The organism is Methylobacillus gramineus, assembly GCF_020532675.1.
GTDB classification, from domain to species: domain Bacteria; phylum Pseudomonadota; class Gammaproteobacteria; order Burkholderiales; family Methylophilaceae; genus Methylobacillus; species Methylobacillus gramineus.
This window is the reverse complement of sequence record NZ_JAJAVE010000001.1, coordinates 1,441,788-1,499,458: the sequence shown is the minus strand read 5'-3', so window position 1 is coordinate 1,499,458 and position 57,671 is coordinate 1,441,788. Positions and strand designations below refer to the sequence as shown.

Sequence of the window (57,671 nt, the reverse complement as noted above, 5' to 3'; positions counted from 1 at the left end):
ACCGAGCAAGCCAGATAATACCCATACGGCTTTTTTGCCCAGTTCCAGGATGGAGTAAAGGCGCTTGGCCCAATCAGCATCTGCTAACACATGCTCAACACCTTCCAGCGTTTGCAGTTCATGCTGCAGCTGATCTATCGCGCTGGGAGCATGCGCCTTGGGTTGAATGAAAAAGGCATCAGGTAATGGGTTGTGCTTGAGATTGGCGGCAATATTGTCAGTGAGCGCACTGTCCTGCATCGCTTTCCAGGCGCTGTCTTTGCTCACAAACTTCAGGTTGCTGATGCCACTATGTTTTTCCAGTAGGGATTTGATGTTGGCGACAGTGGCCTTATCGGCATCCAGTTTCATGAAGACGCTGATTTGTGGCTCGTTCTTGACTTCACCAGCAAGCTGATTCACGTTATCTATAATGACGTACAGGATGGCAGGCAGGCACAATGCAATGCCTATCACCGCCCAGATCAAGAGGGTAGCCAGCTTGTTGCGGCAAATACGGGCAAGTACCAGGCGCCAGACCAGGGTGTGCTGATTGATCCAATGCTTCATGATACCGTGAGCTTTCCGTGATCCAGATGCAACATTTTCCCCGGGATAGAGTTGATGCCATGGGCATCATGGGTAGCAATAATGACAGTCACGCCTACCTGGCGAAACGCATGAAATAGCGCCATGATGTCAGCCGCATAGGTTTCGTCGAGATTGCCAGTAGGTTCGTCCGCAATCAGGATAGATGGTCGGCTGACCACTGCGCGGGCAATCGCCAAACGTTGTTGTTCCCCGCCTGACAGGGTGATGGGCATGGCTTTTTCCTTGCCGAGCAAGCCTACTTTATCAAGGGCAGCCCGTATGCGCTTGGCAGCTTCCTGACCGGTCACCCCGTTGATGTAAAGGGGTAATGCGACGTTCTCAAAGCAATTACGGTCATATAGCAGCTTGTGATCCTGGAATACCAGGCCAAACTTGCGGCGCATATAGGGCACGATACGTGGACGCAGTTTGCTGACATTCTGGTTGCCGATAAGTACGGTGCCCGAGCTAGGGCGCTCAATTGCCGCCATCAGCTTGAGTAGTGTGCTCTTGCCAGCGCCGGAGTGACCAGTCACAAACGCCAGTTCACCCTGGGCAATTTCAAATGAAACGCCACGCAGTGCCTCATCGCTGCCGGGATACCGTTTGCTGACCTGGTCAAAACGTATCATGCGTTCATACTCTCTTATTCAAACAAAGCATCAACAAACTCACTGGCCTTGAACTGGCGCAAGTCTTCTATGGATTCACCTACACCGATATAGCGGATGGGAATAGGGCGTGATTGGGCGATGGCCGCAATGACGCCACCTTTGGCCGTCCCATCCAGTTTGCTCAGCACCAGGCCGGTGACCTTAAGTGCATCGTCAAACGCCTTCACTTGGGTCACGGCGTTTTGCCCGGTGTTGGCATCTAATACCAGCAGTACCTCATGCGGGGCACCTGGCAGGGATTTGTTGATCACGCGCTGTACTTTACGGATTTCTTCCATCAGGTTGAGCTGGGTGGGTAAGCGACCAGCTGTATCAGCCAGCACAATGTCTATGCCACGCGCCCTGGCCGAATTGACGGCATCGAAGATTACCGCAGCTGGATCGCCACTTTCCTGGGCCACCACGTGTACCTTGTTGCGTTCGCCCCAGGCCTGCAATTGCTCACGTGCAGCGGCACGAAAGGTGTCGCCTGCAGCAATCAGCACCGACTTGCCCTGTGCCTGAAACATGTTCGCCAGCTTGCCTATGGTCGTGGTTTTACCTGCGCCATTGACGCCAGCCAGCATGATGACAAATGGTTGGCCTGTGGTGGTATCAAGAGGTTTTTCCAGTGGTGCCAGCAGTTCCAGCAGCGATTGCTTGAGTGCTTCACGTAACTGGGTAGTGTCGTTCAGGTTCTGCCGTTTGACGCGGGTGCGGATCTGTTCCAGCAATGCCTGGGTGGCAGCGATGCCCACGTCGGAAGTCAGAAGAATGGTTTCAAGCTCTTCATAAACATCTTCATCAATCTTGCCACCGCCAAACAGGCTGGCCAACTGGTTGCCAAGCTGGCTGCGCGTTTTGGCCAGGCCACGCTTGAGTCGCTCGGCCCAACTCAAGCTGGGTTTTTCCTGAGTGAGGGGCTGTGGCTGAACGGGGACTATTTTCTCGGGTTCAGGCGCAGGAGCCGGTGGAGTTTTATCTTTTTTGAAAAAATCGAACATGGGGCGTGTGTTTACCAATAAGTGGATATTTTAAAGCAAAACAAAGCGCTTGCAGTGGCTGAAACTGGATATCTGACGATATCTTCACGTATTTTTACCATGAGACGGGATAGACGCTATATATCTCATCAATATATATGAGCGATGTATAAGAACTAACTTTACAACGGCTCTGTCAGAGCATGGTTGCATCGAGTTGATATATGACATGCGCATGCCATCTGGCAACAGTATTGTGGCACAGGCATTTTTGAGTACTACCGCTATAATGCATGAATAATGCGGCTAAAGGAGAATCACAAGGTGTTTATTCGAGGAATGTGGCTGACCCTGGCATTGATGCCTATGGTGGCCCAGGCAGCAGATACGCATGAGTTCAAACTGGACAATGGCATGCGGGTGATTGTGCAGGAAGATCACCGGGCGCCGGTCGTGGTATCGCAGGTGTGGTACCGGGCTGGTAGCGTGGACGAAGTCAATGGTAAAACCGGGGTTGCTCATGTGCTGGAACACATGATGTTCAAGGGCACCAAGACCGTCCCTCCTGGGCAGTTCTCCAGGCTGATTGCCGCGGCAGGTGGACGTGAGAATGCATTTACCGGGCCGGACTACACTGCGTACTACCAGCAACTGGAAAAATCCCAGTTACCACTATCCATCAAGCTGGAGGCTGATCGCATGGCCAACCTTGAGCTGACCAAGGATGAGTTTTCCAAGGAAATCCGCGTAGTGATGGAGGAGCGTCGCTGGCGTACTGATGATAAGCCACAGGGTATGCTCAATGAGCAGTTCAATGCCGTTGCATATCAGGCACACCCTTATAGTCGCCCCATCGTTGGCTGGATGAACGACCTCGAGAACATGACAGTGGAGGATGCCCGTGAGTGGTACCACAACTGGTATGCCCCTAATAACGCCATCCTGGTGGTGGCAGGGGATGTGAAGGCGCAGGATGTCTTGAAACTGGCAAAACAGCATTTCGGCGTGATCAAGCCGCACGCCCTGCCTGTGCGCAAGTCGCAGGTTGAGCCACAACAGATAGGCGAGCGCCGCACTGTGGTCAAAGTGCCCGCAGAGTTGCCTTATGTCCTGATGGGCTTCCATGTACCTGTGTTGCAAGATCCGGACAAGGATTGGGAGCCGTATGCATTGGAAATTCTGGCAGGGGTGCTGGATGGCAATGCCTCAGCGCGCTTGAACCAGAAACTGGTGCGAGAGCAGCAATTGGCGGTGGATGTCGGTGCCGGTTATGACATGGTGCAACGAGGCAAGATAGGCTTGTTTGAGCTGGAAGGCACGCCCAGTGAAGGCAAGACTGTAGCAGAGCTGGAAGCTGCATTGCTTGAGCAGGTGGAAGAGATCAAGCAAAAAGGAGTTACCAACGAAGAGCTGCAACGGGTGAAGGCGCAAGTGATCGCCGCGGACGTCTATCAGCGCGATTCAGTGTTTTACCAGGCAATGAAGATAGGCCGTCTGGAAACTACAGGTTTCTCCTGGCGCACGCTCAAGGACTATCCAGCCAAGTTGCAGGCCGTGACGCCGCAGCAAGTGCAGGAAGTCGCCAGGAAATATCTGATCCGGGATACCTTGACTGTGGCTACCCTGGATCCACAACCCATGGACCCCAATGCAAAACCAAAAGGCAAGCCTTATGATCGTTAATTCAACACTCAAGAAACTGCTGCTGCTGGCAGCGGGTGTCATGCTGAGCGCGCAGGCATATGCCGCGCTTAACATACAGAAATGGCAAACCAGCAAGGGTACAGAAGTCTATTTTGTGGAAAACCACGACCTGCCGATTATAGATATCAGTACCAATTTCGCTGCTGGCAGTGCACGGGATACTGCCAAGCCAGGCTTGTCCGGGATTACCCGCTATATGCTGACGCTAGGCGCGGCTGGTATGACCGACGAGCAGATTTCCAACTCGTTTGCTGATGTGGGGGCGGTGTTAGGTGGTGAACTGGATGCAGATCGTGCTGGTCTCAAATTGCGTACCTTGAGCAGCGCCCGCGAACAAGCGGCAGCGCTGGACACTTATATCAAGATACTGCATCAGCCAGACTTTCCTGAAGCTACCTTGAAGCGGGAAAAAGCCCGGATCATTGCGGGCCTGAAGGAGGCGGCTACCCAGCCTGCCAGTATTTCCAACAAGGCTTTCCTCAAGGCCTTGTATGGGACGCATCCTTATGCCGTGGATGACGAGGGCGAACCTGAAGCTGTGAATGCGATTACACGGACTGATCTGCAACAGTTTTACCAGCAATATTACGGTGCCAAGAATGCAGTGATTGCCTTGATGGGGGATATGACCCCGGAACAGGCCAAGCAGATTGCCGAGCGGATTTCTGCCGGTTTGCCAGACTCACCGGCCGCGGCTGCCTTGCCGACGGTAAGCTATCCTAGTGCTGCGGTGGAAAAGCGCATTCCCCATCCTGCCAGTCAATCCCATATCCTGCTTGGCTATCCTGGCGTAAAACGTGGTGACGATGATTACTTTGCCTTATACGTTGGCAATTACATCCTGGGCGGCGGTGGCTTTGTGTCACGCCTGACTGAGGAAGTGCGAGAAAAGCGTGGCTTGGTTTACAGCGTATACAGCTATTTTATCCCGATGCAGGAGTTGGGCCAGTTCCAGGTTGGCTTGCAGACCAAGCGTGATCAGGCTGAGGATGCGCTCAAGCTGGTACGTGAAACCCTGGCTACCTTTATCAGCAAGGGCGTGACGGAGGCTGAACTCAAGGCTGCCAAGCAAAATATCATTGGTGGTTTTCCCATGCGGATAGACAGCAACAGTAAAATTCTGGATTACCTGGCAGTGATTGGTTTTTATCATTTGCCGCTGACGTATCTGGATGAGTTCAACGGCAAGGTAGAGCAGGTGACAGCTGCACAGATCAAGGATGCGTTTAGTCGTCGTATAGACCCGAATAAAATGGTGACGGTGGTGGTGGGTGGCAGCAAGTAATCGTGTACGGATAGGCGGCGGCGAGTGGCGCAGCCGCTTATTGGATTTTCCTGATGTGCCTGGTTTGCGGCCTACGCCGGACCGGGTTCGGCAAACCCTGTTCAATTGGCTGGGCCAGGATTTGCACGGGCTGAATTGCCTGGACTTGTTCTCTGGCACCGGTGTGATGGGGTTTGAGGCCTTGTCTCGAGGTGCTGCTCAGGCAGTGATGGTGGAAAAGTCCTTGCCAGCAGTGAAGTCCCTGCAGGCTAACAAGACCTTGCTCCAAGCCGACAAGGCCCGCATCTTGCAGCAGGATGCCTTGCAGTTTCTGGCGCAAAACCGGGAGCTGTTCAACATCATCTTTGTTGATCCGCCTTACCAGCAAGGCTGGTTACCCAAGTTGCTACCAGCGCTTGCGACCCATCTTGCCAATCAAGGCTATGTCTATGTAGAAGCCGAATATGTCCTTGAGTCCGATGGAGTGTGGCAGGTGCATAAACACGGCAAAGCAGGCAATGTTTTCTATCACCTGTTAAAATTGGCAGACGAATCAGCGAATTGAACAGGTTGCATGGCGGCGTTTGATTGTGCTTTGGCAATCAGGCCGGCATGAGGTGAGGATAGAGATTGAGCGAGTTGAAAGTAGTTTACCCCGGTACCTTTGACCCGATTACGCGTGGACATGAGGATATTGTGCGCCGTGCGGCCGGTCTGTTTTCAGAAGTTATTGTGGCCGTAGCACAAAGCCCCGGCAAAAAGCCCATGTTTGGCCTCGATGAGCGCGTGGAAATGGCCTCTGCTGTCTTGGCTGATTGCAGCAATGTACAGGTGCTCGGGTTTTCTGGCCTCTTGATGCAGTTTGTGCGGGACCAAGGGGCGCGCACGGTGGTGCGTGGCTTACGTGCGGTCTCCGACTTTGAGTATGAGTTTCAGCTGGCGGGCATGAATCGCCAGCTATTTCCTGAAACGGAAACCATCTTTCTGACGCCTGCAGAGCAATATATGTTTGTCTCTGCCAGCCTGGTACGTGAAATTGCACAACTGTCAGGTGATGTCAGCCAGTTTGTCTCACCTCTGGTGCAGCAGCGTATCGCACAGAAGATGGCGTAGGGCAGGAAGTATATATGGCCCTGATGATCACTGACGAATGCATCAATTGTGATGTCTGTGAGCCGGAATGCCCGAATGGCGCGATATATCAGGGCGAAGAAATTTACGAAATAGATCCCAACCTCTGCACAGAGTGTGTGGGTCACTTCAGCAATCCGCAGTGCCAGGATGTGTGTCCAGTCAGTTGTATACCCTTTAACCCGGATGTGCGTGAAACTCAGGAGCAACTGATGGACAAGTACATCCGTATCACCCAAGTTGCCTAGGAGAAAAGCCATGCGCATATTGCATACCATGTTAAGAGTCGGGGATATGGAACGCTCGATTGCCTTTTATACCGAGGTGCTGGGCATGCAGCTGTTACGTCGGCATGAGTATCCGGACGGGAAATTCACCCTGGCCTTTATCGGATATGGCAGTGAGCAGGACACTGCGGTGATTGAGCTCACTTATAACTGGGGAACCGAGACTTACGATAAGGGTAATGCTTACGGCCATATCGCGATTGAAGTAGATGACGCCTATGCTGCCTGTGAGCAAGTGAAAAAAGCGGGTGGTAAAGTAGTACGTGAAGCCGGTCCCATGATGCATGGCACCACCGTCATCGCTTTTGTGGAAGATCCAGATGGATATAAGGTGGAGTTTATCCAGAAGGGTACCTGGGGCGTTTAACCTGCCAGGTTTCCCCTTGGTCTTGGATCGTGGTGAACTCATCCGGGGCAAGCAGCGCGTTTTCTATTCATCCCAGACCAGCGCTCGGTCTGGGCTTCTAGATGTTGGCCCTGACAGCGTCTAAAGCCTTTTTCAGCCGCATGATCCCTTCAGTAATTTCTTCCAGGTTTAAATGACCAAAGCCTAGCCTGAAGGCGGCCAAGTTCAGCTTCTCCGTTGAAAAGTTGGCCGCGGGCAATAAGCCGACTTTTTCTATGATGGCGCGCTTGAGCAAAGACTGCATTTTCTCGCCGTCTTTCAGTAATATCCAGAAGGCCAGCCCTCCTACGGGCATTTTGAAATCTACATGCTCAGCCAGGTGTTCATTGATCAACCCTTCCAGCGTGCGCCGCCTTTCAGAATAAATCTTGAATGTCTTGCGGATATGGTGCCTGAGTTCGCCGGTGTTGATCAGTTCCGACACCGTTTGCTCGGTAACGGAGTTACCCTGCCTGTCGATGAGCAGGATTTCCTGACTGTAGCGTTCTATCAAAGCACTGGATGCGACCAGGTAGCCCACTCTCAAAGCTGGGGCCAACACTTTGGACAGTGAGCCTACATAGAGTACGCGATGCTGTTTGTCATTGCTGGCGAGGGGAAGGATGGGGTGATTGGTGAAGTGAAACTCATGGTCGTAGTCATCTTCTATGATGTAAAAATCATACTTGTCTGCCAGCATCAGGAGCTTGAGTCTACGCTCAGCTGTCATGGTCACGGTAGTCGGGAACTGGTGGTGAGGTGTGACATAGACTGCACGGATGGTGGTTTTTCGGCATATCTCTTCCAGTTCATCCACCCTCAAGCCAAACTCATCCAAACCCACCGTCAGGATATTGGCACCGCAGGATTGAAGTGCATCGCGCGCTGGGGGGTAGGTCAAGCTTTCTACCACCACATTGTCTTCTGGCTTGACCAACACCCGCGCCGCCAAAAATATGCCCATTTGGCTACCCCTGACGATGCAAATATTATCCGTCGTCACATACAGTCCCCGTTCCATGTTCAGCATCTCTGAAATGGAGCTTCTTAATGCGTAGATTCCTTTGGGGTCGCCATAGGCCAGGCAATTGTTTTTGCTGGAGTGGAGCAAGCTATGGCGAAAGGCACGCGCAATCACATTGCTGGGAATTAATCGTGTATCTGGCATGCCATCACCGAAGTAAAGGACATCTGCTTGTTGGGTGATAAACCTGGCGATATTCGTGCTGGCAGATTCAGCCACCGTCTTCATGGTGGGTGGGAATGAGGGGGTGCCTGATGATGACGGTAGATTGGGCGACACAAAGGTTTGGCTTCTCATCGTGGCTGACAGCCAGCCCTGCGCAATCAGTTCCTCATACGCCATGATGACGGTTTTGCGGTTGACCGAAAGGTTAAGGGCCAATTGGCGGGTACTGGGCATGGGCGAGGAAGGGGCCAGTCTGCCTGCTTGAATTTCCTCAATGATCTTCTGCACGATCTGCATGAAGACTGGCAGTTTGGAACCAGAGGCCAGTTCAAACTTGAAATCCCATAGCCGGACACGTTTCACCATAGTTTTCCTCTATATCGTAGGTGTGATTTTTCCCAGAAGACTATTTCTAGAAATGTTAATGGCCATGCACATGAAAAATTCATTCTGGACCATGCATTATAAATTTTCTGGCACTTCTGTATACCAGTAACAAATTATTACAATTGGTAACACTTAAATTAATAATTTAAAAATCATATTAAAAACATATGGTTATTTTAACTGTATGGATATACACCCGAATTGAGGAGAAATATGAACACGGTTTCCAATGACATAGAGCTTGCTGACTGGCGTACCAAGGCGTTGAAGCTGGAAAGTGAAATTGAAAAAGTCATCGTCGGGCAGACCAGGGCTATCCGCCTGATGACCACCGCTATTTTTGCCCGTGGACATGTGCTGCTTGAAGGTGGTGTAGGGGTGGGTAAAACCACATTGCTGCAGTCGATTGCACGAGGTATCGGTGGAGCCTATGAGCGGATAGAGGGCACGGTGGACCTGATGCCCAACGATATTGTGTATCACACTTACCTCAATTCCGAGGGCCGCCCACAAATTGATGAAGGCCCCTTATTGCGGGCTGGGGAAAACCTGTCGGTGTTCTTCTTTAATGAAATCAATCGGGCAAGGCCGCAGGTACATGCCCTGATGTTGCGGGTGATGGCTGAAAAACACGTGCATGCCTTCAAAAAGGATTATCGTTTGCCGCATATGGTGGTATTTGCTGATCGCAACCAGGTGGAGAAAAACGAAACATTCGAGATTCCATCCGCTGCGCGGGATAGATTTATGATGGAAATTCCGATCGTGATCCCCGCCAGTCGCGAGCACAGGAAGTCACTGATTTTTGACACCCGCTTCCAGCATGCAGAGGCGCTTACCCAGCAGGTGGAAGACCATATCCTGCAGTTTGATCAGCTGAACCAATTCTCCAATACGATCCAACACCACATCCAATCCAGTCCTGTGATGGAGGAATATGCGCTGGATCTATGGGAATCCACGCAAGATCCAGCCAAGTTTGGTGTCCGTCTGGAAGGCGTGGAAATCAGCCGCTTGGTGCAAAGCGGGGCGAGTCCTCGCGGCATGGGCATGCTGATGAAGGCGGCGCGGGTGAATGCCTGGCTGAATGGACGGGACAGCTTGTTGCCAGAGGATATCCATGCGGTATTTCACGAAATCATTGCCCACAGGCTGGTATTCAACCCCATGTACGACTCCAAGCGGACTGCCCTGGCGCGTGAACTGACTGCACAGATCATTAACACGGTTGTGGTTCCAGGCAGGCACTGACCACGACATGATTGCGATACCAGAAAAATCGTTCACCTACAGTATTCCCTGGAAGTCGGACAACACCCATCTTGGCGATCACCCAGGTGCACAACGAGGCCTGGGGTTTGAGTACCGCGGGAATGTGTCGCTGATTGATTACCCGGATGCCAGGCGCATGGATTTGAGTCGTAGCCTGCGTGACCCATTTGAGCAGATTCAGGTCCGCTTGTTCAACCAGGAAAGCCCAACGCCGGTGTATATCCTGTGTGATATGTCCAGTTCCATGCAGTTCAGGGGACAGGTCAGGAAACTGGATCAGGCGCTCGGGATTGCCGCTTCCATTGGCAGTGCGGTGGCACATGCAGGCGATGTCTTCAGTTTGATTGCCTATCACGAGGAGGTGCTGGAAGACAGCTTGTTGCCGTTGAGTAACCGGGTTAATGAGTTGCTGGCCCAGTTATGCCGGATTGGTGAATATCATGGACTAGGCCTGAATGGCGATGGCATTTTGCAGGTGCCTCAATATCTGGGCCAGAAAAAAAGCCTGGTGTTCTGGCTCTCTGATTTTCATATGCCGATGGCACACATTGAGCTGACGCTCACTGCAATGTCGGCTCATCAGGTGATTCCAGTCGTGATCTGGGATGATTATGAGATCAGAAAGCTGCCCAGGCTTGGGTTCAGCAACATGATAGATCCAGAGTCCGGCCTGAGTCGAACGATGTTTTTTACCTCCGCCTTGAGGCAGAAAGTTGAAGATGTCTATGCAGAGCGGCGGCAGACGCTACAACAGCTGTTTCTCAAGTTTGATAGTCCCGCACTCTATATCAACGACGACTACCACCCTGACCTGATGACTAATTACTTTGAGCAATACCTGACATGATGAAAAATATGATGCTATTGATAGGTGGTTTGATCGCTGTATTGGGCTATTTTCCCGCAGCATCGGCTGCAGATGAGCAACCTGGGTTACAGATAATCAACCCTGCCAAAAGTTATGGCATACAGGTTGGGGACACCTTGTCTCGCAGGATAGTACTAGACCTGCCTGCGGGTAGCACTATTGCTAAAGCTGGCGTGCCACTAAAGGGCAGCAAGGCCGAGGGCATAGAGCTGGTGGGGGTTGAGGTCAGTGAGAGCGACAGTGGCAATGGGCGGCAATATAGTCTGCGGCTGGATTATCAAGTGTTTGCGAGCAGTGCCAAGCCGGTGGTGATGCGGCTGCCACAAGCCAGCCTGAAGATGTCAGCCCAGGATGGGCAGGAGTCCGTGTTGACCATTCCTCAGTGGCCATTCTGGTTTTCCCCCTTGGTCGTCAGTAGTTCTGGTAAGGCCGGGATCAATATGCAGGCCCAGTTCCGGCCACCTGCAGTGGAGGTGGCAAAGCTGCATGCCTGGCTAGGCGTTTGTGTGTGTCTGGTAGTGTCTGGTTTGCTGGCGTTGATTTATATCAATGCTGACAAGAAATGGTTGCCATTCATGGGCGGTGCATTTGCGCATGCGCACAGGAGAATCAAGCGACTCAAGGCGACGCCAGGGTCAACGAAAGAGGCTTTTTATCATATGCATGCCGCGTTTAATCAATGGTATGGCGGTAATTGTTTTGCCCAGGATATCGATAGCTTTGTACAGCAGAATCCGCGCTTTGGTAAATCCAGGGAAGATATTGCCCGCTTCTTTACAAGCTCGAATGAGCAACTGTTCTTCGGGCAGGCCAAGGATGCGTCGGAAGTCATCAAGGAGCTGAAGCAGCTCAGCAAGCAATTCCGCAACTGTGAGCGAGGCGTAGCGTGAGTTTTCAATATCCCTGGTGGCTGATACTGCTGCCGCTTTGCTTCATTCCTTTCTGGCTAAAGAGCCGTCAAGGCCACTTGTATTCATGGATCACGATCTTGCCGGAAGACAGCTTATCCAGGCTCATGGATAAGGGCTTGAAAGGCTTGATGACCCTATTGCTGTTATCTATTTTGCTCGCTCTTGCGCATCCACATGGGCCGGAGAAAGTGGTGCAGCGGATTGGCAAGGGTGCCCAGACTGTAATGGTGATTGACCGCAGTGTCAGCATGGATCATCCGTTTGCGGGCGATGTGACCTCGGGTAGTGCGGCTGAAATCAAATCCACTGCAGCGCGTCGATTGATCACCAAATTTATCGACTCCAGGCCGGATGACATGATGGGCGTGGTTGGATTCTCCAACTCTGCGCTATATGGCATCAAGATCACCAATAACCGCGATGCCATTCATGCGGCCATCAATGCGGCGACCAGCCCTTCCATCAATCAGACCAATATCGGTTCTGGCCTGACCAGGGCGGTGACCTTGTTTGACAACATAGACAGTACCGGCTCCCGCGCCATCATCCTGTTGTCGGATGGTGCCGGGAAGTTAAGCCCGCGAGTGAAAGCTACCCTGCAGACTACCTTGAAGAAAAACAATCTAGCGCTGTACTGGATTGTATTAAGGCAGCCTGATGATGTGAGTATTTTCTCAAAGAATGTCTACGATGAGGATAGGGTGCCGACTGCCGTGGCACTGGACCGCTACTTTCAGTCCCTCAACATCAAGTACCACGCGTATGAAGCTGATAACCCGGCCACTCTGCAATCTGCCATCCAGGATATTGGTAGCCGGGAAAACAAGACGATTCAGTATCCCATCACCATTCCGGGCAGAAACTTCTCAAAAGACCTGGCCTTATTGGCGCTGATATTCGGGACATTGATCCTGCTGTTCAAAAATCTGAGGGTGTATTCATGGAAAAACACGTAATCGTCAAAAATGCAGTGGCTGGATTGATCCTGCTGACAGGGGTGGTCGGCACCTTGATGGCGGGCTATCAAATCAAGCTGGCTGAGCAGGTGAACCAGGCCTTGCTGACAGGTGAGGAAATCACGGATGAGAACTATGCGTTCCAGCGGAAATTTGCGGAAGCCTATTTTCAGGGCGCTTCGAAGAACTACAAGCATGCGGTGCAAAACTATAGTCAATTGCTGGAAAGTGCCGACAAGAGGGGAAATGTCAGCAATGAAGTCCGTTCCCAGATCTATTTCAATATTGGTAACAATCTTTTCCGTTCCGGCCTGATCCGCATGGTGAATTCAGATGGGTCTTTGCAGGATGATGCCAAATATGCTTATGCACAGGCCATGGTGGCATATGAACAGTCGCTTAAATTGGTGCCAGACCAGTCAGCTGCCAAATTCAATTTGAGTCTCTTGCATGCGGTCATTCCGCACAATATGCAGATCAGCAAGCGTGAGCAGTCCGGGATGGAGTTGAGTAACCTGCCGATTGGATTGCCATGAGGCTGCGATTACTCACACTCAAAGCGCTGTCCTGGGCCAGGAGTCACTATGAGACCTTACTGATAAGCCTTGCCATGCTGCTGCTGGTTGGTTCATTGGTAAAGCCGCAAGTCATGCTCAAGCAGGAGGTACATAACTTCCTGTTGCTGGCAGATGTATCGCAGAGCATGAATGCCCAAGACCTGAAGCTGAACAACAAAACAGTCAGCCGCATGGAATATACCCAGCACTTGATGAAACGTATCGTGGAAACCTCTTCCTGCGGGACGTATATCAGCCTGGGAGCCTATTCTGCCGAAAATGTCGCCTTGCTGTTTATGCCACTGGAAGTCTGTGCTAATTATGATGAAATCATGGACTCCATTGCCCAGTTGGAGTGGCGTATGGCATGGAGCGGGAACAGCCGTATTACGTTTGGTATCAAGGCGGCAGAGGGGGTACTCGATTACCTCGACACTCCGGCCAAGATGCTGTTTTTTACCGATGGAGATGAGGCGCCGAAAGCCAATGGCATTAACAAATTGGACCTGAGCGATGTGCGTATAGGCAAGCGCGTGGTGTTTGTTGGAATCGGTGGTAAGGAAGCCGTGCCTATCCCACGCTATAACGCGAATAACAAATGGGTGGGATATTGGGGCATAGACTCTAAGGAGGAAGGCGGCGGTGGGGGTAATTATGCCGATGCGAGCAAGGATGATCCTGATCCGGTGGTCGCTTCAGCTGAGTATGATCGCTACCTGTCCAGCCAGGACGTTGAGCATTTGCAGGAGGTCGCCAAGGAAATTAATGGGCAGTATATCGAGGGTAGCGATAGTGATGATTTTCTCGCGTTTGTACAAAAGCAGAAACCGGCGGCCAGGATACTGTCCATTTATTCACTGACCTGGATTTATTACAGCTTGGCATTTCTGTGCATACTGGGGGTTTACTTGCCGAATCTCTTGCGCACTGGACGTCCATTTAAGATGCCCATTTAAGATGAGCGCGTTATCCGGATAATAATAACAGCGGGGAGTATGGCCGCTTAAGTGCGTGATGTACTGACACAATATGCACTACCCTGAGCAAACCTCAATCAAATGAGGTTTGCTTTTTTTATGGGGTGCGGCGAATCCGGACACTTGAGAGTAAGTGTGGCTGCTTGAGCTGGGGCCTGGTTTCAATGTAAGGCTTTGTAAGCTACCGTGCTACGATAGCCGGGCTTAATAAGCGATATGTGTTTTGATTGTAATTATGTAAGTCATTAATTTTAAATTGGTTTAATAATTTCTATGACTTGATCGTTCATTTCTTGCTGCGGTCAATTTTCCGCACGCTTTGTCATCAAAACCAGACAGATGTAGGGTTGTGTAAATTAGTTTGCCGCTGTTCGTCTGACCCCATAATATTTACCGCATTAAGGGCCGGTTCCCGTTGCGCCATCTGTGGCTGCGGGCCGCAATTTTCATGTTTTAGTTTATGCATTGACCTCATTACTATGCCTAGTCCAATTTTAAAAACATTACGTCCCTGGCTCATCCTGCTGCTGATTCTTGGCGCTGTTGGATATTCGTTATGGAAATTCCTGCCCAATTCGTCCAGTCAGAACCACCAGGGGCCGCCTGGCATGGGTGGTCCGGGAGCAAGCAGAGCCGGACCTCCGGGCGCAGGACGTGGTGGCCCACCCGGTGGCGGGCGTCGCGGTATGTTTGGTGAGAGCATGCTGGTGAGTGTGGCGACAGTGAAAAAAGCCCCACTCTCTGTCCAGTTGGAAGCGGTGGGCACCGTGACCTCCCTCAATACCGTCAATGTGACGGCCCGCGTGGATGGGCAATTAAGCAAAATCCTGTTTACTGAAGGCCAGGAAGTGAAACAGGGCGATGTGCTGGCAGAGATAGATGCAAGGCCATACCAGGCTGCGCTGAAGCAGGCCGAGGGCGTGGTCAGTCAATATACGGCCCAGTTGAAAAATGCCGAGATTGACCTGGCGCGTTACCAGGAACTACGGGAAGAAGACTCGATTGCGATCCAGACGATAGATACGCAGAATGCCTTGGTTCGTCAGTACAAAGGCAATCTGGAAAATGCCGAGGGTCAAGTGGAGGCAGCCAGGCTCAACCTGGATTTCACCAAAATCCGCGCGCCTATCAATGGCCGTATAGGCTTGCGCCAGATTGATGTTGGCAACCAGGTGACGGCTAACTCAACGACGCCTATCACGGTATTGACCCAGACTCGTCCCATCAGTGTGGTGTTCAGCCTGCCTGAGCAGCAACTCAATACAGTGCGTCAACAACTCAAGCGCAACCCGGACAAGCTGGTGGTCGATGCGCTTGATCGCCAGCGTGCCAGCCGTATCGCACGTGGCAAGGTCATCAGCCTGGATAACCAGATTGATACCACTACCGGGACATTCAAGCTGCGTGCCAGTTTTGCCAATGCTGACGATAGCCTTTACCCCAACCAGTTTGTGAATGTGCGCCTGAATGCATCCGAGGTGGAGAGTGCGTTGCTGATTCCAAGTGGCGCATTGCAGCGGGATGATGAAGGTACTTATGTTTACGGCATTGATGGCGAGAAAAAAGTATCCAAGCTGCGTGTGGTGGTTGGCGTGAGCCAGGCCGAGCAAGTGGAAATACGCCAGGGCCTTGTGGAGGGCCAGCGCATTGTCACTGAGGGCGTGGATAGATTGGCGGATGGCATGACAGTCAGGGTGGCAGGAGATGCGGAAGACACTCGTCCTCATCGTACGCCGGGAGCTGGTGAGGGACGGCATGGGCAATGGCGCCAGCAGAAGGAAGGCCAGCCTGCTGTTAACCCAGCACAGCCGGGACAGCCACAGCCACCAGCGCAAGCTGGAGGTCAGCGTTCATGAATCCTTCGAGGATATTCATCGAGCGGCCAGTCGCGACCACGCTCCTGATGCTGGCATTGCTGATTTCAGGCATCTTGGCGTATCGCATGCTGCCGGTGGCCTCCCTGCCAGAAGTCGAATATCCGACTATTCAGGTTAAAACCCTGTATCCGGGCGCCAGCCCTGAAGTCATCAACTCCATGATCACGGCTCCATTGGAAAGTCAGTTAGGCAAGATCGCGGGCCTGGATGAAATGTCATCAAGCAGTGCTGGCGGGGCTTCTGTGATTACCCTGCGATTCAGCCTAGCTTCCAGCTTGGGCATTGCGGAGCAGGGCGTGCAGGCTGCCATCAATACGGCTTCCAACCTGCTGCCTTCAGACCTGCCCAGCCAGCCCATATATAGCAAGGTAAATCCTGCGGATGTGGCAATTCTGACCCTGGCAGTGACTTCTGATGGCCTGGCTTTGCCCAAAGTACAGGATTTGGTGGATACACGCCTTGCGCAAAAAATTGCGCAGATTTCCGGGGTGGGGATGGTCAGTATCAGTGGCGGCCAAAAACCTGCTGTGCGCATCAGCGCCAATTCAACCGCGCTGGCATCCTATGGATTGAGCCTGGAAAGTGTGCGCACAGCCATTGCCACTAACAACCTGAATGGTTCCAAAGGCAGCTTTAATGGCGCAACGCGATCCACCACCATCGATGCCAATGATCAGATGCGCAATGCGGATGAATATCGCGATCTGATCTTGAGTTATCGCAATGGCGCACCGGTGCGTTTGCGGGATGTGGCGCAGGCTTATGATGGCGCAGAAAATGAATACCTGGCGGCATGGGCCAATGAAAAGCCCGCAGTCATTGTGAATATCCAGCGCCAGCCGGGTGCCAATGTGATTGAGGTGGTGAATCGCATACGCGACATGCTGCCTGACCTAGAGGAGAGCCTGCCGGAAAACGTGGAGGTTTCCATCCTCAGTGATCGCAGTACCACCATTCAGGCATCGGTCAAGGATACGCAATTCGAACTGATTCTAGCAGTGGGGCTGGTCGTGCTGGTGACTTTCCTGTTTCTGCAGGATGGCCGCGCAACCCTGATCCCCTCTGTTGCTGTGCCTTTGTCACTCATTGGTACGTTTGGCGTGATGTATATCGCTGGTTTTTCCATTAACAACCTGACCTTGATGGCATTGACCATTGCGACCGGTTTCGTGATTGACGATGCGATTGTCATGCTGGAGAACATAGAACGCTATATTGAACAGGGAGATTCCCCCTTGCAGGCAGCGCTCAAAGGCTCAAAGCAAATCAGTTTCACCATTATTTCCCTGACGATTTCCCTGATTGCGGTGCTGATTCCATTGCTGTTCATGAGCGATATTGCTGGCCGCTTGTTCCGTGAATTTGCATTGACGCTGGCGATTGCCATTCTGGTGTCCATGTTCATTTCCCTGACCTTGACGCCCATGCTCTGCGCGCTTTGGCTGCATCATGTTCCGCCAGCCAAGAAAAGCCGCTTTGCTCAAAGTGGGGCTAGTTTCATGCAGGGGCTGATTGGCCGCTACGGTCAGGCTTTGAAGTGGGTACTGGCACATCAGGGGCTGACGCTGGCGACTGCGGTCGTGACGTTGCTGGTGACCGTGCTGTTATATCTTCACTTGCCCAAGGGATTTTTCCCCACTCAGGATACCGGCTTGATACAAGGCATTACCGAAGCGTCGCAATCAGTGTCATTTGCCTCCATGAGCAAAAAACAGGAGGAGCTGGCGCGTATCATCAAGCAGGATCCGGCGGTAGAGGGTTTTTCTTCATATATAGGGGTGGATGGCACCAATGAGGCCTTGAACACCGGCCGTATGCTCATCAACTTGAAACCCCATGCGGAGCGCGATGATTCCGCCATGGACGTGATCAAGCGCCTGAAGCAAGCCACTGCTGATATCAGTGATATCAAATTGTACTTGCAGCCGGTGCAGGACCTGACCATAGAAGACAAGGCTAGCCGCACACAGTATCGCTTCCTGCTGACAGACCCTGATATCCATGTCTTGCAGTCTGCGATGCCCAAGGTGATGGACAAGCTACGGCAGTTGCCTCAGCTGTCTGACGTGGCCAGTGATTTGCAAGACCAGGGATTGCAGGCCTATCTGGTGATAGACCGGGACAATGCTGCACGATTGGGCGTTACGGTGAGCAGTATCAATGCAGCACTTTATAATGCATTTGGTCAGCGCCTGATCTCGACCATTTATACCCAGGCCAGCCAATATCGCGTAGTGCTTGATGTACCGCCCAATTATCGTAGCGGGCCGGAATCACTGGCCAATCTCTATGTGCCGGGAAGCACCACAGATAGCGCCGGGGTGGTGGTCAGCTCGCAAGTGCCACTCAATTCGCTGGTGCGGGTAGAGCAACGTAATGCCTTGCTGACGATTAACCATATTGGCCAGTTCCCGGCAGCGACCATTTCCTTCAATCTTGCCAGCGATGTTGCACTGGGGGATGCGGTGAGCGCGATCCGCCAGGCTGTCGTTGATCTGCAGTTGCCCAATAGTATCCAGACCCGATTCCAGGGCGCCGCCATGGCGTTTGAAGCCTCGTTGTCGAATACCCTGTTGCTGATACTGGCAGCCCTGCTTTGCATGTATATCGTGCTGGGGATTCTGTATGAGAGTTTCATTCATCCGGTGACCATTCTTTCCACCCTTCCTTCCGCGGCAGTGGGGGCATTGCTGGCCCTCTGGGTGTCTGGACAGGAGGTCGGCATGGTAGCCATCATTGGGATCATCCTGCTGATCGGCATTGTGAAGAAAAACGCCATCATGATGATCGATTTTGCATTGGCAGCTGAACGTGAGCAGGGGTTGGCGCCTACCGAGGCCATTTATCAGGCGTGTTTGCTACGTTTCAGGCCTATTCTCATGACGACCATGGCTGCCATTTTCGGCGCACTGCCCCTGATGTTTGCAACCGGTGCTGGTGCCGAGCTGCGTCAACCACTGGGCATCACCATGGTGGGTGGTCTGCTGTTGTCGCAACTGCTTACTATTTTTACTACACCAGTCATTTACCTGTTGTTTGACCGCATGGTGCGTCGTCGTCGGCAAACGGTACAAGCGCGCATCACCGATGCGGATGAGGAGCTAGCTTGATGGATGGTGCGATAGCATGGTGAAGCGCGTCCTGTCCCAATCTGAGCTGAAGGCCTCCGAGCGCAGTCCTTCCGCGCTCTTTATCCTGCGACCGGTCATGACATGGCTGGTGTCGCTAGGTTTCCTGCTAGCGGGTTGGCTGGCATTTGGCTTCTTGCCGGTGGCGCCTCTGCCACAGGTGGATTTCCCTACCATTGTGGTCTCGGCATCATTGGCGGGCGCCAGCCCTGAAACCATGGCGTCTTCAGTGGCGACTCCGCTGGAGCGTAGTTTGGGACGGATTTCCGGCATCTCGGAAATGACGTCCTCCAGTTCGCAAGGCAGCACCTCGGTGACCTTGCAGTTCGAGCTTGAGAAGGACATCAATGTGGCGGCACGCGAGGTGCAGGCTGCCATCAATGCTGCTGCTGGCATGTTGCCCACGGGCATGCCGACTCGCCCGAGCTATCGCAAGATGAACCCCGCGGATATGCCGAGCATGGTGCTGACCATGACTTCCCCAACCAAGAGTATGGGCGAGCTTTATGACCTGGCAACCAATATGGTGGGCCGCAAGATTGCCCAGGTGCAAGGGGTCAGCCAGGTCAACGTGGCGGGCAGTTCGCTACCCGCCGTGCGCGTTGATCTTAACCCGGATGCGCTGAGCCAGCAGGGGCTTTCACTCGATGATGTGCGTACCGCCATCAACGCGGCCAATGGCAGCGGCCCCAAGGGATTTTTGCAGGATGATGAATACAGCTGGCAGATTGATGCCAATGACAGATTGCTGCGGGCCAAGGATTATCGTCCACTGATTATTGCCAATCGGCAGGGTGCAGTGACGCGCTTGAGTGATGTTGCCACGGTCTATGACTCGGTAGAGGATGTGCGCAATGTAGGCTTTCATAACAATCAACGTGCCATTCTGTTGATTGTAAGCCGGGAGTCTGGTGCCAATATCATTGAGATGATAGACGATATACGTAGCCAGCTCCCCAGCATCCAAAGCAGTTTGGGTGACGATATCAAGTTAACCGTGGTGGAAGATAGAAGTCCCAATATCCGGGCATCGCTACATGAAGCGGAATTCACCCTGATGATCTCGGTCGCGCTGGTGATTCTGGTGGTCTATATTTTCCTCAAAAATGGCAGGGCGACGCTTATTCCAGCACTGGCAGTGCCGGTATCCCTGATTGCCACATTTGCGGCCATGTATTTATGCGGGTTTTCCTTGAATAATCTATCGCTGATGGCGTTGATTATTTCCACCGGGTTTGTGGTGGATGATGCCATCGTGGTGGTCGAGCACATCAGTAAGCGCATAGAGCAGGGGGAGTCTCCCCTGCGAGCCTCTTTGCGTGGTGCGCGTGAGGTGGGCTTTACCGTAGTGGCCATGAGTGTGTCACTGGTGGCGGTATTTATTCCCTTGATATTCATGGGGGAAATTACTGGCCGCTTGTTCCGCGAATTTGCTGTGACCTTGTCGGTGGCAATTTTGATCTCTTTATTTGTTTCCCTCACGCTCACCCCCATGCTCTGCGCTTACTTATTGCGGCGCCAGGATGCCAGGGCTGTTGATCCGGCGCATCCTGCGGTTCAGGATAGGGATGGTTTTTTCCAGAGACTCCTGACCTTTTATCGTAACACCTTGTCATGGACGCTGGACCATTCTGCCATGACACTGGTCATTCTGCTGTTTACTATTGCGGTTAATGTGTATCTCTATATTGTCATTCCCAAAGGCATGTTTCCTGACCAAGACACTGGCCGCATGTTTGGCAATGCGCGTGCAGATCAGGGCGTGTCTTTTAATGAGTTGCAACGCAAGCTGGAAGCGTTTCGCAATATCCTGCTGGCAGATCCCGCCATTGATCAGGTGATGGTGATGTCGGGAAGCGGCCGCGGTCCAGGCGCATCTACCAACTCTGGTAATTTCATTATCATCCTGAAAGACATCAAGCAACGTGAGCCGGTTGAAGCCATTATTGCCAGGCTGAGACCCAAGCTGGGTGAAGTGCCCGGGGCATCCATGTTTCTGGTCAATATGCAAGATTTACGCATAGGTGGGCGCTCCAGCGATTCCTCATACCAAATGACACTGAAAAGCGATGACATCAAGGCACTGCGGGTATGGGAACCCAAGGTGCTGGAAGCAATGCAGGCGGTGCCGGACATTACCGATGTTAGTGGCGGCGGACGCAGCAAGACCGTACAGGTCTACCTGCATATAGACCGTGCCGCTGCCCAGCGACTGGGCGTGGATGTGCAGATGATCATTGCCTTGTTGAACAATTCCTATGCCCAGCGGCAGATTTCGACAATTTACCAGGAGCAGAACCAGTACCGGGTGGTGATGGGGGTAGCGGATAAATACATGCAAAGCCCGGACATTCTCTCCAGTCTCTATGTTGTTACCAGCACGGGCGCACGCGTGCCACTGTCCAATCTGGTGACGCTGGGGTATAACACTTCGCCTTCTTCCGTTCAGCATGAAGGGCAGTTTGCATCTGTTACTTTTTCCTTCAACCTGCCTGAGGGCGGTAACCTCGATAACGCCAAGCAAAAGGTACGCAATGCATTAAGTGACCTCAAAATGCCATTGAACGTACAGGCGACTTTTTCTGGTACCGCAGGCGCACTTGATAAGGTGCTGGCGCAGATGCCCTGGCTGATTGTGGCAGCGCTCGCTTCTGTTTATATCGTGCTCGGCATGTTGTATGAAAGTTACATTCACCCATTGACCATTCTTTCCACCCTGCCTTCCGCCGGGGTCGGGGCTTTGCTGGCCTTAATCCTGTTTGATACACCACTCACCCTGATTGCCTTGATTGGCATCATTCTCCTGATCGGTATCGTGAAGAAAAATGCCATCCTCATGATTGACTTTGCCTTGGTGGCGGAGCGCGAGCAAGGCCTGGCACCCCGAGAGGCTATTATGGAGGCATGCATGCAACGCTTGCGACCCATCCTCATGACCACGATGGCGGCTTTGCTAGGCGCGTTGCCGCTGATTTTCGGCACCGATGGGGATGCACCCCTGCGCAGGCCACTGGGCGTGGCGATTGTCGGCGGCTTGTTGGTGAGCCAGTTATTGACCCTATACACCACGCCAGTCATTTATCTTTATCTGGATCGTTTGCGTCACTGGGCGATGCGTAAGCGTGGTACGCAAGACAGTGCAATGTTGGAGAGCAAGTAATGAGTACATTGGCCAAGGTTGGCATGGTGGGGCTGTCGTTATTATTGTCGGCGTGCATGGTGGGGCCGGACTATCACCGGCCTGATACAGTGGTGCCTGCGCAGTTCAAGCATGTGGAAGGCTGGAGCATGGCTGCACCTGCAGATGAACAACCACGTGGTGAGTGGTGGCAGCGATATGGCGATGCTGAGCTCAATGCGCTGATTGAACGCCTGAACCAATCGAACCAGACGGTAGCCCAGTATGAGGCGCAATATCGCCAGGCGTTTGCCCTGGCGCAAAGTGCGCGTGGCGCCCTGTTCCCACAACTGACCACTACGGTAGGCAAGACACGGGCAGGGCAGGGTACAGGCAGTTCTACCTCTAGCCAGACCGTGCAGACGACCGGCATCCGCAACACGTATAATGCGGCCCTGAATGCCAGCTGGGAAGTTGATATCTGGGGAAGCCTGCGTCGCACCCTGGAAGCTAACACGGCAACCGCGGATGCCAGCCTGGCAACACTGGCCGCCATGCGCCTCAGCATGCAATCCGAGTTGGTACAGAACTATCTGCAATTACGCGTGATGGATCAGCAAAAACGCTTGCTTACCGAAACTGTAGATACCTACAAGCGTGTCATGCAAATGACGGAAAGTCAGTTCAAGCGCGGCATCGTATCAAGTGCCGATGTCGCTGCTGCACAAACCCAGTTGAAAGGTACTGAGGCTGATCTGGTTGATCTGGTCTGGCAACGTGCACAACTGGAAAATGCCATTGCCGTGCTGATCGGTGAAGCACCAGCCAATTTCTCGTTGGCAGATAACGGGGCAGTGCCATTATTGCCTGGTATACCGGCGAGCGTTCCCAGCCAGTTGCTGGAGCGGAGGCCGGATGTGGCGGCGGCTGAACGTTCCGTGATCTCGGCTAATGCCAGCATAGGCGTAGCCAAGGCGGCGTATTATCCCAGCTTGAGTTTATCTGCTGCCGGTGGTTACAGAAGCAGCACGTTTGGCGACTGGATTACGCTGCCTAATCGCTACTGGTCGGTGGGACCTTCACTGGCGATGACGCTCTTCAATGGCGGTCGTAACAAGTATGCGGTCGATAGTGCGGAAGCGACCTACGATGCCTCGGTCGCGAGTTACAGGCAAACCGTGTTGACCGCTTTCCGTGAAGTTGAAGATTATCTGGTGGCCTTGCATACGCTAGGCGAGGAATCGGTCTTGCGCGAGCAGGCGACAGAAGCGGCGCGTAAATCGCTCAAGCAGTTCACCAACCAGTATCGTGTGGGGTTGATCAGCTTTCTGGATGTGGTGACCGCGCAGACCACCGCCCTGAATAATGAACGCACCTTGCTGACCTTGCAGCAAACCCGCCTGATTAACAGCGTCCAGCTGGTGGCAGCGCTAGGTGGTGGTTGGGAAGGGTTACCGCAAAAATAACAGTCAGTCCTGTTATTCCTACATGGCTATCAGTTAGCTGCTGACATCATGTGCTCATTCGCTGGCGTACAATCAGACACAGGATAGCCAGCTGAGGCTGGCTCACATCTCATCAGCCAAGCCGGAGGACAGACATGAACATACTTAGCCCTATCTTGAATACATTTTCCCCCTCGCAGGATCAATACAGTGGGGTTGAACCACAAACGCGAGCGTTTCTTGAAAAACTGGCTGATTCAGATAGCAAGCCGCTTGAAGAGCTCTCGGCGGTGGAAGCTCGGCAAGTCTTGGTCGATACACAGAAAAGTGTGCCGGTTGATTTGGCCCATGTTGATATTGAGCAGCGGGAGATACAGGCTGAAAATCACACCATCAGCCTGACAGTCGTTCGCCCTCCCAATCTTGCTGTCAATCCGCCTGTAGTCATGTTCTTCCATGGCGGTGGCTGGGTATTGGGCGATTTTGAAACCCATCAGCGCTTGATCCATGATTTAGCCATCGCGTCTGATTGTGCAGTGGTGTATGTCGATTACACCCGTTCCCCGGAAGCTAGATATCCCACTGCGACCATCGAGTGCTATCTGGCGACAAAATGGGTGGCGGAAAATGGCCACCAGATCGGTGTGGATGGCTCGCGCCTGACAGTGGCTGGTAATAGTGCGGGTGGCAATATCGCCACGGTAGTATGTTTGATGGCCAAGGAAAAAAACACGCCGCTGATTCGTCATCAAACCCTGTTCTGGCCGGTCACAGATGCACGTTTCAATACAGAGTCCTACCAACAGTTTGAAAGCGATTACTTCCTGACACGCAATATGATGAAGTGGTTTTGGGATCATTATCTTGAAAATCAGGATAGCCGTCGTGAAATCTATGCTTCCCCATTAAATGCGACTGTAGAGCAATTGGCGGACTTGCCTCCTGCGCTGATTCAGACAGCTGAGTTTGACGTATTGCGTGACGAGGGCGAGGCCTATGCGCACCTGCTGATTGATGCGGGGGTCGAAGTGACCAGTACTCGCTACCTGGGAGCGATTCATGATTTCGGCCTGCTCAATCCTCTCGTCAACACCCCACAGGCAAAGGCGGCGGTATTGCAGGCGGCAAGCGAAATCAGGAAATATGTCAGTTAACAGCCATGAGTTCATGTCTCTTCCGAGGTATGTTCACTAGCAACATGCCGTTTGGAGAATATGGCTTGGTTTGGTCCAGGCAGGCTCACGCCTGCCTGGATTGACACAGGTAGGCTGTCTGTTTATGATTGCCCAATCATGAAGATACAGCAGACCACTTTTGTTTCCTTCCTCCAGGCCTTGTTCGGCCTAGGTCTGCTGCTGCGCCTGGCGCGCATCTAATACTATCCTCCTCCTGCTAATGTTCTCTGTCCTTGAAGTTTCGAGGACTAATCCCTGTTATAAAGTCATGTGCGAGTGTTGAATAATGAATCCCTTTTTTAGTCAGTGCCGACTGCGGTACGGTTGTCAGGCCTTGCGTGTGCGGTAGCCTGCCAGCCCAGTCAAGCCGTCATCTGCCCTTAAACTGAGAGAACACCATGTTAAAACAACCCAATAGCAAATACCGCCCATTTACCCCGATTGACTTGCCACAGCGTGCCTGGCCAGCCAGAACCATCAGCAAGGCACCAATCTGGATGAGTACGGATCTGCGCGATGGCAACCAGGCCTTGTTTGAGCCCATGAACGCAGAACGCAAGATGCGCATGTTCAAGATGCTGGTGGATATTGGCTTCAAGGAAATTGAGGTAGCTTTTCCTTCTGCTTCGCAGACTGATTTTGATTTTGTGCGCAACCTCATAGAAAACGGGCATATCCCGGACGATGTGACCATCGAAGTGCTGACCCAGGCGCGTGAAGACTTGATCCGTCGTACTTTTGAATCCTTGCGCGGCGCACGCCGGGCGATTGTGCATGTATACAATGCTACTGCCCCCGAATTCCGCAAGATCGTGTTCAAAACCGATCAGGCGGGGGTTAAGAAAATTGCCACGGATAGTGCGCGCCTGATCAAGCAGCTGACTGATGAGCGCCCGGAAACCGAGTGGGTATTCCAATACAGCCCGGAAACCTTTACAGCCACCGAACTGGATTTCGCCAAGGACATTTGTGATGCGGTGACCGAGATATGGGAGGCGAGGCCAGATCGCAAGATTATCTTGAACTTGCCCGCTACCGTTGAAATTGGCACCCCGAATTACTATGCAGACCAGATTGAATGGATGCATACCCATCTTGCCCGTCGTGACAGCATTATTTTAAGCGTGCATCCGCATAATGACCGCGGTACCGCTGTTGCCGCTGCTGAGCTGGCTGTGATGGCAGGTGCAGACCGGATTGAGGGTTGCCTGTTCGGTCATGGCGAGCGTACCGGGAATGTGGATTTAGTCAGTCTTGCCCTGAATCTTTATACGCAGGGCGTTAACCCTAGGCTGGACTTTTCCAATATCAACGCGATTGCACGAACAGTGGAGGACTGTACGCAACTACCTGTACATCCCCGTCATCCTTATGCTGGCGACCTGGTATTCACTGCCTTCTCAGGATCGCATCAGGATGCGATCAAGAAAGGATTTGCGGTGCAAAACCCTGATGGTGTATGGGAAGTACCCTATCTGCCTATAGATCCCCATGATGTAGGCCGTACCTATGACTCGATCATTCGGGTTAACAGCCAATCCGGCAAGGGGGGTATCGCCTACCTGCTCGAAACCGGTTACGGCCTTGCCATGCCACGTCGCATGCAAGTGGAGTTCAGTGGAGCGGTTCAGCGACTCACCGATACAACAGGGCAGGAAGTCTCTGCGGATGGTATCTGGAGTTTGTTCAATCGTGAATATATAGAGGCGGTGGAGCCTGTGCATTATGTTGATCACGAGTTGAGTGAACATGGTGAGCAACAACATATCAAACTGATTGCCAGAATTGATGGAAAAGAAAAGACCCTGGAAGGGAAAGGCAATGGGCCAATAGATGCCCTGGTGAATGCCTTTGGGAGCCAGTTATCCATTCATGACTATGAGGAACGTGCGATGGGGGCGGGAGCCAGTGCCAAGGCGGTGGCGTTTGCCGAGCTGGGTTATGCGGGCCAGCCGGGAACCGTCTATGGGGCCGGCATTGATGCTAACTTGGTGACAGCGTCTATTCTTGCCGTGATTAGTGGTATCAATCGCTTGTATAGTCGGCTGGATAATGTGCAACAAGCGGCATTTTTCAGTTAACTGGATATATTAAACACAAAAGCCCGAGATTTTCTCGGGCTTTTGTGTTTAAGGGCTAGTGTAGTGATCTCACTTTGCTTTGGCATTGGGATTTTTCGTCTTGTTACTCGTGAATATCCCAGTGCTGCTCACTGTTTGCGGGTTTTGCTTTAAGATGGGTTCGAGACTCAGGTGGGTCTGAAGTTTTGCTAACTTCTGGCAGTGACCAATCTTTGCACAATCAACCATCTATGTACTCCCCAGGCCCCGATGCCACAGCCTGCCATGACCATGGCCATGGGGAAGGTCGTGCCATCGTGGAGCAGGTTGACTAGGAAACCTGCCATGGTGGCCAGGCAAAACTGCAATGAGCCCATCAGGGCTGAAGCTGTGCCTGCATTGTGGCCATGGGTGGCGAGCGTGGCTGCGCTGGAGTTTGGGCCTATATATCCTATGCTGGCGATGAAGCAGAAGATACCGGCTAACAGCAAAGGCAGGGTGATGTGATCAGTCAGCGAAAGTGTCACTAAGAAAACACCGATGATGGCAGGAAGCCACAAGGCGCGCGAAAGCAGAAGGGTGACATCATGGTTTTTCAGGCGCCAGGCATTGATCTGACTGAACAATATGAGCCCTGCTGCATTGATCCCAAAGATCCAGCCGTAATGCTGGGCAGGTATCTGGTAATACTCGATAAACACAAAGGGGGAGCCTGCGATATAGGCAAACATGCCAGCACGTGCCAGGCCGCCACTCAAGGTATAGCCGATGAACTTTCGATCCACTAGCAGCTTGCCATAGTTCAGCAATACCTGTGAGAGGACGAGTGGAGGCTCCTGGCTGGTGTCATGGGTTTCTTCCAGCCAGAAATAGACCGCGATCAGTCCTAGCACGCCTACAACGGCCAGCGTGATAAACAGTGCGCGCCAGTCCAGCGCAGTGACTATCCATCCACCAATCAGCGGTGCCAGGATAGGCGCTATCCCCATTACGAGAATCAGCATGGACATGGCACGCGCAGCATCGTTGGGACTACATCGGTCACGCACTACGGCCAATGTCACCACGATACCGGCACAACCCCCCAGCGCCTGTAAAAAACGCCAGGTAATGAGTTCAGGGATACTGCCTGCATAAGCACAGCCGATTGAAGCGGCAATGTAGATGATGAGGCCCACCATCAATGGCATCCTGCGCCCAAAGCGGTCACTAAGCGGGCCGTAAAAGAGTTGCCCCAAGGCGAGTCCAATGAAGTAGCTTGCCAGTGTCAACTCTGCGCTGCCTGCATGGGCAAGCAGGCTTTTTTCAATGGCAGGGAAGCCGGGCAGGTACATATCAATCGACAGGGGTGCCAGTCCGGTCAATGCGCCTAGCAGGAGTAGCCAGCCGCTGAATAGTGAGATGCTAGAAGAAGATTGCTGATTATTATTTGACATGGAAGATGTAAAATCTATTAAGGTTCCATACTACAGCCTGAGATTAAGGTTGCACAGGATGGGCGGGTAAATAAAGTTGATGGGGTAAGAGTTTCTTTGGATACTTGGTGCAGGGAGAAGATCATCACCCACATGTAAAAACCGCGCGGTTGATTGCCCTGTCGAATAACATAGCAAACAGCGCATTGATCTTAATCATGCCACCTGTAATACATCTGCATCCTTACCTGATACCATAGCGTGCCCGCCCGGATTGAATCCGCGCCAGCCCATTTAACCATGCAGTAGCTGTCAACAACTGCTGCCATACAATTTCGGAAAACAGTACATGAGCAAGATTATCGTTGAACATAAGCCCTCAACCTCCAACCTGGAAGCGCTGGGCGTTAACAAATGGCCTACCTGGCGCAAGGAAGTGTCCGTGTTTCCTTGGACTTTCCATGAGCAGGAAATTGCCTACATCCTGGAGGGCGAATGCGTCATCACGCCTGAAGGTGGCAGCCCGGTTAAATTTGGTAAAGGGGACCTGGTCACCTTTCCCGCTGGTATCAAGGCGAGCTGGGAAGTCAAACAGCCGCTGTACAAGCACTATAAGCTGGAAGGCTCTGCCTTGGGCCAGACATGGCGCAGGGCCAAGGCTTTTTTAAAGCTGTAAGCCATGAAAATCCCGAAACGGCTGGCGCCGCTGGTTGAAGATGGACTGGTTGACGAGGTCATGCGCCAGTTGATGAGCGGTAAGGAAGCCGTAGTGTTCGTGGTACGTTGCGGTGACGATGTGCGCTGTGCCAAGGTCTACAAAGAAGCCGAACAGCGCAGCTTCCAGAACAATGCCCTGTACCAGGAAGGCCGTCGCACCAAGAATAGCCGCCAGGCACGCGCCATGGCCAAGGGCAGCAAGTATGGGCGCCAGCAGCAGGAGCAGGCCTGGCAAAGCCATGAAGTGGATACCTTGCACAAACTGGCTGCTGTGGGTGTACGTGTGCCGCAGCCTTACAATTTCTACGAAGGTGTGCTGTTGATGGAGCTGGTAACCGGCAGCGACGGCATGGCAGCGCCGCGCCTGAATGATGTCGAGCTATCAGAGGCACAGGCACTGCAATATCACGCGCAACTGATTGCCGAAGTGGTAAAGATGCTATGTGCAGGCGTGATACATGGCGATCTTTCCGAGTTCAATATACTCTTGAGCGAAGATGGCCCGGTCATCATCGACCTGCCACAGGCTGTGGATGCCGCCGCCAATAACAACGCCAAGGCCATGCTGGCGCGCGACGTGACCAATCTGGCTACTTACTTTGGTCGCTTCGCCCCGCAGCTGTTACAAAGCCAGTATGGTGAGGAGATCTGGAGTCTGTACGAACATGGTTTGCTCACCCCAGAATCCAGCCTGAGCGGAAAATTCCGTGCTAGCTTGCAAAAAGCCGACGTCGGCTCGGTAGTGCGCGAAATACGCGCCGCGCAGGCAGCGGAGGATAGAAAGCGTCAAGCACAGGCCAGCCCCGTGGACGAGAGCAAACAAAAAGCCCCCTAAAGCCCAACCTGTAAAGAAATAGCTCCGCGAATGAGTCAAACAAAAAGGCACGGTAAAAACCGTGCCTTTTTTCATTCAACTACAAAATTTACTGAAAGAAATCCTTGACCTTGGTCATCCAGGATTTTGCCCGTGGACTATGCTTGCCAGAGTCTAGTTGGTTGATGTCTTCCATCTCACGCAGGAGTTCCTTCTGGCGATCTGTCAGTTTGACTGGGGTTTCCACCACGACATGGCACATGAGGTCGCCCAGGTCGCTACTGCGCAATGGCTTGATGCCTTTGCCGCGCAGGCGGAATACTGCACCAGTCTGGGTTTCTGCCGGGATTTTCATCTTGGCGTGACCATCCAGTGTCGGGATTTCGATCTCACCACCCAATGCCGCTACGGTAAAGCTGATAGGCATCTCGCAATGCAGATTGGCACCTTCGCGCTGGAAAATATCGTGTTGCTTGATGTGCACGACGACATAAAGATCACCCGGTGGGCCACCATTAACGCCAGCCTCACCTTCGCCTGAAAGACGGATACGATCGCCTTCATCTACACCGGCTGGGATTTTGACGGAGAGGGTTTTGTGTTGCTTGACGCGGCCGCCACCATGGCAGGTCGGGCAAGGGTCTTTGACCATCTTGCCTGAGCCGTGACACTTGGGGCAGGTCTGCTGCACAGAGAAAAAGCCCTGCTGCATGCGTACCTGTCCATGACCGCCACAAGTGGTACAAGTGACGGGCTGAGTGCCTGGGCGTGCGCCTGATCCGTGGCAGGTTTCGCATTCATCCATGACCGGGATGCGGATTTTGGTTTCTGTACCACGTGCAGCATCTTCTAGGGATATTTCCATGTTGTAGCGCAAGTCGGCGCCACGATACACATTGGATCGACGGCCACCACCGCCTCCACCGCCGAAAATATCACCAAAAATATCGCCAAATGCATCAGAAAAATTACCGAAACCTGCACCCGCTGCGCCAGCACCGGCGCTGGGGTCAACGCCAGCATGACCATATTGATCATAAGCGCCGCGTTTCTGGTCATCGGACAGGATTTCGTAGGCTTCTTTGGCTTCTTTAAAGCTTTCTTCTGCCTTGGGGTTGTCCGGGTTGCGGTCAGGGTGATACTTCATTGCCAGCTTGCGGTAAGCCTTCTTGATTTCATCATCCGACGCATCACGGTTGACGCCAAGTATCTCGTAATAATCTCTTTTTGCCATTGTCTTCTGCTAAAAGTGCATGAGGCACAACAGGGATTTCCCTGTGCGCCTCATGGTTGGTTACATGGAGAAGGACTTACTTCTTGTCGCTTTTGACTTCTTCAAACTCGGCATCCACCACTTCGGCATCCACAGTTTTTTCTTGTGGCTGGTCAGGGTTGGTTTCAACGTTGTTCTCAGCTTGGCTGGCCGCGTAGACCTTTTCGCCCAATTTCTGTGAAGCTTCAATCAGGGCGTTGGTCTTGCTTTCAATGGCGTCCTTGTCCTCGCCCTTGATCACGTCTTCCAGCTCCTTGACGGCGTTTTCTATGCTTTCTTTCTCACCAGCATCCAGCTTGTCTCCATGGTCACCCAGGGATTTTTTCACGCTGTGGATAGCGCCGTCAGCACTGTTACGCGCATCGATCAGTTCGCGCAGTTGCTTGTCTTCATCTGCATACTTGGCCGCATCTTCTTCCATGCGTTGAATTTCTTCATCGGACAAACCAGAGTTCGCCTTGATGGTGATTTTGTTTTCCTTGTTGGTCGCCTTATCCTTGGCTGACACATGTAAGATACCGTTGGCATCAATGTCAAACGTCACTTCGATCTGTGGCAAACCACGTGCTGCGGGTGGAATGTCAGCTAGGTTGAATTGACCCAGGCTCTTATTGCCAGTAGCCACTTCACGCTCACCTTGCAGGACATGGATGGTTACTGCAGACTGGTTGTCTTCCGCTGTAGAGAACACTTGCGATGCCTTGGTCGGGATCGTGGTGTTCTTCTTGATCAGCTTGGTCATCACGCCGCCCAGAGTTTCAATACCCAGTGACAATGGTGTGACATCCAGCAGCAATACATCCTTCACGTCACCCTTGAGTACGCCACCTTGAATGGAAGCACCTACGGCAACGGCTTCATCAGGGTTCACGTCCTTGCGTGGCTCGCGACCGAAGATTTCCTTCACTTTTTCCTGCACCTTAGGCATACGGCTTTGACCGCCCACCAGGATGACATCGCTGATGTCGGAAGCCTTGACGCCAGCATCCTTCAATGCGGTGACGCAAGGCGTGATGGTGCGTTCGATCAGGTCATCCACCAGGCTTTCCAGCTTGGCGCGGTTGATCTTCACAACCAAGTGCTTGGGACCGGAAGCGTCTGCAGTGATGTAAGGCAAGTTGACTTCAGTTTGTGCACTGGAAGACAGTTCGATCTTGGCTTTTTCCGCGGCTTCCTTCAGGCGTTGCTTTGCCAGCAAGTCATTGCGCAGGTCCAGGCCGTTTTCCTTCTTGAACTCATCGGCCAGGAAGTCGATCAGGCGGTTATCAAAATCTTCGCCACCCAGGAAGGTATCACCATTGGTAGATAACACTTCAAACTGGTGTTCACCGTCGATTTCGGAAATTTCGATGATGGAGATATCGAAAGTACCACCACCCAGGTCATAGACTGCAATCTTGCGATCACCTTCTTGCTTGTCCATACCAAACGCCAGGGCAGCCGCTGTCGGCTCGTTGATGATACGCTTGACTTCCAGGCCAGCAATACGGCCAGCATCCTTGGTTGCCTGACGCTGATTGTCGTTGAAGTAAGCAGGTACCGTAATCACGGCTTCGGTGACTTCTTCGCCCAGGTAGTCTTCGGCAGTCTTCTTCATCTTGCGCAGTACTTCCGCAGAGATTTGTGGAGGTGCCAGTTTTTCATTGCGTACTTCTATCCAGGCATCGCCATTGTCAGCCTTGGTGATGGTGTAAGGCATCAGACCGATGTCTTTTTGCACTTCTTTTTCTTCAAAGCGACGACCAATCAGACGCTTGACTGCGTATAAGGTGTTCTTTGGGTTAGTCACAGCCTGACGCTTGGCTGGCGCACCTACCAGAATTTCACCATCTTCCTGATAAGCGATGATGGAAGGCGTAGTACGGGTACCTTCTGCATTTTCAATCACGCGTGGCTTGCCACCTTCCATCACTGCTACGCAGGAGTTGGTGGTGCCCAAATCAATACCAATAATTTTTCCCATGTCTGGATTCCTTGTGTTCTTTAACTTGATGTTTTGTAATTAAAAGTAATTACCGATGTTCCAAAAGTGGGGATAGGCCGTTTAATTTCAAGCCTATTGCCACTAAAAAGTTGATGGTGCTATTTGGCTACCATGACCAGCGCAGGGCGCAGTACGCGCTCATTCAGCGTGTAGCCTTTTTGCAATACCGTCACGACAGTGTTGGCTTCTGCATCGCTTTCCACTGAACCAATTGCCTGGTGTTTATTCGGGTCAAACTTTTCACCGACCGGGTTGATTTCAACAATGCTGAATTTCTCGAACACTGAGGTCAATTGTTTGGCGGTGAGTTCAACGCCATCACGATAGCTTTCCAGCGTGGCTGAGCCTACGCTTAAAGCAGCGTCCAGACTGTCTTTGACAGAGAGCAGTTCGTTGGAGAATTTTTCAAGGGCGAATTTACGTGCCTTGTCGATATCATCTGCAGCGCGGCGGCGGATGTTTTCACCCTCGGCCTTGGCGTAAAGTACCGCTGCCTGTTGCTCGGTAACCTGGGCTTCCAGTTCGGCAATCCTGTCATCAATCGAGCCTGCCGCGCCATTTTCTTGCAGAGTTGCCTGCTCGGTGTCGGGCAAGCCGGTTTCTGTAGTCTTGTCTTCTTGCTGCATGATAATCCCTGTTGATAATGATGTAACAACGAAGCAAATGGGGGTATATAAAAGAATTACAAGTAGGGCGATAAAACTTTCAGTATTGAATGGAGTTGCTGAATATCAGGTGCTTGATCTTGGTTAATTGTTAGATCGTGGTGACTTGCGCCAGCGCATCTAATACAGACTCCGTATCCGGATTCTGGCCTTTGCCACCAAGGTTGATTACTTTGTGTTTGTCATGTGCCAGCACACCGGTCAACAGTGGATCGGTATCGGTATAAATGGCGATGGTCGGTTTATCCAGTGCTGCTGCGAGATGAACCAGGCCGGTATCCACGCCTATGGCAGCGACTGCATGCCCGAGGACGGCGGCCAATGCCGTGAGGCCCAGTCTGGGTAATACAATCGCATTACTTAATGCGGCTGCAATCCTTTGTGCGCGTGCATGTTCGCTAGCATTGCCCCATGGAAGAACCAGGGCAATCCCTTGAGTTTGCAACTGTTGGCCCAATACGATCCATTGTGATTCCGGCCATAGCTTGGAGTCGCGGCTGGTGGCATGTAGCCCGGCAATATATTGGCTGGGCAAGGTGAGTGTGCCGGGTAACTGGCCTGCATGAATGCCGTAATCAGGGGCGTTATCCGGCATGGGGTAGCCAAGTGCCAGCGCTGCCAGCTCACGGTTGCGGGTCACTGCATGCTGATTGCGCGCCACCCTATGGGTGTGATGATACAAACTGGCAGCTAGCGGCTCTCGCGCTGAAGCGCTGTCCTGTCCATGATAGCTACCGCTGGCGAGCCGGCCAATCATGGCGCTTTTCAGCAAGCCCTGAGTATCAATGATATGGTCGTACTGATGTTCCGACAATTGATGACGCAGGTGGCGGATTTCCTGCCAGGTACTGTTCTTGAGCAAGGATTTGCGCCAGCGGCGGATGGCAACCGGGATGACCTGCTGCACGCTGGGATGCAAGCGGGGAATGTCGGCAAAACTTTCCTCTACTACCCAGTCTATGATGGTGTCAGGAAAGTGGGCATGGATGTCGGTAATGACCGGAAGATTGTGGATCACATCGCCTAGCGATGTCGTTTTGATCATGAGCAAACGAGGCATGGATGTCATTTTCGCATACAATTCAGCTTCTTTTCTCAATGAGAGCGGTCGATTTGAAGTTTGCTTTCCTGATATTCAAGTATTTCCCTTATGGCGGCATGCAGCGCGATATGTTGCGGACGGCAACACGTCTGGCCGCGATGGGGCATACCGTGGATATTTTTACCATGTCCTGGGATGGGGAACAGCCCGCAGCCAATATTCATGTGCATATCGTGCCTGCGTCGGGATGGTTTAATTACCAGAAATACCAGCACTTTATTCACCGCGCTCAAGCCATGATCGAGCAGGATTTCAGTGTCGACCTGATGGTAGGTTATAACCGCATGGGCGGACTGGATGTGTATTTTGCTGCTGATCCTTGTTTTATCGAACGCGCGCATCATCAGCGCAGCTGGTTGTATCGCTTGACGCCACGCTACCGCTGGTTCCAGAAAACCGAAGAGCTCATTTTCTCACCAGCTGCCAGGACGGAAATGCTCATGGTGGATATGGCTGAAAAAAATGTGTTTCAGCGCTGGTATCAGACGCAGGAAAGTCGCTTCCATTTTATTCCGCCTTTCCTTTCCAGCGAGCGGTTGCAATTGCATGATCGTGATGAGATGCGTGTGTATCTGCGACAGGCTTTTGATTTGCCGCAAGATGCGATTGTGATGTTGCTCGTGGGTTCAGGCTTTTATATGAAGGGCTTGGACAGGGCTGTGGCCGCGATTGCGACCTTGCCAGGCCACATGTTGCAGCGCTTGAAGTTGGTCGCAATCGGGCAGGATAAACCTGAGCCATTTATCAAATTGGCTCGTAAGCTCGGTGTGTCTGGCAATCTTGTGATTTCCAAGGGCAGGCCCGATATTCCTAAGTTGATGCAGGGCGCTGACCTTTATTTACATCCGGCGTATCGTGAAAATACCGGGCTGGTCATATTGGAGGCACTTGCTAGCGGCTTGCCCGTGATGGCAACGGCCAGTTGTGGTTATGCATATCACGTGCAGGAAGCCAATGCGGGCAGGGTGGTGCCGATACCATTTGTGCAGGACAGTTTGAATCAATTGTTGCGGGAGACTTTGACGTTGATTTTTGCTGCTGATTCGCAGGTGGGTGCATGGCGTCGCCATGGATTGCAATATGCCCAGGGGGTGATGGCAGCCAATGATGGCAGCGCCGAGGCGAATATATTGCTGCGTCTGGCAGAAGCCAGGCAGAAAGAACGGACATGAGTGCTTGCAATGAAATGATGTTGCCTGAGAGATTAAAGCTGAAGCTAGGTCAGCATGATCTGTTTGACCGTGTCATGGCGCTAGACGGTGAAGTGTTTCGCGATGTCCCTGGCCGCAAGACCATCAGGGTCATCATTGATGAACAGCCTTATTTCATCAAGCAGCATTTTGGCGTGGGCTGGAGTGAAATCTTCAAGAATCTGCTGGCATTCAAGATCCCGATTGTCAGTGCCAGCACAGAAAAACTGGCGATTGAAAAACTGGGTGAGATTGGCATCCCAACGACGCCTTTGGCAGGGTTTGGCGCGCGGGGGTGTAGTCCTGCCAGCAGGCAATCATTCCTGATTACACGCGATCTTGGCGATATTATCTCGCTGGAAACGCTGGCGGATGCATGGCTGATTAATCCACCACAAGCCAGGTTCAAGCGCCAATTGTTATTGGCGGTGGCGGGGTTGGCGGCTAATTTGCACGATAGCGGCCTGAATCACCGTGATTTCTACATCTGCCATATCTGTCTGGATAAGCCTGCATTGGTTGACGGCGAAATACGTCTATATTTGATAGACCTGCATCGAGTGGGCATCCGTGAGACAATTCGACCCCGCGACAGGATGAAGGATATGGCGGCCCTGTATTTTTCTGCCATGAATGCAGGCTTGACCGTACGCGATTATTTGCGTTTCCTGCAACATTACAGGCAAAAGCCGCTGAAGCAGATTTTCAAGGAAGAGTTTCAGTTCTGGCAGCAGGTTCAGCAACGGGCCATAAAGCTTTATATCAAGTTGCATCGGGTAGAACCTACGCTAGCCCAGATCGGTGCCAAGCTGGGTGCAAACCATTAAATATTAGATTGAAGATTCACTAAGGATAGTATGGGATTGTTGGCAAATGTTGCTTTCAGGTGGAAGCGTACGGACTGGGGTGCGCTGTTTAATCTCTATCTGTTTTTTTTCTATTTCTCTGGCATAAGCCATATCCTGCTGCAATTTAGTGGTGCGACAATTTTTGTAGGCTTCCGGCAAGCGGTGTTTATGAGTTTGCTGTGGTTAATTCCTGTCATCCTGTTTCCGCGAAGGACGCTGGGTATTGCGGCGCTGATTGGTGTCGTTTTGTGGGTGTTCTCACTGATCAGTCTGGGCTATTTCTGCATTTATGGGCAGGAATTTTCTCAGAGTGTGATGTTCATCATTTTTGAATCCAATCCCGCAGAATCCCGCGAATTCATTGCCCATTATTTTGTCTGGTGGATGATCCCAGTCATGTTGGCCCACACCGCTGTTGCCATCTGGCTGTGGAAGCGCCTTCGCCCTTTGCAGATCAGTGCACGTGCAGCTTGGATCAGTACCTTGGCAATACTGGTATTTCTCTTTGGTTTCCCCATATTCAAGCAATTGGTATTGAAGAAAGCCAGTCTTGAGTATGCGATTGAGAAACTCGAAAATAGCATGGAGCCTGCAGTGCCATGGCAGATGGTGATTGGGTATATTCATTACCGTCAGCAGTTGGCAAACATGGAAGCCTTGCTGGCTCAAAACAGTCAATTGCCTCCATTGAAAAACCTGCATGACGCCAATGCAGGGTTACCTGCCACACTTGTACTGGTGATCGGTGAATCGACCAATCGTCAGCGTATGAGTCTGTATGGGTATGAGCGCAAAACCACGCCGGAACTGGACAAGATGCGGGATCAATTGTTTGCGTTCCGCAATGTAGTGACGCCGCGGCCTTACACGATTGAGGCCTTGCAGGATGTATTGACGTTTGCAGACCAGGAACATCCCAATCTATACCTGACGCAACCTTCCCTCATGAACATGATGAGGCAGGCTGGATACAAGTCATTCTGGGTCACCAACCAGCAGACGATTACCAAGCGCAATACCATGCTGACCACGTTTTCCAAGCAAACCGATCAGCAGTTCTATATGAACAACAGTCGCGCCCAGAACTCGCGTGAGTACGACAGTAACGTGTTTGCTCCATTCAAGGAAGTGCTGGCAGATCCAGCGCCGCGCAAATTTATTGTGGTCCATCTGTTGGGTACGCATATGAAATATGAGTTTCGCTATCCGCGTGAATATGATCAGTTCCGCGATCGAACAGGGGTGCCAGCTGTATTGGATGATCAGCAGGCTGAAGTCTACAATCAGTATGATAATGCAGTGCTGTATAACGATTACGTCGTGTCCAGCCTGATCAAGATGCTGGATGGAAAGCAGACCAATAGCTTTCTGGTCTATTTCTCCGATCATGGCGAGGATGTCTATGATGCACCAAGTCATAGCAATCTTGGGCGCAATGAAGGCAAGCCTACATTGCCTATGTATACGATTCCTTTCATTTTCTGGGCATCGGAGCAGTGGAAGTCCGGGCATGAAACCAACTTTGCCTCAGCGTTGGACAGGCCTTACGGCAATTCACATTTCATTTATACTTGGGCTGACCTTGCTGGCTTGAGTTTTGATGGGTTTGATGCAAGCAAGAGCTTGGTCAGTTCAGAGTTCAAGGAATATCCGCTGCTGATTGGTGATCCCTGGAATGCAGACTCATTGAGCGTGCTTCAATTGCATCAGCATGACTGACATTCTCCATAACCCTGATCTTGCTGCATATACCCGCCATCAGGCCGCTGAATATTTTGCAGTGACGCTGGATGACGGCAATCAGCTTGAACGATTGCAGATCATACGACGTGTGCCGGGTAAGCGTCTGGTATGCCGTGGTTATTGGCGCGGTCGTGAAGTGTTTGCCAAATTCTTTATTGGTCAGCAGTCAGCAAAATACCTGGCACGTGATCGTCGTGGCTCGCAATACTTGTCTGCCGCAGGGATTACAACTCCCTCATTGTTGCTCCAAGCCACAATTGCAGCTCAGTCTTGCCATCTGTTGCTGTATGCCGCAGTTAATGCGCCGAATGCTGAAGAGATTTGGCAGGCGCTTATTGAGGATGAGTCCGCACAGTTTGCACTTGCAGGCCGGTTGGTTGAAGAGGTTGCGTATCACCATGCCGCTGGTTTGTATCAAAGTGATCTCTATCTTAAGAATTTCCTTGTAGATGCGGATCATATTTATACGCTGGATGGAGATGGAATACGCCGCTTGCGCCCTTATTTCAAGCGTTGCCAGGCATTGCAGAACCTTGCCTTGCTGTTATCAAAGTTGGATGTCTATGCATTGGAGGGTTGGCTGCCTGCGCTATTGGTCAAATATGCAGCAGCATTGGGCTATGGGACCGTGCCTGCTGTACCTGCCATGCAGCGCCGCATTGCAAAACACCGTGCGGAAGAGATGCGGCAATATGCCGACAAGAAGGTATTACGGACGTGTACCGATGTGGTAGTGGTAAAAAGGCCAACGTATTTCCTGGCAATAAACCGGGCCAGAGACAGTGTCATCCTGCGCGATAGCTTGAAGCGCCCTGATGCCTTGCTGGATGCTCCTTCAGCAACAAGATTGAAAAGTGGTAACACCTGTACAGTGGCGGCAATTGAAATTGATCAGCGCAAGATGGTGATCAAACGTTACAATATCAAGAGTTTCTGGCATGGTCTGGGCCGGGCATTCCGCTCATCACGCGCAGTGGTGTCCTGGTCAAATGCTCATCGGTTGATGATCGCTGGCCTGGCGACCCCGCAGGTAATCGCCGTGCTTGAACGCAGGTATTGGTTGTGGCGCAAGCAGGCATATCTGCTGACAGAGTTTGTATCTGCACCAGATGCCGTGGTATTTTTTGCGGATCAGGCAATCGTATTGGCGCAGAAACAGCAAGTTGCCCAAGGGATAGCACGCCTGTTTTATCGACTGTATCTGCTCCGGCTGGAACATGGCGATTTCAAGGCCACTAATCTGTTGATTCATGGCACGGTGCCACTGCTGATTGATCTGGATAGCATGCGGCAATATCTTTGCCATGCCACATTCAGGCCACGCCATATACGGGATGTACGCCGGTTTATGAAAAACTGGCAATCAGATGCTGAAGTCAGGCATCTTTTAATTGAGGCCTTTAGGGCAGTTTATCGAGATACCGACCTGCTGGATCAGGCAGGTCTAGTCATCAAGCAAAGCGAAAGACAATGATTATTTTAGGTTTATCTGGCGCCTTGGGCCATGATGCTTCGGCAGCGATTCTGGTAGATGGAAAGATTGTGGCGGCGGTAGAAGAGGAGCGATTCCTTCGCGACAAGCACGCCAAAAACAAATTTCCATTAGAGGCAGCTCGTTACTGTATGCGTGAGGCCGGGGTGCGCCCTGACCAAATCGATGTGGTCGCGTTTCCATATGCTGAAATTCCTCTCAGCAGCAATGCGCGCTGGCATTATGCCAAACGTCATTGGTATGCGCCGGATCGCGCGCTGGATGCAATATTCAATGGTAACCGGCGTTTCCGCCGCAATCGCGACAAGTCCCTGGAACTGATGAAGCAATTGGGCATTACCAACGCGAAGTTTGTGCCTGTAGAGCATCATCTGGCGCATGCCAGCAGTGCTTATCACTTGAGTGGTTTCAAGGAAAAAACCGCGATTGTCGGCATTGATGGCAAGGGTGAATACGCCACGACATTTTTTGGCTACGGCGAAAATGGCAAGATCCATAAAATCAAGGAATTTTACGATCCAGATTCTCTAGGCGGCATGTATGGAGCAATTACCGAGTATCTGGGCTTTGAGATGCTGGATGGTGAGTTCAAGGTCATGGGCATGGCGCCGTACGGCGACCCTAACCGTTATGACCTATCGCGTCTTGTCGAGTTTGATGGCGAAGAACTGCGAATCAATACCAAAATGGTGAACGTGGTAGGGCTGCGTCGCTACAAGGAAAAAGGCAAAGGCTACTATTTCACGCCTGAGCTGGTAGAGTGGCTGGGCCCCAAGCGTTCTGGCGATGAAATTGATGACCCGTATATTCACTATGCGGCTTCTGTGCAGCAATTGCTGGAAGATGTCGCGCTGAAAATGATAGATCACTATCTGGGTGACATCATCAAGGAGACTGGTCGTATTGCCATGGCAGGTGGCGTGGCGCTAAACGTCAAGCTCAACCAGCGCATCATTGCCTTGCCATATGTTAAAGAGTTGTTTGTGCAGCCTGCTTCCGGCGATAACGGCACCTCTCTAGGCGCTGCCAGTTTTGCAGCCAGTGAGCTGGGTGAGCAGGTGGAGCCAATGCGGCATGCGTATCTTGGTCCATCATTTAGCACTGAGGAATGTATTGCTGCCTGTGAGGCGCATCCGGCCAAGCCCAAGTTCAAACGCATAGAGAATGCATCGCTCAAGGGTGCGCAGATTCTGGCGGATGGCAATCCGCTGGCCTGGTTTCAGGGGCGTATGGAGTTTGGTCCGCGTGCATTGGGTTGCCGCAGTATTCTTGGGGATCCAAGTCATCCAGGTGTGGCTGACCGGATTAATGCCCAGATCAAGTATCGTGAACGCTGGCGTCCATTCTGTCCCAGCATGCTGGATAGGGTAGCGGCAGATATTCTGCAGACGGATCATCCAGCTCCTTACATGACGTTTACGTTTGATGTGGCTGATCATTGGAAGCCACGTATTCCTGAAGTGGTGCACGAAGATGGCACGGCGCGTGCGCAGGTGGTGACGCGGGATACCAATCCACGGTACTACGCACTGATTGAGGAGCTGGAGCGTCTGCGCGATGTACCTGTGGTGCTCAATACCTCGCTTAACCGGCGCGGTGAACCCATGATATGCAGTCCGACAGATGCGCTAAATATGTTCTTCGGCTGTGATCTGGAGTATCTGATCATGGAAGATGTGTTGGTGACCAAAGTCTAGCTTTGCACGTGGCTTGCGGTAACATTCTCTGTGACTGCAAGCCATTGTGTTTTTTTACCTTATCCAAGTCGTGGTTAATTTGACGATGCAAGACGCTTTCAGCGATAATTGCACGTTAAACTCCACTCTTTAGCAGCGCTATTAATGACACAAACTCTAATCGAAGTGACCGAGCGTATTCGCGAACGCAGTGCGCCAACCCGTAAAGCCTATCTGCAGCGTATTGACCAGATCGTCAATCGCGAGCGTGGGGCTGACCGTATGGGCTGTGCAAACGTGGCACACGCTTTTGCTGCCATGCCCATCAATGACAAGTTCCGCGTCGTGGCCGAGAAAGGTCCGCATATTGGCGTGATCACTGCCTATAACGATATGTTGTCTGCGCATCAGCCTTATGAAACCTATCCGGAAATCATTCGTGACGAGGCGCGTAAACAGGGGGCAACAGTGCAGGTGGCTGGTGGTGTGCCCGCGATGTGTGATGGCATCACCCAGGGTGAGCCCGGCATGGAGCTGAGTTTGTTCTCGCGCGATACCATTGCCATGGCCACTGCAGTGGGCCTGTCTCATGATGTGTTTGATGCGGCCTTGTTGCTGGGCGTATGTGACAAGATTGTGCCTGGTCTCCTGATTGGCGCCTTGCATTTTGGTCATTTACCCTGTGTATTCGTCCCTGCTGGCCCCATGGCCACCGGTATAGACAATACGACCAAGTCCAAGGTGCGTGAAAAGTATGCTCAAGGATTGGTGGGGCGTGAAGAATTACTGGCTTCAGAGTCTGCTGCTTATCACGGTGCTGGTACCTGTACCTTCTTCGGCACTGCCAACAGCAACCAGATGCTGATTGAAGCCATGGGCCTGCATGTGCCAGGTTCAGCCTTTGTACACCCTCATGATGACATGCGCGAGTTGCTGACGCGCGAGTCGGTCAAGACCGTACTTTCTATCACCAAGAGCCAGCGCTTTACGCCTATTGGGCGCTTGGTAGACGAGCGCGTGATTGTGAATGCTATTGTTGCGCTGTTGGCGACTGGTGGCAGTACCAACCACCTGATTCACTGGGTAGCGGTGGCACGTGCTGCCGGCATCATTATTGACTGGTCTGACTTCTCCAAGCTGTCGCAGAATACGCCACTGCTGGCACGTGTGTACCCGAACGGTACCGCGGACGTTAATCAGTTCCAGGATGCAGGCGGCCCTAGTTTTGTCATTCGTGAGTTGGTGGATGCTGGCTATATGCACGGGGATGTGAGCTCAGTGGTTATCGGTGGCTTGCGAGATTTCGGCAAAAAACCGGTCAAGACCGACGATGGATTGATATGGGTAGATCTGCCCAAGGAAAGCCCAGACAACACCATTGTCCGCAATGCCTCAAAGCCATTCAGCGAATCCGGTGGCTTGCGCTTGCTGACGGGTAATCTGGGACGTTCCGTGATCAAGAGCTCTGCCGTGCCGGAAGATCGCCAGATTATTGAAGCACCTGCGATTGTGTTCAATGGGCAGGAAGAACTGCTGGCTGCATTCGAGCGTGGTGAGCTGGAAAAAGATTTTATCGCTGTGGTACGTTTCCAGGGCCCTCGTGCCAATGGCATGCCGGAGCTGCACAAGTTGACTCCACCACTATCGGTACTGCAAGGTAAAGGTTTCCGCGTAGCCATTGTGACGGATGGCCGCATGAGCGGTGCTTCCGGCAAGGTGCCAGCGGCGATTCACCTGAGCCCAGAAGGACTGGCGGGCGGTGCCATCTGTAAAATCCGCACTGGCGATATGATCCGCCTTAACGCCATCGTGGGCACATTGAATGCACTGGTGGACGATGAAGAGTGGCAGGCGCGTCCTACTGCCACCATGACGGAAGCCCAACGCAATAATAATGGCCATGGTATTGGCCGCGAGTTGTTTGGCGGTATGCGTAGAAATGTGCATAGTGCCGAAGAAGGCGCCGTCACCTGGTTATAATCATTTGAAAATACGCATCGGGCGTTGCTTTTTGGCTTGCCGTACTTTGGTACTGTCTGCGCTCAAACGCCTAGCCCGACGCGATTTTGAAATGATTTACCGCTTTAACCCTATGAAAATGGAAACCCAATGAGCACACTAGATTTAGCGAATCATGGCCCGGTGATCCCGGTCATTGTCATCAACAAGGTAGAAGATGCTGTGCCTATGGCAGAAGCCCTACTTGCCGGTGGCATCAAGGTGCTGGAAGTGACCTTGCGTACGTCAGTAGCTTTGCAAGCGATGGAAGCGATTGCAAAGGCTGTGCCTGAGGCGATTTTAGGCTCAGGTACAGTACGCAGCATCAAGGATGCCCAGGCCAGCAAGGATGCGGGTTGCCAATTTGCCGTCAGCCCAGGCTATACCAGTGAGCTTGGTCGTGCTGCACGTGAAATTGGTTTGCCATTGCTACCAGGGGTGTCCACCGGCAGTGAAATCATGCAGGCCAATGCAGATGACTACTACTTCCTCAAGCTGTTCCCAGCCGTGGCTGTAGGTGGCATTAACCTGCTCAAGGGGTTTTCCGGTCCATTCGGTGACGTTAAGTTTTGTCCTACAGGTGGCGTGACGGTTGAGTCTGCACCTCAGTTCCTGGCATTGCCGAACGTAGTGGTCTGTGGCGGCACCTGGCTTACTCCGGCAGATGCTGTTGCGCGCAAGGATTGGGCGCATATCACCAAGCTGGCGCGCGAAGCTAGCGCGATCAAGGCAGCTTAAAGTCTTTAAAGCTGGCGCAGCTGCGCCAGCTTGATAAACCTGGATTTGAAGCAATAGGTGGCCCATCAGGTTTTGTCTATGTTAAAAAAAATAAATCAATATCACACGCTGGTATTTGATTGCGATGGCGTTATTCTGAATTCCAACCATCTCAAAATCGAAGCCTACTTTGCCACAGCCAAGAACTTTGGTGCCAGTGACAAGGATGCCCAGGCCTTGGTGGATTACCATATCAAGCTGGGTGGCATTTCCCGCTTCGTCAAGTTTGACTATTTCCTGAAAGACATCCTGCACAAGCCTTCATCCCGCAAAGAGGTTGAGTTTTTGCTTGAGGATTTTGGCCGTGAAGTGCGAGAGCGCCTGGCAAGCTGTGAGATTGCGCCTGGACTGGAAGCCCTGCGTGAGCAAACGGCTGCTGCCACCTGGCTGGTGATTTCTGGCGGAGACCAGGAGGAGCTGCATGGGATTTTTGCTGAACGTAAACTGACCCACCTGTTTGACGGCGGTATCTTTGGCAGTCCGGATAACAAGGATAAAATCCTTGCCCGCGAACTTGCGAATCACAATATCCGTAAGCCCGCCTTGTTTATAGGGGATAGTCGTTATGACCATGAGTCATCTACCGGCGCAGGACTGGATTTTGTGTTCATGCAGGCATGGACAGATTTTCCTGAGTGGCAGAGCTATTGTGAACAGCACGATATCCCGGTGCGGGCCAATGTTGAGGCATTGGTGGGTGCATGAGGCTGATTCCGCACTGGAAAATCCGCAATAGCCGCTTACTCCTGCCTGAAGATTTTGAGCAGCTACTCACAAGCGCCAAGGTGCTGGAGCAAGATGGCCGGGGAGTAAAGGTATTACAATTTGAGAACAGTAATATTCTCAAATTATTCCGCTTACGCCACACCATCAGTTTTGCCCGTCTTTATTCCTATGCTCGTCATTTCTGCCGCAACGCAGATAGATTACAGACATTACAAATTCCCACTATCGAGGTTGTACAACTCTTTCACTTCGAAGACTCCACAGATACTGCCGTGTTATACAAGCCATTGCCAGGTAAGACGTTGAGACAGCTTGGTATGATAGGCCTGATTGACGAAGGACTCATGGGGAAGTTTGGGCAGTTTGTTGCGCGCTTACATGAGCAAGGGGTGCATTTCCGCGCACTACATTTTGGCAATGTAGTGCTGACTCCAGGCAATGAGTTAGGCCTGATTGATATGGCTGATTTAAAGGTCTATCCACATAGTCTTGGCTTGTGGCACAGAAAAAGGAATTTTCGCCATCTGCAAAGAGTGCCTGAGGAATGGACGGCGTTGCCAGAAGCCTGTCTCAAGGCATTTGTAGACAATTATTTCTCGCATGCCCAATTATCATTACAATCGAAGCAGTCGTTATTGAAAGAGCTCAACTTTTTCCCGGTGAGTATTTAACTAAAGGGCCTTTCTCTTGGAAGTTCTACATATCTGCCATAGTTATTACCCGCCATTTCTCGACTGTGCACGTCAATATGCTGCTTTGTTTGCAGGGACTGCATACAGGGTTGTCACTGTATACCTCACTGGAAAGCCGGATCTCGAGGTTGAGAGGCAGAGTGGTTCAGATGAAGTGATTTTTCTAGGGTATACCAGCAAACAAGTACGTGGTCTCAAGCTTCGTGCCATTGCGGATATCCGCAAACTGGTGGCAAAGCATGATTTCAAGTTCTGTATTGCACATCGTGCAAAACCGACCTATGTGGCTTTGCTGGCCACGTCTTTGCCAGTGATCAGTGTTCACCATAATTATGGGGACTTTGGCCGAGTATCGCGCCGTTTGATGGTCAATCTATTTCGATCACGTCTTTTCATGCTGGCGGTCTCTAATTCCGTACGCGATGAGATTCGTTGTGATCTTGCTAGCTGGCCCCATGAGCGTATACAAACCTTGTACAACAGGATTGATGTAGAGGCCGTAAAGGGGACTCTGTTGACGAGGGAGGATGCCAGGCAGGTCTTGGATATCTCCTTAAATAGCTTCGTGATTGCCAATGTTGGCCGCTTACATTACGACAAGGATCAGGCGACCCTCATCCGCGGCTTTGCCAGTGCCTTGCCAGCATTACCTACTGACAGTCTTTTGCTGATTGTTGGTAAAGGACCCTTGGAGCATGTGCTCAAACAGTTGGTGAGAGAGCTTGGTATTACTCAACATGTACGTTTTACAGGCCAGATTGCCGATGCACGTCGATATTTCAGGGCGTTTGATATCTTTGCACTGACTTCAGATCATGAACCATTTGGGATGGTCTTGTTGGAAGCCATGGCTGCAAGTGTTTCCATTATCTGTAGTGAAAGTGGTGGAGGTGCTGAGGTGGTCCAGGATGTTGGCGTGACTTTTCCCTTGGGCAATGCTCCAGAGCTGGCTAAGGTAATCGTCAAGGCATCTCAGGAGCATTCTTTAATTGATAGATCTGTGGCCCAGACGATGCTGCATGAAAAGTTTTCGGATGAAGCAGCCAGGGCGGCATTCTGGCGTATAGGCTTTGTTAATTCATTATCTCAGTGAAGTATTGTCAATTTCCATTCATCATTAGTGTGTTGAATGACCACCATGATGGTGTTTTAGATTCAAGTTTGTAGGGGGTGATATGGATTTGGCCAGAATATCTCTGGTTTCTTTTGACTCTCTTGGAGATAGCCTGATTTATTTAATGATGGCTGAAAACCTGCATAGAAATGGATTTAATGTCACTTGCTACAGCAATGTGCTTGACCAGCTTTCAAGCTGGGTTCCCCATTTGAAGATCAAGCCGCATGTTTCATTTGATATGCTTGAGCCAGAGCTGGAGTCTTATGATTTAGTGTTGATGAGTCCTCCCATGGCCATTCGACAAAAGATGTCGGATGAGTATGTGCTGCAACATAGGGAAAAATGGGTGCTGATCTGTCAGAAAGCGCCCAAGAATTGGTATTTTGACCATACTGAGCGGTTAAATCGTACTTTACCGATAGCTGTGGCCCGGCAATTAACAAAGCTCGCAACTTGTGCAGGATCTATCGCATTCAAGAAATTTCCCAAGAGTACGGTGGTTGAAATTACCCAGGCTTATATGCGGGAAAGAATGGGGTTAAGCAATGTCGTGAAGGATGTTGCCCTGACGCCACCTGCCATGCTTTTGCACAGGCGTTTTGATAAGCGTGTCGTGATTAGCCCTGATTCTTCCGGACCCGAGAAAAAGAACTGGACGCCAGATTCTTTCCTCAAGCTCGCGAGAGTCATCAGGGAGCGTGGCTACGCTCCTGTAATTGTGGTTGCACCTTCTCATCACGAGGAGTGGGTAGGATTGGTCAATGGTGAGTTTGATGTTCCATTATTTCCAGGTATCAATCAGCTAGCTTCATTTATTTATGAGTCAGGTGCAGTTGTTGCTAACGATTCTGGTAATGGCCATTTGGCTTCATTCTTGAATGTTCCTATCCTGACTATTTATCGAAAACGCAACAAGAAATTTCATTGGCGGCCTGGATGGGGCAAGGGTGCTGTAGTTTGTCCTCTTGTGGTTTTACCTGGGAGAGATGGCGGAATATGGAAACCTTTCGTCACTCCTGCTCGTGTGCTTGCATCGCTTGAGCGCTTGTTAAAATCTCATCATTAAGCAGCGGAAAGATCAAAAATGGGTGCAAAGAAAAAATTACTGATCTTGGATGGCATTGCAGGTGTCCCTCTTGGGACAGAGATTGTGGAAACCTTGGCTGAATTGGATGTCGAGGCAACGTATCAAGATTGCAAGAGGCTCTCAACGATTCCATTGTATGGATTGCGGTCTGCTTACTCCAAGGCAATTCAAAAGCATGGGGAGACAGATAGTTTTTTCTATTTGCCACGCGCTGATGTAAAACAGCTAGAGCAATTGATTACCAGGGTGAAGCCTGACTACATTCTGGTGATTGGCTTTATTTACAAGTTCATCAATCCAGTGTTGCTGCAAAGTATCGCGCGGAAGCATAACGTTTCGTTGTTTCTATATGATACTGATAGTTGTAATTTATTTTCCAAGCGCAGAGAGTTTATCTTCTTCCTGGAAACTGAGTTGCCGGTGTATGACAAAGTATTTTCATTTTCCAGAGTAATGACAGATTTTTTCATTGAGACACGCCAACTAAAAGCTGTTTATCATCCTTATGGTGCCAAAGCCATTAATATTCCCCCTGTATCGACAGATCAAAAGGACGTACTGTTTGTAGGGAGTGCAGATCTCCGGCGAATCTTCTTGCTGGAAAGCATCAAGGAGAATGTGTCCATTTATGGTAGCCGTTGGGAGCGTAATGACGCCTTGATGTCCCAGAGACTAAAAGCATGTATCACGGATAAGTCGGTGTGGGGTGCTGAGCTGCACCAGCTGTTTGCTGACTCCAAGATTGTTCTCAATATCACCCGTTCCCAATTTTATGGGGCTGGCACTGGCATTAACTTGCGAATTTTTGAGGCCTTGGCAGCAGGTACCTTCCTGCTCACCGATTATTGTGACGAAGTGGCTGAATTATTCAAAGTAGGCAAAGAGCTGGAAACCTTCAAGAGCGCAGCTGAGCTGCAGGAGAAGGTGGATTACTACTTGAAGAATCCAGAGCAGCGTCTTGCTATTGCAAGGCAGGGGCAACAAGCCTTCCAGCAGCGCTTTACTTGGCGGACTCGAGTCCAGGCAATGTTAGAAGAGATGGCTGCTTAATATTGCCGAGCAAAAGCCCGACTCATTGTCAGGGCTGATGTTGCAGAAGTGCGTTCCTGCCTTTGAGCTATTATTTTACTGGCTTGCACACTACTGATCAGTATGGAATGCGGAAGTCAGACGGCTATAGTGACGATTGATTGAGTTACCATTGATGAATAACTTTTTTTGTGAAATTTAGTATCTATGTTGGAGATAGCAATGAGTCATTACACCCCAGTAACATTGAAAACAAAAAGGGGAAAGGTGCTGAATGCCTTTGAAGGTGATGCTATCACCCTGGAAATTCAGAGAAAAGGGGAGTATGACACCAATATTCTGAATTCGCTTTCTGAAGTGCTTGCCGTGATTAAGCCTGAGGTGAGTCTCGATATTGGAGCCAATATAGGGAATCATGCATTAATCATCGCTGACTTTTCGAAGCGGCTCATTGCATTTGAACCTGTGGATTTTATCTACCAGATACTTAAGACGAATCTGAATCAGAACCATGCTGTTCAGGTCGAGGCGGTAAATGTGGCATTATCGGATAGGGAGGGTCAGGCGGAAATTTTCATTCCAGACAATGCTAACCTTGGCTCTTCCTCCCTGGAAAATTTTAGTGGTTCTGGCAGAAGGTTGGAGATTAATAGTCTGATTGGGGATCAGTTTTTAGCACAGCACTATGTTGGACAAGTCGACTTTATCAAGATGGATGTTGAAGGGCATGAGGTTCCTGCTCTGACCGGCTTGGAAGAAACCATCAAAACGCATCAACCACTATTACTGCTTGAATATAATAATAAGACCACAATGGATGGATTCCAGGATAAAGAATTATTCACTGGTTTATTTGCAGGCTATACCGTTTTCTCCATTATGACCGCCAATAGCAAGAAAATTCATGGTCAAGGAATAGTGGGATTTTTCAAGCGAATTTACTATAAATACTTTGCAAAAAACTGGGTGTTATCCAGCTTTAACCCTAATCTTCGGTATTCCAATATTTACTTGGTGCCTGCGAGATACATGCCTTTTTTTGAGCAGTTTTGCTTTATGCCTGCGTATGATACTACCCATCAGAAACAGGCAGGCAAGTAAGTCATTTGTTGCATGGTTAATCCAGCGAAATGAGTTATATCACTTAATATTGCGTATGACGTTTCCATTTCGTATCAGTGATGAAGGAAGCCTAATTTCCAATTTTATGGATCATGCTTCTGCACTTTTTGATAAGCGTGAGTGATGTAGTTGTTGAGCAATCAGCAGAGCAAGCGGTAAATGAAATACTAGCCATCTTTGGCTGGGACTATGTACCAGGCTACTTCCATCAAAACATAGTCCTAGAACACCTACAATAAAATACCAGGCAGCCCAAGATTTTGCCTGATAACCTCGAACTCCGGCCCAGAATGTGAGGGCGAGTAAGGGTAGTAAGCCAATTAGCCCTGCTTTGTAGAATTGGGTCACATAAATACTGTGAGGATGTATCATGGTATTGCCATCACGGGATATGTACTGGAAGTCATGATCTGGTCCGCAGCCAAGCCAGAAGCCACAGCGCAACGTTTCACTGATGTAGCCCCACCAGATTTCCGGACGATAGAAGTTACGGGCTAGCAAATTTTCGCCTATAGAGGTGAAAGCCAGTAAGTACGCTATACCCATGCTCGCAACTAGGCTAGCGCTTATAATCCAGAGTGTATGTTTGTGTTTGCCTGGGCTATGGCGTTGAACTGCAAAATAGGTAAGTAGCAGTGTCGCAACCCAGATGCCGATGATACTTCTAGTTTGCAATATAGTGAGGGATAAAAACAATACTAGGCCATGGGCAAGGAGTACCGAGCGGTATTTCTTCGCCCGTATGCCAAGTAAGGTAATAATGGCCAGCATGCCCCCCATCGTATTGGTGACATAGATCACATTCTCCAGCTTGGCTTCCAGTTCGCCTAAACGTGCACCCGGCAGCCAAATACCCTGATGATATTGCCAGGCCATATTAAAGATCACGTAGGGAATGATTAGTCCTAGGTAACTCCAGGCAGCGCGGTAGGCGATTCTATCGCTGATGGCAGGTAATCTGGCGACGGCGATGAAGAAGAGAATGACGATTAGGCCGAATTTGACCTGACGTAATGGATCTCCATCTCCTGTTGATGCAGCCAGTACCAGGCTCAGGATGACAAGCACCAGCCCTTGTGCAAGCCTGTTACTGAAAAACTGTTTGACCTCGCTATACTGTAATGAGATCAATGTAGGAACTAGTAGTATCAGGTAGCTGATATTGTTATGAGCTTGAGAGTCTGTAATGATCAAGAAACTGATCATCCATGCACTGACAGCATATAGTGCAAAAGTAGGGCTGCGGAGGAACTGGAAAAGCTGCATTTATAGATTCACTTCTTTCAACTTATTTTCAATTAATTTGCGATAGCTTGATCGATAGGCTTCTATGCTGTGATGGGTAGACAGAAAATCGTATGCTTGTTCACCTTTAGCTCGCAAGCTTTCACGATCCAGAGCTAGGTATTGTCTTAATGCATTCGTAAGTCCCATTACATCTTTGGCTGGAACAGCAAGGCCTCCTGCCCCCAAGATCATGTCGCGCATTTCCGGAATGTCAGACGCAATAATCGGTAGGTGTCCACTGATGCCTTCCATCAAGGCCAGTGGTAGTCCCTCTTTTAACGAGGGCATGGCCCATATGTCAAATGCTCGGACGTATTGCAAAGCATTTTCTCTGAATCCAAGTAGGTGAACTCGGCCTTGCAAGCCCAAAGAATTGATTTGTTGTCTCAAATTCTGCTCTTCTGGCCCTTTGCCTATAATGCCAATATGCGCATCGGGAAACTCATGCTTAAGATTGGCTAATGCCGATATCAAATAGCGATGGCCTTTACGTGCAAATAACTGGCCTATTGCACCGATAATGAGTTTATCTTCTGGTAATCCGAGAGCTGACCTAGCGCTAAGGCTATTCAGTTGAGAAGTTTCAGATTTTGCAATATCAATTGCATTTGGAATGGCTTGGGTATTGCGAGTGGTAAATCCCATACCATAGCTTATCAGCCATTCTTTTACTGCGTCTGACACCCCAACAAAACGCCAGTGCTTGTCAGCTAGTAACTTGATCTGCCAGCGTCGATATGGTCTTCTGTATTCATCCATCACATGTGAAATGCCTATACAGAGTGGCGCTTTGAGTAATTTGTTGAGCTGAAGCATCAGGCTGACGATTTTGAAGCGGTGGCAGATAATGACGTCAAACTGATGTTGTTTACAGAATTGATAGAGTTTGAGGAGGACTTTAATCCTTAATCCACTCATGTCGGATTCTTTACAATCCAAAAATTCGACATGTTCAGCGATACTCAGAGCCTGTTCAGGTTTAGGTCTGCCATAAATATAGGCTGAGGTAACCTCATATTGGTTGGAGGGTAGAGATTTAACAATTTGTTCAGCCAGGTCTGATATATCGCTAGACTTGACGTTATATTCAGGCTGAATTTGTAATACTTTAATGCGTCTGGACATAAGGAAGTATCTAAACTTTGTGCGTGTGTGTGGTAAGTAGAGATTTGCTGGAGAATAGATGTTGAGAAATAGTCACTGGCTTGATGAGCCTTAAACAGTTCAAATGTCCGAGCGGGCATTCTCTTTCAAAGCAGGGGCTACATTCCAGCCCCAAATATTCCACTACTGCCTGTGCGCTCATGGGCGGAGTATGGTGCGGATCAGAGGAGCCGTAAATTGCGATGAGCTTCTTGTCCAGCGCTGCTGCGATGTGCATCAAGCCAGAGTCATTGCTGATGACGGCACTGCATAGCGACATGATATCAATGGCTTCGCCTAGCTTGGTTTTGCCTCCAAGGTTCAGACATTGCATGTTGGCGAGCTGGTTGATCTGGTTCGTGACAGGAATATCTTTTTCCGAGCCAAATAGCCATACCTGCCAGCCTTTTTCCAAGGCTGCCCTGGCTACCTCTGCGTAGTATTCAGCAGGCCAGCGCTTGGCTTCACCGTATTCTGCCCCAGGGCAGAGTCCTAATACCGGTTGTGTTGGCAGTGCATGCCCCAGTTTTTCTAGTGCCTGTGTGGCGTTTTCTGGATCTGCCTGCAGGCTGGGGTGGGGAATGTGCTCGGGTAAAAGCATATCGTCTGGCAAGCCCAGTGCAACAAAGCGATCTACCGTTCTAGGTAAGCGGTTTTTGTCGAGAGGGCGGATATCATTGAGCAGGCCATATCGATACTCACCTAAAAAACCGGTGCGCCTAGCAATGCCGGAGGCTGCAGGCAATACGGCCGATTTGAGTGAGTTGGTGAGCATGATGGACTGCGTATAATGACGCTGCTTCAGGCTGTTACCAAAGCGTATACGTTCACCCAGCGCCAACTGACCATGCTTGAAGGGCAGGGCAATGCCAGCGTTGACCTCAGGCATGCGCTCCAGCAAGGGCAGGGTCCAGGCTGGAGCAGCTACATCGATTTCGCAATCCGGGTTACGGATTTTCAGGGTTTTGAATAAGCTTTGTGCCAGCACCATATCGCCTACCCAGGACGGGCCCATGACGAGGATTTTCTCAGTGATGGGAACGGCCATGTTTCAAGAAGCCAGTTTCTGGATAATGTTGCTGGTACTGCGGCCGGGTACCACGTCAATCAAGGCAATCTTGCCACCCCAGGATTTTACTTCCGAGCCACCGACTACTTGGTCTTCCGTGTAATCACTGCCCTTGACGATGACATCTGGGCGAATCGCATTGATCAATTGTAGGGGGGTATCTTCATCAAACAGGATCACCGCATCTACAGATTCCAGCGCGGCGAGTACCCGGGCACGATCCGCTTCATGGATAACAGGTCGGGTTGGCCCCTTGAGTGCACTGACTGATCGATCGGTATTGAGCCCCAGCACCAGTCTGTCACCAGTCTTGCGTGCAGCCTCCAGATAGGTGACATGGCCTGCATGCAGCAGATCAAAGCAGCCATTGGTGAATACAATCCGCTCACCATTGCTACGCCAGGATTGGACGCGAGCCAGCAAGGTATCTTTGTTACACACTTTATCCGCCTGCACAGCGGATTGCTGCGATAGTAGCTCCGTGAGCAGGTAATCGCGGGTAATGGGGACGGTGCCTACCTTGCCGACGACGATCCCGGCGGCAATGTTGGCCAGTTCCAGTGAAGCGTGCAGGTTAAGGCCATGGGCGAGGCCAGCGGTCAGGGTGGAAATGACGGTATCCCCAGCCCCGGATACGTCATAGACCTGGCGTGCCGTGGCGGGCAAATGGGCTGTGCCAGTGTCGTCGATGACGCTGATACCTTCCTCGCCTCGGGTGACCGCGAGAAACTCAAGTTTCAGGCTGTCGCGTAAGCGAGCAGCGGCTGCCAGCAGTAGCGGGTTATCGTTGATGTCGGTCGCGCAAGCCTCTGCGGTTTCTCGTTTATTTGGTGTGAGCCCGGTTGCACCATGGTATTTGCTGTAATCCTTGCCCTTGGGGTCTACCAATACCGGGATGCCGGACTCAATGGCCTGGCTGATGATGGCCTGACAGAGTTCGGTGCTGAGCACGCCCTTGGCGTAGTCAGACAGAATGATGGCCGCAGGTTTCTCTTGCAGGGCTTTTGTTACCAACAGCTGCAGGCCAGTATTTTCCTCTGCTTTAAAAGCACCAGCGTCTTCCTGGTCCAGCCGCATCATTTGCTGATGGCCGCCCAGGATGCGGGTTTTGGTGATGGTTGGGCGCAGGGAGCTCTTGTAGATATAGTCGGTATTGATACCGATGTTTTTCATCAAGCTCAGCAGGTCTGCCGCTTCTGCATCTTCACCTATACAGCCAGCAATACGCGTTGGTATGCCAAGCAGGGCAAGGTTGGCGGCTACATTGGCGGCCCCACCAGCCCGTTCATCCTGGTGCTTGAGCAAGACCACAGGGACGGGGGCTTCGGGTGAGATGCGTTGCACGTCACCAAATAAATAGCGATCCAGCATCAAATCGCCCACGACCAATATCCATACATCATCGTGGCCAAAACGGTGACGGACGGTTTCAATGAGTTGCTCACGCATAGTGCTAGTCAGCTTCCACCAAGTCACACAGGCTATGGCCGATCAGGATATGGGCTTCTTGTATGCGAGGCGTATCGCTGGATGGCATGATCAAGTTAAAGTCGCACAGTTCTGCCAGTTTGCCGCCACTGCCACCCGTCATGCTCACCGTGATGGCGCCGATCTCGCGAGCGGTTTCTATTGCGCGGACCACGTTCTTGCTATTGCCGGAAGTGGAGAAACCGATCACCAGATCCGCAGGAGTGCACAGGGCTTCTACCTGGCGAGAAAAGATGAAGTCAAATCCGTAGTCATTGCCGACGGAGGTGAGGATGGAGGTGTCGGTTGTGAGCGCGATTGCAGGCAGGCCACGGCGCTCTTTCTTGTAGCGTCCGACGATTTCAGCAGCAATGTGCTGGCTGTCGGCGGCGCTGCCACCATTGCCCATGAGCAGTATCTTGCCACCACGCGCCAGGCAGGCGCGCATCTCCTGGGCCACTTGTGCGATGGTCGGCAACAAGGGTTCCAGTGCAGCGATGACGGCCTGATGTTCGGCAAATGCTTGTCTTAATGTGTCGACAGGGGTCATGTCGATTCCTTCTTTAATCGGTTCAGCAATAGGGGTCAGCTTGCATCAGGTAATTCTGCACGTAATCCCGTACCCCCTCTTCCAGGCTATGGAATGGTTGGGTGTAGCCGGTGTTACGCAGTTTCTGCATGCTGGCCTCGGTAAAGTATTGATACTTGCCAAGCAAGTCTTGAGGCATATCAATATAGTCAATGGAGGGTTGCTTGCCCATGCTGGTCATGACGGAGGTTGCCAGATCCTTGAAAGCCCGCGCTTGACCAGTGCCAATATTGAAAATACCTGAATGTTGGGGCTGATCCAGGAAGTGGGCGATGACGGCAGCCGCATCCTTGACGTACACAAAATCGCGCAATTGCATGCCATCTTCAAAGCCTGCTTTATGGCTCTTGAACAGTTTCACTGTGCCGTTGTCACGGAACTGGTTGAATGTGTGAAAGGCAACGCTAGCCATGCGTTCCTTGTGGTACTCATTGGGGCCGTATACGTTGAAAAACTTGAATCCACACCATTGAGGCGGGGTTGGATTGCCTTCTGCTGCCTGGCGCAAAGCCCATTGATCAAAAAACTGCTTGGAATAGCCGTAACCATTCAGGGGACGTAACTGGTCAACCGCTGACTCATCATCTTCATAACCCAGCTCGCCACCGCCGTAAGTGGCGGCAGAGCTGGCATAGAGGAATGGGATCTGATGCTCAGCACACCAGCTCCATAACATCTGGCTATAGCGGATGTTGTCCTGAACCAGCTTGTTGAAATCACGCTCGGTGGTGGCGCTGATGGCGCCCATGTGGATGATGGCATCAATATTGCCGGTTTTGGGTAGCCAGTCGAACAGTTCATCCTTGTCCAGATAGTTTGCATAACGCCTGTGACAAAGGTTCTGCCATTGCTCAGGATGTGCAAGGCGATCTACGATCACGATATCGTCGCGTTGCAGCACGGTATTGAGGTGCCAGGCAATCATGCTACCTATCATGCCTGCGCCACCGGTAATGACTATCATCTGGGAGATCCGTTTCTAGCTAATAGAGAATTATAACAAAAGCTGGGCTGGTCCGTACTGTGAGGCGGTTAACAAAACCTGGTGATCAGCCTTGCCATTTTTTGTATGACGAAAGACTGTGTGTTTCGCAGCAGGATTGCATCAGCACAGGGCCAGTCTTCTTTTGTGACGCCTTTACTTTTGCTTCACCCATCCTTGAAGATTATCCAGGGCAATAGTGCACATGGCGTTGATCCAGGTGTCGCGGTCGTTCAATGCGGGAATGTAGTGATACTCACCACCGCCAGCTTCAAGGAATATGGTCTTGCCTTCCATGGCAATTTCTTCCAGAGTTTCCAGGCAGTCACTGGAGAAGCCAGGACATACCACATCCACCCGTCCTGTTTTCTGCTTACCTAACTCTTCCACAGTCGGGGCAAAGTAAGGTTGCAACCACTCGGCAGCACCAAAGCGGGATTGAAAACAGATCAGGTATTGCTCAGGGTTAAGTTGCAATGCTTCGGCCAACAGCTTGCCTGTGGTCTGGCATTGATAGTAATAGGGGTCACCCAGGTCTCGGGTGCGACGTGGTACGCCATGGAAGCTCATCAGTAATGTATCGGGTTTGCCATGTTCCACCCAATGCAGGCGAATGCTTTCAGCCAGTGCAGCGATATAGGCGGGGTGATCATGATAGTCACGAATAGTACGGATTGCCGGCATGTTGCGTGTGCGTATCAGGGTGCGCATGGCCTCATCAATAGCCGAGGCGCTGCTGCTGGCAGCGTATTGGGGATATAGCGGAAACA

The 57,671-nt window shown here is 51.4% G+C and carries 50 protein-coding genes (2 of these 50 cut by a window edge); 34 read left to right on the top strand and 16 right to left on the bottom strand.

The annotated features are described in order from the left end of the window. The 3 genes in view from ftsX to ftsY are tightly spaced (at most 14 nt apart) and all read right to left on the bottom strand, a layout consistent with a single transcriptional unit that may run on beyond the window. Nucleotides 1–549 carry the 5' portion of a permease-like cell division protein FtsX gene (ftsX, locus tag LG201_RS06930; RefSeq protein WP_226771427.1) on the bottom strand. Its footprint begins 360 nt before the window's first position, so 549 of the gene's 909 nt are visible here — the first part of the coding sequence; its start codon is at nt 547–549; the stop codon falls past the left edge of the window. Further along, complete coding sequence (ftsE, locus tag LG201_RS06925; RefSeq protein WP_226771426.1) at nt 546–1,202, bottom strand: cell division ATP-binding protein FtsE; 657 nt, start codon at nt 1,200–1,202, stop codon at nt 546–548. The genes ftsX and ftsE overlap by 4 nt, the downstream gene beginning before the upstream one ends. A gap of 14 nt (nt 1,203–1,216) precedes the next feature. Continuing rightward, nucleotides 1,217–2,227, bottom strand: a complete 1,011-nt coding sequence (gene ftsY, locus LG201_RS06920; RefSeq protein ID WP_226771425.1) for a signal recognition particle-docking protein FtsY — start codon at nt 2,225–2,227, stop codon at nt 1,217–1,219. 318 nt (nt 2,228–2,545) lie between these two features. Between ftsY and LG201_RS06915 the strand changes: the two genes are divergently transcribed. The 6 genes from LG201_RS06915 to gloA all read left to right on the top strand — a co-directional run bounded on the left by LG201_RS06915 (nt 2,546) and on the right by gloA (nt 6,959). Continuing rightward, nucleotides 2,546–3,889 (top strand): M16 family metallopeptidase, encoded by a 1,344-nt coding sequence (locus LG201_RS06915; protein ID WP_404809725.1) that lies wholly within the window; start codon nt 2,546–2,548, stop codon nt 3,887–3,889. Continuing rightward, on the top strand, nt 3,879–5,195 hold the full coding sequence (locus tag LG201_RS06910; protein WP_226771424.1) for a M16 family metallopeptidase: 1,317 nt from the start codon (nt 3,879–3,881) through the stop codon (nt 5,193–5,195). Before LG201_RS06915 ends, LG201_RS06910 begins: the two co-directional genes overlap by 11 nt. Then, nucleotides 5,182–5,739 carry a 16S rRNA (guanine(966)-N(2))-methyltransferase RsmD gene (gene rsmD, locus LG201_RS06905; protein WP_226771423.1) on the top strand — a complete coding sequence of 186 codons (558 nt, stop codon included), beginning with the start codon at nt 5,182–5,184 and terminating at the stop codon, nt 5,737–5,739. The genes LG201_RS06910 and rsmD overlap by 14 nt, the downstream gene beginning before the upstream one ends. Nucleotides 5,740–5,804: 65 nt before the next feature. Continuing rightward, entirely contained in the window at nt 5,805–6,287 is a 483-nt protein-coding gene (gene coaD, locus LG201_RS06900) for a pantetheine-phosphate adenylyltransferase (RefSeq protein ID WP_226771422.1), read from the top strand. Between the two features lie 14 nt (nt 6,288–6,301). Next, entirely contained in the window at nt 6,302–6,553 is a 252-nt protein-coding gene (locus LG201_RS06895; RefSeq protein ID WP_226771421.1) for a YfhL family 4Fe-4S dicluster ferredoxin, read from the top strand. A gap of 10 nt (nt 6,554–6,563) precedes the next feature. Next, nucleotides 6,564–6,959, top strand: a complete 396-nt coding sequence (gene gloA, locus LG201_RS06890; RefSeq protein WP_226771420.1) for a lactoylglutathione lyase — start codon at nt 6,564–6,566, stop codon at nt 6,957–6,959. 97 nt (nt 6,960–7,056) lie between these two features. Here the strand turns inward: gloA and pdxR are convergent, their stop codons facing one another. Continuing rightward, a complete protein-coding gene (gene pdxR, locus LG201_RS06885) occupies nt 7,057–8,532 on the bottom strand; it encodes a MocR-like pyridoxine biosynthesis transcription factor PdxR (protein ID WP_226771419.1) in 1,476 nt (491 codons plus the stop codon). A 234-nt stretch (nt 8,533–8,766) separates the two neighbouring features. On the opposite strand from pdxR, the gene LG201_RS06880 reads away from it, so the two are divergent. The 13 genes from LG201_RS06880 (at nt 8,767) to leuA (ending at nt 26,918) form a co-directional block, all read left to right on the top strand. Next, nucleotides 8,767–9,804 carry an AAA family ATPase gene (locus tag LG201_RS06880; RefSeq protein ID WP_226771418.1) on the top strand — a complete coding sequence of 346 codons (1,038 nt, stop codon included), beginning with the start codon at nt 8,767–8,769 and terminating at the stop codon, nt 9,802–9,804. Between the two features lie 7 nt (nt 9,805–9,811). After that, the gene (locus LG201_RS06875) at nt 9,812–10,672 is read left to right on the top strand and encodes a DUF58 domain-containing protein (protein WP_226771417.1); all 861 of its coding nucleotides are present in this window, start codon (nt 9,812–9,814) and stop codon (nt 10,670–10,672) included. Between the two features lie 8 nt (nt 10,673–10,680). Continuing rightward, on the top strand, nt 10,681–11,583 hold the full coding sequence (locus tag LG201_RS06870) for a nonribosomal peptide synthetase MxaA (protein ID WP_226771416.1): 903 nt from the start codon (nt 10,681–10,683) through the stop codon (nt 11,581–11,583). Then, complete coding sequence (locus LG201_RS06865) at nt 11,580–12,560, top strand: vWA domain-containing protein (RefSeq protein ID WP_226771415.1); 981 nt, start codon at nt 11,580–11,582, stop codon at nt 12,558–12,560. The genes LG201_RS06870 and LG201_RS06865 overlap by 4 nt, the downstream gene beginning before the upstream one ends. Beyond that, the gene (locus LG201_RS06860; protein ID WP_226771414.1) at nt 12,545–13,096 is read left to right on the top strand and encodes a hypothetical protein; all 552 of its coding nucleotides are present in this window, start codon (nt 12,545–12,547) and stop codon (nt 13,094–13,096) included. The genes LG201_RS06865 and LG201_RS06860 overlap by 16 nt, the downstream gene beginning before the upstream one ends. Beyond that, nucleotides 13,093–14,073, top strand: a complete 981-nt coding sequence (locus tag LG201_RS06855; RefSeq protein WP_226771413.1) for a vWA domain-containing protein — start codon at nt 13,093–13,095, stop codon at nt 14,071–14,073. Before LG201_RS06860 ends, LG201_RS06855 begins: the two co-directional genes overlap by 4 nt. A 500-nt stretch (nt 14,074–14,573) precedes the next feature. Next, nucleotides 14,574–15,950 (top strand): MdtA/MuxA family multidrug efflux RND transporter periplasmic adaptor subunit, encoded by a 1,377-nt coding sequence (locus LG201_RS06850; RefSeq protein ID WP_226771412.1) that lies wholly within the window; start codon nt 14,574–14,576, stop codon nt 15,948–15,950. Further along, nucleotides 15,947–19,081 carry an MdtB/MuxB family multidrug efflux RND transporter permease subunit gene (locus tag LG201_RS06845; RefSeq protein ID WP_226771411.1) on the top strand — a complete coding sequence of 1,045 codons (3,135 nt, stop codon included), beginning with the start codon at nt 15,947–15,949 and terminating at the stop codon, nt 19,079–19,081. Before LG201_RS06850 ends, LG201_RS06845 begins: the two co-directional genes overlap by 4 nt. Nucleotides 19,082–19,097: 16 nt before the next feature. After that, on the top strand, nt 19,098–22,259 hold the full coding sequence (locus LG201_RS06840) for a multidrug efflux RND transporter permease subunit (RefSeq protein WP_226771410.1): 3,162 nt from the start codon (nt 19,098–19,100) through the stop codon (nt 22,257–22,259). Next, a complete protein-coding gene (locus tag LG201_RS06835; RefSeq protein ID WP_319006041.1) occupies nt 22,259–23,683 on the top strand; it encodes an efflux transporter outer membrane subunit in 1,425 nt (474 codons plus the stop codon). The genes LG201_RS06840 and LG201_RS06835 overlap by 1 nt, the downstream gene beginning before the upstream one ends. A 134-nt stretch (nt 23,684–23,817) precedes the next feature. Further along, nucleotides 23,818–24,816: an alpha/beta hydrolase gene (locus tag LG201_RS06830; RefSeq protein WP_226771409.1), complete on the top strand. Its 999-nt coding sequence runs from the start codon at nt 23,818–23,820 to the stop codon at nt 24,814–24,816. A gap of 60 nt (nt 24,817–24,876) precedes the next feature. Continuing rightward, a complete protein-coding gene (locus LG201_RS06825) occupies nt 24,877–25,038 on the top strand; it encodes a hypothetical protein (RefSeq protein WP_226771408.1) in 162 nt (53 codons plus the stop codon). Nucleotides 25,039–25,235: 197 nt separating this feature from the next. Then, a complete protein-coding gene (leuA, locus tag LG201_RS06820) occupies nt 25,236–26,918 on the top strand; it encodes a 2-isopropylmalate synthase (protein WP_226771407.1) in 1,683 nt (560 codons plus the stop codon). A gap of 188 nt (nt 26,919–27,106) precedes the next feature. Here leuA and LG201_RS06815 read toward each other — a convergent pair whose 3' ends face one another. Next, nucleotides 27,107–28,333, bottom strand: coding sequence for a Bcr/CflA family multidrug efflux MFS transporter (locus LG201_RS06815; RefSeq protein WP_226771406.1), 1,227 nt, complete (start codon nt 28,331–28,333; stop codon nt 27,107–27,109). Nucleotides 28,334–28,661: 328 nt separating this feature from the next. On the opposite strand from LG201_RS06815, the gene LG201_RS06810 reads away from it, so the two are divergent. Then, on the top strand, nt 28,662–28,988 hold the full coding sequence (locus tag LG201_RS06810) for a cupin domain-containing protein (protein WP_226771405.1): 327 nt from the start codon (nt 28,662–28,664) through the stop codon (nt 28,986–28,988). Nucleotides 28,989–28,991: 3 nt separating this feature from the next. Then, nucleotides 28,992–29,864 carry a PA4780 family RIO1-like protein kinase gene (locus LG201_RS06805; protein WP_226771404.1) on the top strand — a complete coding sequence of 291 codons (873 nt, stop codon included), beginning with the start codon at nt 28,992–28,994 and terminating at the stop codon, nt 29,862–29,864. A gap of 88 nt (nt 29,865–29,952) precedes the next feature. On the opposite strand, the gene dnaJ is transcribed toward LG201_RS06805, so the two are convergent. The 4 genes from dnaJ to waaC all read right to left on the bottom strand — a co-directional run bounded on the left by dnaJ (nt 29,953) and on the right by waaC (nt 34,825). Then, nucleotides 29,953–31,077, bottom strand: coding sequence for a molecular chaperone DnaJ (dnaJ, locus tag LG201_RS06800; protein ID WP_226771403.1), 1,125 nt, complete (start codon nt 31,075–31,077; stop codon nt 29,953–29,955). A 76-nt stretch (nt 31,078–31,153) separates the two neighbouring features. Further along, nucleotides 31,154–33,079 carry a molecular chaperone DnaK gene (dnaK, locus tag LG201_RS06795; protein WP_226771402.1) on the bottom strand — a complete coding sequence of 642 codons (1,926 nt, stop codon included), beginning with the start codon at nt 33,077–33,079 and terminating at the stop codon, nt 31,154–31,156. Nucleotides 33,080–33,198: 119 nt separating this feature from the next. After that, nucleotides 33,199–33,726, bottom strand: a complete 528-nt coding sequence (gene grpE, locus LG201_RS06790) for a nucleotide exchange factor GrpE (protein WP_226771401.1) — start codon at nt 33,724–33,726, stop codon at nt 33,199–33,201. Nucleotides 33,727–33,856: 130 nt separating this feature from the next. After that, nucleotides 33,857–34,825 carry a lipopolysaccharide heptosyltransferase I gene (gene waaC / locus LG201_RS06785; RefSeq protein WP_319006040.1) on the bottom strand — a complete coding sequence of 323 codons (969 nt, stop codon included), beginning with the start codon at nt 34,823–34,825 and terminating at the stop codon, nt 33,857–33,859. 38 nt (nt 34,826–34,863) lie between these two features. On the opposite strand from waaC, the gene LG201_RS06780 reads away from it, so the two are divergent. The 13 genes from LG201_RS06780 to LG201_RS06720 all read left to right on the top strand — a co-directional run bounded on the left by LG201_RS06780 (nt 34,864) and on the right by LG201_RS06720 (nt 50,343). Next, on the top strand, nt 34,864–36,039 hold the full coding sequence (locus LG201_RS06780) for a glycosyltransferase family 4 protein (protein ID WP_226771399.1): 1,176 nt from the start codon (nt 34,864–34,866) through the stop codon (nt 36,037–36,039). After that, a complete protein-coding gene (rfaP, locus tag LG201_RS06775; protein ID WP_226771398.1) occupies nt 36,036–36,884 on the top strand; it encodes a lipopolysaccharide core heptose(I) kinase RfaP in 849 nt (282 codons plus the stop codon). The genes LG201_RS06780 and rfaP overlap by 4 nt, the downstream gene beginning before the upstream one ends. A gap of 30 nt (nt 36,885–36,914) precedes the next feature. Beyond that, complete coding sequence (gene cptA / locus LG201_RS06770; RefSeq protein ID WP_226771397.1) at nt 36,915–38,624, top strand: phosphoethanolamine transferase CptA; 1,710 nt, start codon at nt 36,915–36,917, stop codon at nt 38,622–38,624. After that, complete coding sequence (locus LG201_RS06765) at nt 38,617–40,122, top strand: lipopolysaccharide kinase InaA family protein (RefSeq protein ID WP_226771396.1); 1,506 nt, start codon at nt 38,617–38,619, stop codon at nt 40,120–40,122. Before cptA ends, LG201_RS06765 begins: the two co-directional genes overlap by 8 nt. Continuing rightward, the gene (locus LG201_RS06760; protein ID WP_226771395.1) at nt 40,119–41,837 is read left to right on the top strand and encodes a carbamoyltransferase family protein; all 1,719 of its coding nucleotides are present in this window, start codon (nt 40,119–40,121) and stop codon (nt 41,835–41,837) included. The genes LG201_RS06765 and LG201_RS06760 overlap by 4 nt, the downstream gene beginning before the upstream one ends. 144 nt (nt 41,838–41,981) lie before the next feature. Next, entirely contained in the window at nt 41,982–43,796 is a 1,815-nt protein-coding gene (gene edd, locus LG201_RS06755; protein WP_226771394.1) for a phosphogluconate dehydratase, read from the top strand. A 129-nt stretch (nt 43,797–43,925) separates the two neighbouring features. Continuing rightward, nucleotides 43,926–44,552 (top strand): bifunctional 4-hydroxy-2-oxoglutarate aldolase/2-dehydro-3-deoxy-phosphogluconate aldolase, encoded by a 627-nt coding sequence (gene eda / locus LG201_RS06750; protein WP_226771393.1) that lies wholly within the window; start codon nt 43,926–43,928, stop codon nt 44,550–44,552. A gap of 78 nt (nt 44,553–44,630) precedes the next feature. After that, on the top strand, nt 44,631–45,296 hold the full coding sequence (locus tag LG201_RS06745; RefSeq protein WP_226771392.1) for an HAD family hydrolase: 666 nt from the start codon (nt 44,631–44,633) through the stop codon (nt 45,294–45,296). Further along, nucleotides 45,293–45,988 (top strand): BUD32 family EKC/KEOPS complex subunit, encoded by a 696-nt coding sequence (locus LG201_RS06740; RefSeq protein WP_226771391.1) that lies wholly within the window; start codon nt 45,293–45,295, stop codon nt 45,986–45,988. Before LG201_RS06745 ends, LG201_RS06740 begins: the two co-directional genes overlap by 4 nt. 16 nt (nt 45,989–46,004) lie before the next feature. Further along, nucleotides 46,005–47,102, top strand: a complete 1,098-nt coding sequence (locus LG201_RS06735) for a glycosyltransferase (protein WP_226771390.1) — start codon at nt 46,005–46,007, stop codon at nt 47,100–47,102. Between the two features lie 232 nt (nt 47,103–47,334). Further along, nucleotides 47,335–48,192 (top strand): glycosyltransferase family 9 protein, encoded by an 858-nt coding sequence (locus LG201_RS06730; RefSeq protein ID WP_226771389.1) that lies wholly within the window; start codon nt 47,335–47,337, stop codon nt 48,190–48,192. Nucleotides 48,193–48,210: 18 nt separating this feature from the next. Next, nucleotides 48,211–49,263, top strand: coding sequence for a CgeB family protein (locus tag LG201_RS06725; RefSeq protein WP_226771388.1), 1,053 nt, complete (start codon nt 48,211–48,213; stop codon nt 49,261–49,263). A gap of 201 nt (nt 49,264–49,464) precedes the next feature. Further along, a complete protein-coding gene (locus LG201_RS06720) occupies nt 49,465–50,343 on the top strand; it encodes an FkbM family methyltransferase (RefSeq protein WP_226771387.1) in 879 nt (292 codons plus the stop codon). A gap of 111 nt (nt 50,344–50,454) precedes the next feature. On the opposite strand, the gene LG201_RS06715 is transcribed toward LG201_RS06720, so the two are convergent. From LG201_RS06715 to hemH, 7 genes are all read right to left on the bottom strand, one after another. Beyond that, complete coding sequence (locus tag LG201_RS06715; RefSeq protein ID WP_226771386.1) at nt 50,455–51,630, bottom strand: hypothetical protein; 1,176 nt, start codon at nt 51,628–51,630, stop codon at nt 50,455–50,457. Next, nucleotides 51,631–52,776, bottom strand: coding sequence for a glycosyltransferase family 4 protein (locus LG201_RS06710; protein ID WP_226771385.1), 1,146 nt, complete (start codon nt 52,774–52,776; stop codon nt 51,631–51,633). A gap of 10 nt (nt 52,777–52,786) precedes the next feature. Further along, entirely contained in the window at nt 52,787–53,842 is a 1,056-nt protein-coding gene (gene waaF / locus LG201_RS06705; RefSeq protein WP_226771384.1) for a lipopolysaccharide heptosyltransferase II, read from the bottom strand. Nucleotides 53,843–53,845: 3 nt separating this feature from the next. Further along, nucleotides 53,846–55,312, bottom strand: a complete 1,467-nt coding sequence (hldE, locus tag LG201_RS06700) for a bifunctional D-glycero-beta-D-manno-heptose-7-phosphate kinase/D-glycero-beta-D-manno-heptose 1-phosphate adenylyltransferase HldE (RefSeq protein WP_226771383.1) — start codon at nt 55,310–55,312, stop codon at nt 53,846–53,848. Nucleotides 55,313–55,316: 4 nt separating this feature from the next. After that, on the bottom strand, nt 55,317–55,880 hold the full coding sequence (locus LG201_RS06695; protein WP_226771382.1) for a D-sedoheptulose 7-phosphate isomerase: 564 nt from the start codon (nt 55,878–55,880) through the stop codon (nt 55,317–55,319). Between the two features lie 22 nt (nt 55,881–55,902). Next, the gene (gene rfaD, locus LG201_RS06690; protein WP_226771381.1) at nt 55,903–56,883 is read right to left on the bottom strand and encodes an ADP-glyceromanno-heptose 6-epimerase; all 981 of its coding nucleotides are present in this window, start codon (nt 56,881–56,883) and stop codon (nt 55,903–55,905) included. Between the two features lie 174 nt (nt 56,884–57,057). Beyond that, nucleotides 57,058–57,671 carry the 3' portion of a ferrochelatase gene (gene hemH / locus LG201_RS06685; protein ID WP_226771380.1) on the bottom strand. It continues 421 nt past the right edge of the window, so the window shows 614 of its 1,035 coding nt (coding positions 422–1,035); its start codon lies beyond the right edge, outside the window; its stop codon occupies nt 57,058–57,060.

Excerpts from the sequence above, each read along its gene's own strand:
- ftsE (WP_226771426.1), bottom strand. The coding sequence starts at position 1,202 with ATGATACGTTTTGACCAGGTCAGCAAACGGTATCCCGGCAGCGATGAG.
- ftsY (WP_226771425.1), bottom strand. The coding sequence starts at position 2,227 with ATGTTCGATTTTTTCAAAAAAGATAAAACTCCACCGGCTCCTGCGCCT.
- LG201_RS06915 (WP_404809725.1), top strand. The coding sequence starts at position 2,546 with ATGTGGCTGACCCTGGCATTGATGCCTATGGTGGCCCAGGCAGCAGAT.
- LG201_RS06910 (WP_226771424.1), top strand. The coding sequence starts at position 3,879 with ATGATCGTTAATTCAACACTCAAGAAACTGCTGCTGCTGGCAGCGGGT.
- LG201_RS06895 (WP_226771421.1), top strand. The coding sequence starts at position 6,302 with ATGGCCCTGATGATCACTGACGAATGCATCAATTGTGATGTCTGTGAG.
- gloA (WP_226771420.1), top strand. The coding sequence starts at position 6,564 with ATGCGCATATTGCATACCATGTTAAGAGTCGGGGATATGGAACGCTCG.
- pdxR (WP_226771419.1), bottom strand. The coding sequence starts at position 8,532 with ATGGTGAAACGTGTCCGGCTATGGGATTTCAAGTTTGAACTGGCCTCT.
- LG201_RS06880 (WP_226771418.1), top strand. The coding sequence starts at position 8,767 with ATGAACACGGTTTCCAATGACATAGAGCTTGCTGACTGGCGTACCAAG.
- LG201_RS06875 (WP_226771417.1), top strand. The coding sequence starts at position 9,812 with ATGATTGCGATACCAGAAAAATCGTTCACCTACAGTATTCCCTGGAAG.
- LG201_RS06870 (WP_226771416.1), top strand. The coding sequence starts at position 10,681 with ATGATGCTATTGATAGGTGGTTTGATCGCTGTATTGGGCTATTTTCCC.
- LG201_RS06860 (WP_226771414.1), top strand. The coding sequence starts at position 12,545 with ATGGAAAAACACGTAATCGTCAAAAATGCAGTGGCTGGATTGATCCTG.
- LG201_RS06855 (WP_226771413.1), top strand. The coding sequence starts at position 13,093 with ATGAGGCTGCGATTACTCACACTCAAAGCGCTGTCCTGGGCCAGGAGT.
- LG201_RS06850 (WP_226771412.1), top strand. The coding sequence starts at position 14,574 with ATGCCTAGTCCAATTTTAAAAACATTACGTCCCTGGCTCATCCTGCTG.
- LG201_RS06845 (WP_226771411.1), top strand. The coding sequence starts at position 15,947 with ATGAATCCTTCGAGGATATTCATCGAGCGGCCAGTCGCGACCACGCTC.
- LG201_RS06840 (WP_226771410.1), top strand. The coding sequence starts at position 19,098 with ATGGTGAAGCGCGTCCTGTCCCAATCTGAGCTGAAGGCCTCCGAGCGC.
- LG201_RS06835 (WP_319006041.1), top strand. The coding sequence starts at position 22,259 with ATGAGTACATTGGCCAAGGTTGGCATGGTGGGGCTGTCGTTATTATTG.
- LG201_RS06830 (WP_226771409.1), top strand. The coding sequence starts at position 23,818 with ATGAACATACTTAGCCCTATCTTGAATACATTTTCCCCCTCGCAGGAT.
- LG201_RS06825 (WP_226771408.1), top strand. The coding sequence starts at position 24,877 with ATGGCTTGGTTTGGTCCAGGCAGGCTCACGCCTGCCTGGATTGACACA.
- leuA (WP_226771407.1), top strand. The coding sequence starts at position 25,236 with ATGTTAAAACAACCCAATAGCAAATACCGCCCATTTACCCCGATTGAC.
- LG201_RS06815 (WP_226771406.1), bottom strand. The coding sequence starts at position 28,333 with ATGTCAAATAATAATCAGCAATCTTCTTCTAGCATCTCACTATTCAGC.
- LG201_RS06810 (WP_226771405.1), top strand. The coding sequence starts at position 28,662 with ATGAGCAAGATTATCGTTGAACATAAGCCCTCAACCTCCAACCTGGAA.
- LG201_RS06805 (WP_226771404.1), top strand. The coding sequence starts at position 28,992 with ATGAAAATCCCGAAACGGCTGGCGCCGCTGGTTGAAGATGGACTGGTT.
- dnaJ (WP_226771403.1), bottom strand. The coding sequence starts at position 31,077 with ATGGCAAAAAGAGATTATTACGAGATACTTGGCGTCAACCGTGATGCG.
- dnaK (WP_226771402.1), bottom strand. The coding sequence starts at position 33,079 with ATGGGAAAAATTATTGGTATTGATTTGGGCACCACCAACTCCTGCGTA.
- grpE (WP_226771401.1), bottom strand. The coding sequence starts at position 33,726 with ATGCAGCAAGAAGACAAGACTACAGAAACCGGCTTGCCCGACACCGAG.
- waaC (WP_319006040.1), bottom strand. The coding sequence starts at position 34,825 with ATGCCTCGTTTGCTCATGATCAAAACGACATCGCTAGGCGATGTGATC.
- LG201_RS06780 (WP_226771399.1), top strand. The coding sequence starts at position 34,864 with ATGAGAGCGGTCGATTTGAAGTTTGCTTTCCTGATATTCAAGTATTTC.
- rfaP (WP_226771398.1), top strand. The coding sequence starts at position 36,036 with ATGAGTGCTTGCAATGAAATGATGTTGCCTGAGAGATTAAAGCTGAAG.
- cptA (WP_226771397.1), top strand. The coding sequence starts at position 36,915 with ATGGGATTGTTGGCAAATGTTGCTTTCAGGTGGAAGCGTACGGACTGG.
- LG201_RS06765 (WP_226771396.1), top strand. The coding sequence starts at position 38,617 with ATGACTGACATTCTCCATAACCCTGATCTTGCTGCATATACCCGCCAT.
- LG201_RS06760 (WP_226771395.1), top strand. The coding sequence starts at position 40,119 with ATGATTATTTTAGGTTTATCTGGCGCCTTGGGCCATGATGCTTCGGCA.
- edd (WP_226771394.1), top strand. The coding sequence starts at position 41,982 with ATGACACAAACTCTAATCGAAGTGACCGAGCGTATTCGCGAACGCAGT.
- eda (WP_226771393.1), top strand. The coding sequence starts at position 43,926 with ATGAGCACACTAGATTTAGCGAATCATGGCCCGGTGATCCCGGTCATT.
- LG201_RS06745 (WP_226771392.1), top strand. The coding sequence starts at position 44,631 with ATGTTAAAAAAAATAAATCAATATCACACGCTGGTATTTGATTGCGAT.
- LG201_RS06740 (WP_226771391.1), top strand. The coding sequence starts at position 45,293 with ATGAGGCTGATTCCGCACTGGAAAATCCGCAATAGCCGCTTACTCCTG.
- LG201_RS06725 (WP_226771388.1), top strand. The coding sequence starts at position 48,211 with ATGGGTGCAAAGAAAAAATTACTGATCTTGGATGGCATTGCAGGTGTC.
- LG201_RS06720 (WP_226771387.1), top strand. The coding sequence starts at position 49,465 with ATGAGTCATTACACCCCAGTAACATTGAAAACAAAAAGGGGAAAGGTG.
- LG201_RS06715 (WP_226771386.1), bottom strand. The coding sequence starts at position 51,630 with ATGCAGCTTTTCCAGTTCCTCCGCAGCCCTACTTTTGCACTATATGCT.
- LG201_RS06710 (WP_226771385.1), bottom strand. The coding sequence starts at position 52,776 with ATGTCCAGACGCATTAAAGTATTACAAATTCAGCCTGAATATAACGTC.
- waaF (WP_226771384.1), bottom strand. The coding sequence starts at position 53,842 with ATGGCCGTTCCCATCACTGAGAAAATCCTCGTCATGGGCCCGTCCTGG.
- hldE (WP_226771383.1), bottom strand. The coding sequence starts at position 55,312 with ATGCGTGAGCAACTCATTGAAACCGTCCGTCACCGTTTTGGCCACGAT.
- LG201_RS06695 (WP_226771382.1), bottom strand. The coding sequence starts at position 55,880 with ATGACCCCTGTCGACACATTAAGACAAGCATTTGCCGAACATCAGGCC.
- rfaD (WP_226771381.1), bottom strand. The coding sequence starts at position 56,883 with ATGATAGTCATTACCGGTGGCGCAGGCATGATAGGTAGCATGATTGCC.